Raw genomic sequence first — 57,671 nt, forward strand, 5'->3', positions numbered from 1 at the left:
CAATGAGAATATCAATGGGTTAATCAGACAATACTTTCCAAAGGAAACCGATTTTAATGAAATCTCTGATCAGGAAATAAATTTTGTGGTAAACCGATTAAATAATCGCCCCCGAAAAACACGGGGTGGGAAAACACCGAATGAATTATTTAAGGGAATACGAACATGTTTACTTCCAGATTAACGATGTTGCACTTATTATGTGAATCTACCATGTTTTTATATATTTAATGTTGGGTTTAATTATCAGTCAATATAAATAAAATGAACGGATTTAATATGGTAAAATATATATTTAAAATAATTTGGTTAAATAAATTGAGTTATTTTCTGTTTTAATGAATTGATTTATTTAATTTGTAATTAATCGATATTATTTCGATGTGTTTTCAAATGGTTTATTTTTAATTTAAAATTTACTTGTGGTGATAAAATAGGTGTTTTTGTTATATTGAATATGCTTGAGGTTTTAATAAAATTCTATTTTACCCCAGGCATAATCAGTGACGCGCGTTATATACCCGTTATCTTTCAAGTTGCCTCTTTGTTGGCTGCACTCGCTCACCCCGGTCACATAGTTATCTATGCTCCCGGGGATTCACTCCCTTGCCGTCGCGAATCAATAGGGTATAAGGCTAACTTCGTCCGTAAAAGAAGCCCTTTAAGTTAATAAAAATTTCTCAGGTATATAGTGATAAAGATTATTGACTCGACAATATTCTTCTAATTGAAGAGTGGAGTTAATATTTATTTTATGATATATCCTGGCCGTATGGTTTTCAATTACACTAGAATCAAGATTCAATATTATTCCAATTTGATTTATTGTGTATTTCTGTAAGAAAAGGAAAATAATATCCGATTCACGCTCAGTAAAAAGATCTGTCGGTGGTTGGAGTAAAATGGATGAGGGAAGTTTATTATGATATTGATACAGACAGGTTAATGAATAGTCCTTCGCCTTCCAGCAATGATATATAATGCCTATACAACTTCCATCTTCGTGATAAAAAGGCATCTTTTCACAGAAATAAGATAATAGAATTTGCTCTTTACCAAATACATGTGTTTCAAGTGAGCATATATTTTGCCCTTTTTTCATTACTTTTTGATCATGATGAATATATTCCTTTGCAAATTCAGCGCCGCCCCAAGGGAGTTCATGATCATAAAGCCCACTGTAATCAAATGATTGTGAGAAATTTTTGATAGAACTTAATGCTTTATTACCATAAATAAAACATGAAGAACTATCTTTTATTCCCCAAGGTTCATTACTTATTTCCATTGTATTGATAATCTGAGGCGATATCGTACAGTTCTTCATAAAATCTCCTTCATAATTTGAAGATTAAATAAACATTCTACTTTTGGATTCCCTCGTGTTTTCTGGGATAATATAGCAATAAAATTGACTTTTTTCATAAGAATTTTCTAGTTTTTTACTGTTTTAAGCAGATCGAATTGTTGTTTATTATTTAATTCAGATCCATTCCAAGGAAGTTCATGATTGTAAGACTTTCTCCGATTAAATAATTTTTCAATATTATGAGTAAATTATTTTGTTGCTAAATTATCGTAAATAAAATACGGATAACCATTCTTTACGCCCCACGGTTTGTGATTTTTTCCACATATTAATGAATTGTAGAGTGATATTTGATATAAAGTGCATTTTATGTTCTCAATGATATTTTATATAGTTAATAATATATTATTACGATATTATCGTTGTGGAATAATTTTTCCAGTTTATCAATTTATTTTTATCTAAATATTCAGCAGGCCATATTAAAGAACAGCGATGAAAAACAGATCCGCTAAATAATCTTCTATATTGAATATTTACCTGTTTTAATATGATTTTTTATTATAGGAAAATTAAGCGTAATGTTTAAATAGGACTAGTTACTTAATCATAACCTTAAATTTACAGTATTTTAGATAAACCTGAGTATTTCATACGCGTTCCACTTACTTTATCTTCATTTTTATCTTTTACAATTATCGTATCATTTTCCCAGTCGCCAATTAGTTATTTATGATTTATGATTTATGATTTATGAATGTTCATTAATACTGGCTCTATTTTTAATTGAGAAAGCATCTGAAAATGAGGCGGTTTTGGGTGCTTATTTACTTAATCTATTCCGGGATTTTATCTGATGGCTATTCCCGTTAGAATTAGTGAATATATCAGTATCGAAAACAAGTTTCATTATTTTAGTCCTACTCATACTCGCTCTATAAATGAATGAAGTTTGGAAAAGGAATTATATATATTAAACTTTAAATCGGTATATGATTAATAAGATATTCCAAGCAGAGAAATAACATTTCAAAATAGAATATTTGAGGATTGTAATTCGATTAATTTTTTGTTGAAAATAGAGTATTAACAGAATTGGTTGTTTTATATTTTTTTAATCTCTAAATCTAGATTTACGTACTTTTGAATATTATTATTATTTAAACAAAGTTGAGATTTATCAAATTAAAGTTCGATGGTAAAAATCTCCCGCGATTATTCAATATCAGGAGATTTGATTTAGAAAAGATAATTTGCTTTATCGATTCAATTACAGAATACGACTAATCAATTTGTCTACCCGGATGCGACGTAAGCGGCGGATAAGTTTACGTACTTTGACTGGGTAAAGCTGGATGCTGTCCAATTCCTGATAATCACTGACAACCGTAGTATAAGTACGGATACAGTGTAGTTCTTTTGTACGTTGCTCCTGCATTTCTTTATGAGGATCGTGGATAAGAATGGCATTTTCTAAATCGAGTCCCCAGGCACGAGGATTAAGATTATTTCCTGTAATCAATTGCCATTGATTGTCCACCCACACACCTTTTAGGTGGTAGCTATTATCACCATCTTTCCATAACCTGATAGTCAGTTGATTGTTGTCAACATAACGCTGTAGTCTACTGATGAAACGGCGCAGATTAATTTCATATAAATAGGGCAATGCACCGATAATTTTAAATGGTTCTTCCGGTGGAATATAAAAATCGTTGGCAGTTTTATCGCCAACAATAATTTCCACATGTTTACCTTTACGAAGTAGATGAACAATCCGTCGGACAATGATGGCTGGAAGATTAAAATACGGAGTGCAAATAATCAGCTTTTGTTCTGTGCTGGCGATCAGATGACTAATGGTTTTATTTAGTAGATTCTTCTTTCCCAGACCGGCAAGGGGAGTGACAGATAGTTCGTCATTCGTTGCCTGATTATTTATTTTATAGGTAGTGTGCCGCAGAGAAAAACGTAATTGACGGATCAAATTTTTAATTTCAGGAATACGAGGACGGTTTTTACAATCCAGTTTCTGTACGGCTCCTGTAGCGATAATGTAATTATCAACAAAGTGTTTCATTGCTTCTGCAAGTTTTGCATTGTGAAGCAAGTGGTAGCGATCATAACGATATTTATCATGTTGGTGGAGATAAACATCATTAATGCTTGCTCCGCTATAAACCACAGTATCGTCAAAGATAAAACCTTTTAAATGTAAAACACCTAGTGCTTCGCGGGTATTTACAGGTACACCTAGTACTGGAATTTTCACATCAGGATAAGCTTCTGCCATAGAACAATACCAATCGGCATTCGTTACCATTGCAGCCGCCCCAATTCGTCCACGTTGTGCTCGATGCCAGTCAACGAGCACTTTAATGTCCAAGTCCGGGCGTTGTTGTTTAGCTGTATAAAGTGCATTAAGGATATCTTTCCCTGCATCATCATTTTCCAGATAGAGGGAGATGATATAAATATGTTTTTCAGCGTTAGCAATTTTTTCCAGCAGGGTGCTGCGGAACACTTCAGGTTGATAAAGTGTTTTAACATCAGCAACTGACTGAGGTAGCTTAGGCAGTTGTGCAAGGTGTTGTTGATGTTTAGCTTGTTTGAATTTAGACAACATCACAGTGCGCTTTTTCTCTTATGTTGGATGGCTATATGTAAAGCAATGAATCAAATGATCTGGCGATAATACCATTAGTCTGGCTAATTGTGAGCATGATTTAACGATCTAATGCCTAATGATTCAAGTCTGTGCGGTTCATCACGTAGTTGATTCAGAGTTCGAGGGATAAGTTTACAATGCTATCCTCAAATTGAACATCTATGGTAAATCCTAGTTTTTTAGCCAGTTTTATCATAGTACGGTTTTCTGGCATGGTGATGGCGTTGAGGCGGCTTATGCCATGTTCTCGTGTATAGTTAATCAGTTTTGTCATAAGTTGATATCCAAGGGTGATCCCTTTTAAGTCAGAACGCACTAGCACAGCAAATTCTGCTTCGACATTATCAGGGTCAGCTATGGCACGAGTAACCCCGATAATTTCTGGGGTCGTTTTAGGATGTCGTACGGCAACAAATGCCATTTCACGGTCGTAATCAATCTGAGTCATATTTGCCAGATCATCGTGTGTGAATTCGCTGATTTCACTAAAGTAGCGGTAATAGAGATCTTCTTTCGTAACCTGGCCGATAAAATCTTTCAGCAACGGTTCATCTTCTGGCAGAATCGGACGTAGCAGGCATTCTGCGCCCCCTTTGAGTTTTATAGTTTCTTCTAATTCGCTTGGATATGGACGGATAGCTAATCTAGTTCGTGGATCACCGTCTATCGAAGATAATTCCATTGAAACATCTAATAATGTGAATTCATCGCCAGAAGCCAGTAATGGATGAATATCTAGCCGTACAATTTGCGGGCAATCAAGTAACAAATTAGATACCTGAACTAACAGTCGGCTGAGTGCCAGTACGTCTAATGATTGAGGAGCTCCCCTGAGCTTAATTTTTCTACTTTTAATCGCCTGAATAACCAGATATCGCGCTAACGCCATATTAAGAGGCGGCAGCGCAACGGCTGCTTGTGTTTCCTGTGACCACTCAATACCTCCTTCACCTAACATAATCAGTGGGCCAAATACTTCATCTTGTTCGACCGCAATTCGTAGCTCTTGTGCACCAGCACGGTTTGCCATGCTCTGAACTAATAGTCCTTGAATTCTTGCGTGTGGGAAATTCTGATTGACACGTTCGATAATCGCTTGAGCAGAAGCCTTGACCTCATTTGCATTTCGCAAATAGAGCATCACTCCCTGAACTTCTGATTTATGCGGGATATCTGGCGAGCGTAATTTCAACGCAACAGGATAACCGATCTGTTGGGCAATATTGACTGCTTCATCACTGTTGTGAGCAATCCATGTTGGCAATGTATTGAGACCATAAGCCTCCAGAATAGGTTGAACTTCATGAGTATCCAGACGAGAATTTCCCTGTTCCAGAGCCTGTTGTATGCACTGATGGGCACGTGCTGTGTTAGCTGTGATGTTTGTTGGTAGTGCGGGTGTTTCTGTTAATTGTTTCTGATTGCGGCGATATTCAACCATGTGCATGAAAGCAGTAATCGCGCCTTCAGGGGTGCGATAAGTTGGAATACCTGCTTCGCTGAACAGACGGCGGGCTTCTTGTGAAGAATATTCACCGCACCAATTGGTAAAGAGAGTTAGCCATTTTCCCCGTGGGTGTTTACGGATTGTTTCAATGACTTTGGTTGCGGTTTGAATACCGGGAGCAATTGCGCTAGGAGAGTGAATAAGTAACAGAGCATCATGGTCGTGGCTATCTAGTAACGGTTTTAACGCAGCGATATAACGTTCCACCGTGGAGTCATCTTTTAAATCTAGCGGGTTATGTAGGGAGATAGTTTCTGGTAGTTGTGTTTTTAATGCCTTCGTTGTCTCTTCACCTAATATTGCGAGCTTACCGTTACGGCGGAATAACGCATCCAGTGCCATTGCGGCTGGAGCAGCACCATTGCTGACGATAAATAGCCGTTCTCCCCGTAAAGGTGACATATAGCTTAACGTTTCTACAGCAGAAAACATTTCATGTGTATCTTGCACGCGTAATAACCCTGCTCGCTGAATTGCTGCATCATAAGCCGCATCCAGATTTTGTTGTTCACCAAGTAATTTCTGTGCCCGCTTAGTACGGCCGCTTTTAACCACCAAAATAGGTTTATTGCGGGAAGCACTTCTAGATGCTGAAAGAAAGCGACGGGCATCATGAATATGCTCTAGATAGAGCAGGATAGCGCTGGTTTTACTGTCACGAGCCAGAAAATCAAGCAGATGATCAATATCGATATCTACACTGTCACCTAACGCTATAAAGTAGGAAAATCCGACTCCCCGGTGTTTTGCCCAATCAAGAATCGTATTTGAGACTGCCGCCGATTGAGAAATAAAGGCTAATTTCCCTTTGAGTATTGGAACCGGAGAAAAGCTGGCATTCAGCCCTTGCCAGGGGGCTAATACTCCTAAACTGTTTGGCCCAAGTAGTCGGATACTATAGCGCTGGCAGCACTGCTTTAGTTCAGCGAATTGGGACGTTGGTGAAGAAAGGATAATCACCGTTTTGCAACCTAACTGCCCCAGTTGTTCTAAACATTGCAAATTACGGTGGTGATGAGTACAAATAACAGCCAAATCTGGTGTGATCGGTAATTTATCTATTGAAGGGTAAGCTAAAACCCCTTGAACAGAACGGCTATTGGGTGTAATCGGTAGTATTGGTCCAGCAAAGCCTCCTGCAAGCAAGTTACGCATCATAACTGAACCCGCTCGTTCTGGTTTTTCTGAGGCACCAATTACAGCAATGGATTTAGGGCGTAATAAAGCTTCAAGTCCGCGCTGGCTCATCAGGAGGCTCCTTATTTGTGGTTAGTCGATAACTGTAGCGGATTTCGCAAATTGTTGCTGTGATTTACGCTATCGGATGCAGTTGCTGAGAAGCAATTAAATTGCCAGTTTGTTGCAAAATAGTACCAAGCTGTAGTTTGAATATCTTCGGTAGGGGCTGTTTCAATAGGTAGCCTGACTGTACCTTCCATGGCAAGTACAGCATGTCTTGCCGAGAGCAGGAAAATTAAGGGCGCATTTTAATGGATTATAGTTGTCAGAGGTAGCTTAAGATGCGCACATCAGGTAATCTTCGCGCCATAAAGCAGTTGGAGAAACGAATGAACGATTCATACAGTGGTAAAAATGGCAAAGTCAAAGTGATGTATGTCCGCAGTGAGGGCGATAATGACAGCCGCAATAATAAACGTCCATCTGGCAAAGGACGCGATCAAGGTCAGCGTCGTCGGGACAATGAGCGAACATCCCGTTCTCCGCGTGCCAATGAGCGTGAAAGATCGCCTTGGAAAACAGTGTCACGCCCTGAGAGTGATTCTGTAACGTCAGTGCATGGTGGTATCAGTGGGAAAAGCCAGATTGATCCTGAACAGCTCCGTCGTCAGCGAATGGAAGAAACTCGGATTTATGGCGAAAATGCTTGCCAGGCGATGTTTAAAAATCGTTCTGAAGCGATAGTTCGTGCATGGTTCGTTGAGTCAGTGACACCACGTTTCCGTAATGCGCTAAAATGGATGGCTGCTAACCGTAAAGCCTATCATGTTGTGGATGAGGCTGAACTGACAAAAGTGTCAGGTACTGAACATCATGGTGGTGTTTGTTTTCTGATTAAGAAACGCAACGGTTTGGATGCAGAGACCTACTTGAAAGATGCTCCAGTAAAAGATTGTGTTTTGGCTCTTGAAGATGTGGGTAATCCTCACAACCTTGGCGCAATTATGCGAAGTTGTGCACATTTCGGTGTACAAGGGGTGATTTTGCAAGATGTGGCCTTGCTGGAGTCGGGTGCGGCTATCCGTACAGCAGAAGGTGGTGCTGAGCATATTAAAGGTATTGATGCTGATAGCTTGAGCACTACACTGAATGACTTTCGTCAAGCGGGTTACACCATTGTAACGACATCCAGCCATAAGGGTAGTACCGATTTAGCGAAAGCTGAATTACCGGAAAAAATGGTTCTGGTACTTGGTCAAGAACGTGATGGTTTGAGTGACAGTGCTTGGAAACATGGTGATATGAGTTTGTTCGTTGGTGGTACGGGTTTGGTTGAAAGTCTGAACGTTTCTGTTGCAACTGGCATTCTGTTAGCTGAATGGTGGCGACAGAATAAAGCTTGATTAGGAAAAGCGGGAGCTGGAGTGCTCCCGGTTTTGCCATTTAAGATTTAGTGGGCTCCGCTCATGCCTTCTTTACTTCCTTGGGTAAATGGTGGCCTGGCTAGCCAGACGAGCATAATCAAAATCAGGAATACTCCGGCTGAAAGCCAAAAAATTTCATTCGCTGAGATTATGAGTCCTTGATGGGTAATTTCTTTTGCTAGATAAGCAGAAATTTGCTGGTTATTCATGCCTAATTCCGATAATTGTTGATAGATTCGTTGAGTATCGGGACTATAAGGATTGATATGCTCAGTAAAATGGGAATGATGTATTGACTCGCGTTGGGTCCACATGGTTGTCGTTAGTGATGTGCCTATTGAACCCGCCAGTGTTCGAATAAAATTCGATAAACTGGATGCAGATGCCACTCGCTCTGCTGGCAAGCCGGAAAGGGTAATGGTTGTGAGTGGCATAAAGAAACAGGCAATAGCAAACCCCTGGATAAACTGAGGCCATGCGACTGCGGCAAAATCCATGCCTGGTTCGAATGTATATGCACGCCAGTAATAACAGATGGCATAAACAACAAAACTGAATGTCACTATGTAGCGCATATCTGCTTTATTGCCGAATTTACCAATCAGTGGCGAAATTATTAGTGGCAACAATCCTACCGGTGCTGATGCAAGACCTGACCAGGTTGCTGTATAACCGAACACTTCCTGTAATAACTGAGGTAATAACACAATTGTGCCGAAATAGAGCATATAAGCTAAGCTCAAACAAAAGCAACCAATGGTAAAATTGCGCTCTTTAAACAGTGATAGGTCAATAATTGGGCTATTGTCGGTCAGTTCCCATACCACAAGAAATGCTAATGAGATGATTGCGATAACTGTCAAAACGATAATTTCTGTAGAATTAAACCAGTCCAGCTCTTTCCCCTGATCTAGCATAATTTGTAAACAACCAACGCCGACCACTAACAATATGAGTCCTATTGTGTCGATAGGTTTGATCTCTGTTTGGGTTTCACGCCCTTTCAGCGTTTGCATAGCAATCAGAATAATCGCTATACCAACAGGAACGTTGATAAAGAAAATCCATCCCCAATGGTAGTTATCACTGATGTAGCCACCCAAAATAGGGCCGAAAATTGGCGCGATGATAATCGTGATTGACCATAATGCCAGCGCCATATTTCCTTTCGCTGGTGGATAATTGTTCAGGAGTAGACTTTGTGAAAGGGGAATAAGAGGACCAGCAACTAATCCTTGAATAACCCGGAAGAAGATTAGCATACCAAGACTGTTGGAAATACCGCATAACCAAGAAGCTATGGAAAATAGAGCGGTTGACCAGATGAATAACTTAACTTCGCCGATGCGTTTTGCCAGCCATCCAGTAATCGGGATAGAAATCGCATTGGCAACGCCGAAAGAGGTAATTACCCAGATCCCTTGAGAATTTGATGATCCTAAATTACCTGAAATCGTGGGTATCGCTACGTTAGCAATGGTAGAATCTAACACTTGCATGAACGTTGCCAAGGATAACGCAATGGTCATCCATGCAAGTTTGGCACCTGTAAGCGGCTGTCGTCTCGTCACCTTGGCCTCCGGTATTATTTTCCAGCATTACTATTAGTAATGTCATTAACTATTTTATTGGCAGGGGACATATCTATTGTCAGAGCAGTGGTGTGATAAGCTGATTTAGTGCGTGTTCTATCAGACAGAACGGGTCCATCAGGATTCGTAGTATCTACTCTGACTTTAGTCGAGAGGCCGATGCGTAATGGGTATTTTTCTAGTTGCCCAGGATTAAGCTCAATGCGGACGGGTAAACGTTGTACAACCTTAATCCAATTACCACTGGCGTTCTGAGCGGGTAATAAAGAGAAAGCGCTGCCGGTACCCATATCAAGGCCAGTGACTTTGCCGCTAAATACTCTGTTTCCACCATAGAAATCGCTGGTGATTTCCACGGGTTGACCAATACGCATACCAGAAATTTGTGTCTCCTTGAAGTTGGCTTCAATCCACATATCGTTTGCCGAAATTATCGCCATCAGTGGAGTATTTTTATTGATTTGTGCACCAACTTGTACACTACGGCGTGAGACATAACCATCGATTGGGCTGACTATTTTTGTGCGTTGTAACGCCAGCCAGGCATTACGGACTTCCGTTGCAGCTTGTTCAATGGCAGGTTGCTTCTCTAAAGGTGTATCCAGGACAATTGCTTGATTAGCGTTGTATTGTTCAATTGCAATATCTAGAGCAGCTCGGGCGCTGGCGACAGCTTCCTGTGCATGTTGTAGCTCTTCTTTACCAATGACTTTTTGAGCGCTAAGTATTTCACGACGGCTAAGATCATTTTGAACTTTAGTTAATTCTGATCTGCGTAGAGCGATGTTAGCCTGATATTGTTTGCTGTTAACTATCTGTTGATGAGTCTGGCGAACGCTGTTAGCTAATGTTGTTTTTGCTTTTTCTAATGCTAATTCTGCATCACGGGGATCGAGTTGTACCAATATACTACCGCTTTTCACAAAGTCAGTATTATCAAAGTTAACTGTGATTACAGTGCCAGCAACTTGCGACATGATCTGAACTTGATTACCTGTAACATAGGCGTTATCTGTTTCTTGATGGTGGCGTGAAATGAGAAACCAATAGAAAAAGTAGGCAACACCGAGCAGGGTAAAAATAAGGGTTAGTAACACTAAGGCACGATTGCGTTGCCTTTTTTTGCTACTGGTTGGATCTTGTGCCGCTTGTACTTCTATTGCCTCATCTGCACTCATAGTAAATCCCCATGCTTATTGTTTATCTTCTAGTAATACTATTTTTAGATCACTTTCCAGTAGTGGTATAGCATCACTACTGGAAAGATGAATGACACAGGATCCAATGTTATCGAAGAATAATAGTTAGCTTTTTGCAGAAAATATCATCTTTGGCTAACAGGAAAATTTTTTCGAACAATTGAACCAGGAAAGTATTGTTTGGATAAAAATTGATCGATTAAACAACAAGCTATTTTTTGATACAATCGCCCATTGTATCAAGTCTGACCAGTAATTTTCTCATTAACTTTTCTAACTGTTTTTGTTCCTCCTGGTCAAGGCATGACCAAAGTCTTCTCAAGCACTCATGTTGAGGTGGAAGCAAATTATTTAAAAATTTTGTACCTTGTTCTGTCAGATGAAGATGAAGGCAACGGCGGTCGTTATGACTTTCCTTTCTTTCAATCCACTCCTGCTTTTCTAATTCATCAGCAATACGCGTGGCGTTAGTACGGGAAGAACCTAATGCGGCACTTAATTCTGATGGTTGGATGCTGTGGCTTTCTTTAGTATCAAGGATCATCAGGGCCATGAACAAAGTTTCATTGATACCTTGAGCTTTCAGCATATTGTTACGGTTTTCAAGCAATTTACTTTGGACGTGCATTGATAACCTAGTCAACAGGATCTCTTGATAAGGGATATCTTTATTTAATTTGGCTTGCTGTGCTGCACGAATATTCAGTAATTCTTCGGTAGGCGTAAACGAACTTTCCATTATTTAGATACCTTATTAGTTTCAACTGGTAAGATAACTTTTGTTATCAAACATCCAAATGGTATATTAAAAGATAAATTTAGCAATTGTAGTTATTTGTTATCATCATATTTCTTTTGATATTGATACCTAATTCATAAATATTTTGAATGTTAGTCCAAAAAGTAGCGCACCAAATAGCGTTGCGAGTATAATTTGCTTTGTTTTGTAAAAGACTAAACAGATGGTCAGACAACCTATGAGGGTAGGAAGTAGTTTTTGATTCTCTCTCATCACATCAGGTACACCTGATACGATGAGTAAAGAACAAATGGATGCAATACCAATACTGTCAAGAATAATGCTTGTTTTTCCACCTTTCCTGCCGGCAGATTGGCGTGCTTTCCCAAATCGTAGTGGCAGATAGCGAAATGAGAAGTTAGCTAACCCAACAAATAGTCCAATGAGCAAAATCTTGCTATCAATCATGGTGTTTCCTTTTGTTCAGAAGAGTCATTGCAATTGTTTTGTGGTTGTAACAGTGCCGCGATACAACCACCGACAATACCTGCCAGAATAGCAACTGGAATTGAGAAAAATGTAATTCCTAAAAGTGCTCCGGTTAGTGCGGTTGCAACACAATAACTATTTTGCTTTCGACAAGAAGCAAGAAGAAAACTGAGAAACAGTGCTGGTAACATGAAAATCATGGCAGCTTCTACAGCAGGATAAGATTCCAAATAACCGTTACCAAGAAATGCCCCAGCAGTTGTACCTGCAACCCAAGCCAGCCAGGAACAGAGCGCAATAGCAACCATCCAGTTTTCACTCCAGCTCCGTTGGTTCTTAATGAGTTTTGCAGTAGCGGCGGCAAAAACTTCATCTGTCAGGCCGAAAGCCCAGATAACGGTTTTTTTCTCCGTTAACTTATCTTTGATACGGTGCCTTAAAGATGGACCATAAAGAATATGGCGAACATCCATTGCCATGATTGTTAGAGCAGAAATCCATAGTGATGTGCCTGCACTCAGTAAAGCTGTGATGACGAACTGACTTGCACCGGCGTAGATGATGCATGAAAAGAAAATGGCTTCTATTGGGTTGAAGCCAAGCTTAACGGCATTGAGGCCAAAAGCAAAAGCTACGGGAATGTAGCCGATAACAATGGGTAAACTGTCTATTATTCCTTCAGTAAAAGAAGATTTTTTACTGATTAAGGGCGGTGATGTATCAGAAACAGGCATAAAATCTATCTGGTTATATAAATGTTATGTAACATTAACAAAAGGGAACTAAATAGAAAATATCATCCTTAACAAATGTTTCATAAATGTTTTTATTTTAACGTTCTTTTACCGTGACCTGTTTCTTACAGCGTCTTTGGTTCGTGCTTTTTGCCTAAAAACCACACGATTAGGCTTATTATACAGATAGCCATGCCAGCGGTGGCAACGCCATACCAACCTGAATGTTTGTAAGCATAGCCTGAAACCAGAGAGCCAAGGGCTCCACCAATAAAATAGCTGGTCATATAAGCGGCGGTGAGTCGATTTCTCGCTTCTGGCATGATGCGGTATATCGTACTTTGATTTGTAACGTGAACACCTTGAATCGCAATATCAAGGAGAAAAACACCAATTATAAAGCCAATTAGTGATTCTTTGACTAAGCCGATCGGTATCCATGAAAGAAGTAATAGCACCAGAGAAATGCTGGTGGTCAGAGGACCTTTTCCTTTATCAACGAGTTGCCCGGTTTTGGTTGCCATCAATGCTCCGGCGGCACCGACTAATCCAAATAAGCCGATGACTCCTTCAGAATAGTTAAAAGGAGGTGCTGAGAGCAGGAATGCCATTGATGTCCATAGCAGGCTGAAATTGGCAAATGTTAGCGCACCCAGTATGGCGCGTACTCTTAGAAGCGGGCTTGTAGTGATAAGGTTTACAATAGAGCCAAGTAATTGGAAGTAATTGAGATTGGTTACTTGTTTATAACGGGGCAGGTAGCGCCACAGCGTCAGAGAAAGAATCACCAATAAAACACTGGCAACCCAAAAAACAGTTCTCCAGCCGCCAAGAGTCGCCATTGTTCCTGAGATGGTTCTTGCTAGTAATATTCCAAGCAGTAAACCGCTCATAATCGTACCGACAGCTTTTCCTCGTTGATGGGGAAGAGCAAGTGTTGCGGCCAGTGGGACCAGTATTTGAGCAACCACTGAAAATAAGCCCGTCATTGCCGTTCCCAGTAACATTTGCCAGATGTTCTGTGACATGGCGGTAATCAGTAAGCCAACAGTGGCTAATATTGTCATTGAGACAATTAAACTGCGTCGTTCGAACATATCACCTAGTGGCACAAGGAATATCAAGCCAACGGCATAGCTTAATTGAGCTGTGGTGACAATAAACCCCGCTTCGTTGACGGTCAGATTAAATTGTAACGCAATAGTGTCGAGTAGAGGCTGTGCATAGTAGTTGCTGGCGACAACCAGACCTGTGGCAATTGCTATCAGAGCAATTAAAGCTGGACTTAATGGCGTGTGGGAAATATTTTCTTCCATAAATGTATTTTCTTATAGTTAAACGGCAGGTTAGGGGTGAGTGGACAGCTCGTTAAAGGTCTGTAGTCACGAGCTAAACTTTTTGCATTGTAATGAATTTTTATTCAGGTTCAATGGTAAAGCCGCGAGAATGGTAGCTAAAGAAACTCTATTGAGTATTTATTGCGTTAGGTAGTTTTAACCTTGTGATTTAACTATCAAATCGAACTGAGAATGGAAATGTGAAAACGATATTAATCCTTCCTATTTGCCATAATATGGCAAAATTCACTACAAAATTGTTGAAATATAAATTTAATAAGAATTTTGAGTAAGAAAAAAATAGTAGTAAAAAAACAGTGAATTGTCTTATATCAATTCACTGTGATGCTTTAAATATTACTTTTTCCCGGCGGCTTCAACGGCAGTTTTAACCCAACTATCAAACAATTTCTGATGAGCCTTAATCCAACCGTTGGCGTGACGTTCAATATCCGCTTGTGATGCCTCACCATTATGCATCCGCAAGTTTTGGGCATTGATATCTGCAAGAGGCATTTTCATGATAGAAAATAACTTAGCGGCGGTTGGGTTGTCTTCTGCCCATTTTTTATTGGCAGCAATATGCATAATACTTGGTGGGAAACCATAATTAGCGCCATTTGGCAATTTCGTTTCTATTTTCTCATCATTAGGCATAGCGGAGAAAGGAACTTGCAGCCAGACAACATCTTTACCTGGTTTCAGCACGTCACTAACCCAATAAGGTGTCCATGTGTAATATAAGATGGGTTTGCCTTCTTTATAGCGGGTAATAGTATCTGCCATCATGGCCGCATAGTTACCTTGATTATGCTCAACGCTATTGTTTAAACCATAGGCTTTAAGGTGATGATTAATGGCGATTTCACAGCCCCAACCGGGATTACAGCCAGTTAAATCAGCTTTGCCGTTATCGTTGGTATCAAATAATTTGGCTATTTTCGGATCTTTTAATTGAGCAATATTCGTGATGTTGTATTTTTCCGCTGTTTTTTTATCGATCAAGTAGCCTTGTGCTGCATTTTCTACGTAGTTACCAACACGGTAAAATTTGGCATTCCCACCTGCTGCCTGATATTGGGTGTTGTGCAGTGGTTCCCAACTTACGGCCATAAAGGTTGCGTCACCAGAAGCAATAGAGGAATAGGCGACGTTGTAGTCCACTTCTTTGATGGGTTTGATATCATAACCAAGTTTTTCCAATGCCTTACTGACGATCAACGTCTGGAATGTTTCTTCGCTAAGGGTGCTTTGTATGGGTTGTACACTGATACCTTTACCCGGTAATTCGACAGCGAATAATTGAGAACTTATCAGTGATGATAGGGATATAGCCCAGATAACTATTTTGCGCATGGTTTTTCCTCCTGTTGCAGTCATCATGTGTTTATCAAACAATTGTGGTTTGATAGGTGTTTTGGAAGGTTATGCTTTTTGGCTAAATAAACGGGTAATTAATCCAATTGGGCCAGTGGCATACCAGCGATTTACGCCTTTAGCCCGGTTGCTGCAACCAAGAGACTGTGTTAGGCGGTCAAGGAGAATCGCAAGAATAACAATCCCGACCCCACCTACTGTAGCAAGCCCCATATCGAGACGCCCAATACCTCGCAAAACCATTTGGCCTAAACCACCAACGGCAATCATTGATGCAATAACGACCATTGATAGGGCTAGCATCAGGGTTTGGTTGACACCGGCCATAATGGTTGGCATAGCCAGTGGTAATTGAACTTTAAACAGCATCTGACGAGGGCTGGCGCCGAAAGATTCGGCTGCTTCTATCAGATCTGCTGGAACCTGTTTGATGCCTAAAATTGTCAGACGGACAATTGGGGGTAGAGCAAAGATAATGGTGACGATAACTCCAGGCACGTTACCGATGCCAAACAGCATGACAATCGGAACCAGATAGACGAATGCTGGTGTGGTTTGCATAGCATCAAGCAGAGGTTGGATAATTTTCGCGGCTCTCTTGCTGTGTGCCAGCCATATACCGAGTGGTAAGCCAACGATAATGCAGAACAATAGCGATGTCAGAGCCAGTGATAGAGTGACCATCGATTCCGGCCATGCACCAATTGCACCAATAATTACCAGAGAAATTAGAGCAGTAATACCCATACCAATGCCTGATAACTGCCAGGCAATCAGGGCAAAAAATAGGATGGCAATGGGCGCAGGTATTGAAGTCAGACATTGTTCAAAGCCACTGAGAACAAAATCAATGGGGACGCGTATTCCCTGAAATGCGGGACGAAAATTTAGCACAATCCAATCAATAGCATGGGTTACCCATGAGTCTAAGGGGATAAGTGGGTGCTGGAATGGGTCCATGATATTGAAATGTTCAGGCTGTACCGTAATTTCGGGTGCATCCAGCCAGTCAGAACCTGTTGAATTGTCAGCACTGGTTTCGTTGCTCCAGGGATCTGTATTGTCAGCAGGGCTGGGGGAGGTATCCTCAGAATTCTGTACAGGCTGAGTTTGATGTTCGTTTTGATTACTCATTTGGTGTCTCCTTATCTAATGCCTGCAATAGCATCCCTTTGGAAATAACGCCGATATATTTGTCATTATTTCCAACAACCGGAACTGCACAAGGTGATTGTGCTACAACAGCAATCAGCTCATTGAGGGGCATATCTGCGGCAACGGAGGTTGCTTCCGCCAATATGGCGTGTTCGATAGGTTTTTTTTCCCGTAATGCTTTTTCCAATGAATTTACGGAAACGATACCGGCGAATTTTTGTCCACGTTCGATCAGGTAACCATAGTTTCTGTTTTCGTCATCGAGGACTTTCAATGCAGAAAGAGGACCAAAACCGGGTGCAATATGAAGCAGAGAGTCAGGACGGCGACGGGCAATGTCTTTAGCACTGAATACATGGCTGATATCTACGCCACGAAAGAAAGTTTTCACATAGTTATTCGCTGGATTATTCAAGATTTCATCAGGTGTCCCGACCTGCACAACAACACCGTCTTGCATAATGGCAATCCGGTCTCCGATACGCATTGCTTCATCCAAATCATGAGAGATAAAGACGATAGTCCGTGGCTGATTGCCTTGCAGGCTTAACAGTTCATCTTGCATTTCTGTACGAATTAATGGATCAAGGGCAGAAAATGCTTCGTCCATTAGCAAAATATCTGGGTTATTAGCTAATGCTCTGGCAAGCCCTACACGCTGACGCATCCCGCCTGAGAGTTCATCTGGATAAGATTGTGCATAGTTTTCCAGGTTTACCTGTTTTAGTGCATCCAACGCTTTTTTATTGCGTTCTTGTTTGGTGATTCCAGCAAGTTCCATACCAAAGGCGCTGTTTTCCAGTACGTTTAAATGCGGCATCAGTGCAAATGATTGGAAAACCATACTGATTTTGTTACGGCGAATTTCTCTTAACGCTGTTGTTGAAATCTCAGAAATATCTTCACCATCAATTAAAACCTGGCCGCGAGTCGGTTTTATCAGACGATTGAGAAGGCGTACCATTGTGGATTTGCCGGAGCCAGATAATCCCATGATGACAAATACTTCGCCTTCTTCAATAGTCAGATTGACATTTTGTATACCAACAGTCATACCTGTCTTTTCAAATATCTGATCTTTGCTCAAACCTGAATTCAGTAATTTGAAAGCATATTCTGAATGATCGCCAAATATCTTATAGAGGTTTTTAACTTCAAGTTTAATTGCCATGAAATAGTTACTTTCCTTTCAATGGTTATTTAATGGTGTTAAGCATCACTCATCTCTGCATGATTCTTTGAATATATATACCCTAACATACTGAGAGAGCCTGACAACCCTATGTTAATGATAATTAATGTAAAAATAGTGATATTGAATGACTTAAATTAGATATATTTGTAGTTATTTCATTGTTATTAGCAGTTAATTTTGCTAAATTCATGCTGTTATTAAAAGGATGAATCATATTTATGTTGCTGTTATTAATGTATTTTTTTATTTAATCATCAAATAAATTATTCACCATGTTGTAAATAGAATCGGTCATTAGTTTATAATGTTGATTATATCTTATTGGAATGAAATTTTATTTACAATTAATTAGCTATATTAATGTTTTTTGCCGTTTAGCATGAGATGAACGGCTGTTTATGGCAAAAAATATCCATAGAAATGGCAATAGTCATGAAAAAACGCCATAAAAATATAAGGATTTTATGGCATTTTATCGTTAGAAAAACAGGATTAATAATATTGGTTTTTAAAATATTAGAGTATTATGGTTATTTTGAAGTATTCTATATAAAATAAAATCATTCTCTTTAGAAATTCCAATCCTCATCCTCAGTATTCACTGCTTTACCGATAACATATGATGAACCTGAACCAGAAAAGAAATCATGGTTTTCATTGGCATTCGGTGATAATGCAGAGAGGATTGTAGGGCTGACATTTGTCATTTCTGGCGGAAATAAGGTTTCATAGCCAAGATTCATTAATGCTTTATTGGCATTATAATGCAAGAATTTTTTAACATCTTCACTCCAGCCAACAATATCATAAAGTTCTTCTGTATATTTGATTTCATTTTCGTATAATTCTAATAATAATGAAAAAGTGAATTCTTTAATCTCTTTTTGCTCTAATGTTGAATATTTTTTTAATGATTGTTGAAATTTATATCCAATATAATAACCGTGAATGGCTTCATCTCGGATAATAAGTCGGATTAAATCGGCTGTATTTGTTAATATTCCTCGACTTGACCAATACATAGGTAAATAGAAACCTGAATAGAATAAAAATGATTCTAGAAAAACACTGGCGATTTTTTTCTTTAATGGATGATGATAACTATAATAATTTAGTATAATTTTGGCTTTATTCTGTAATGAAAAATTCTTTTCACTCCAGCGATAGGCATCATCCACATCAGTTGTTAGGCATAATGTTGAAAAAATGGAGCTATAAGAACGTGCATGAACAGCTTCCATGAAACTAATGTTGGACATAACTGCTTCTTCGTGGGGTGTCAGGGCATCTTCCATTAACGCTGGAGCACCAACAGTGTTCTGAATTGTGTCCAGTAGTGTCAGCCCGGTGAATACCCGGATAGTCAGCTTTTTTTCTTCTGTCGTCAGTGTATTCCATGAAGGAATATCATTGGATAATGGGATTTTTTCCGGTAACCAAAAATTAGTTGTCAGTCGGTTCCAAACTTCTAGATCTTTGTCATCTTCAATTCGATTCCAGTTAATTGCGCGTATAGGATTACTGATCATAATACATTTCCAGAATTATTTTATAGTGAGCATGAAACACAATCTTGTACTTCCGTACCTTCCAGAGCAGTTTGTTTCAGACGGATGTAATAAAGTGTTTTAATTCCTTTACGCCAGGCATAAATTTGGGCTTTGTTAATATCACGGGTAGAGGCATCGTCTTTGAAGAAAAGTGTCATGGATAATCCTTGGTCGACGTGTTGAGTGGCTGTAGCATAAGTATCAATAATCTTTTCCGGTCCTATTTCGTAAGCATCTTGGTAATATTCAAGATTATTATTCGTCATAAATGGCGCTGGATAATATACCCGTCCTGTTTTGCCATCTTTACGGATCTCAATACGGGATACAATCGGGTGAATGCTTGAGGTTGAATTGTTGATATATGAAATAGAACCTGTAGGAGCAATAGCTTGGAGATTTTGATTGTAAATACCATGAGTCATAATTGAGGCTTTTAATTCAAGCCAGTCTTGTTGATTAGGAATGGTTATTCCTGCTTGTTCAAACAATTGAGAGACCTTTTTTGTCTGAGGTTGCCATGCTCTTTCTGTATATTTATTGAAAAATTCACCACTGGCATAACGAGAATCTTTAAAGCCTTTAAAGTAGCTATTGCGTTCAATGGCGATCTGATTGGAAGTACGCAGAGCGTGATAAGTGACGATATAGAAATAGATATTGGTGAAATCTATTCCCTCTTCAGAACCATAATGAATTTTTTCTCTTGCCAGATAGCCGTGAAGATTCATTTGCCCCAAACCAATGGCATGGGAATCCTGATTTCCTTTTTCGATAGAAGGAACTGAACGGATATGGCTCATATCTGATACCGCGGTTAAAGCACGGATAGCTGTTTCAATAGAGAGGGTAAAATCAGGTGAATCCATTGTATGAGCAATATTCATTGATCCCAGATTACAACTAATATCTTTCCCAATATGGTGGTAACTTAAATCCTCTTCATATTCGCTGGCACTGTTAACCTGTAAAATTTCGGAACATAAATTACTCATATTAATCCGACCTTTAATCGGATTAGCATTATTCACCGTGTCTTCATACATAATATAGGGATAACCAGATTCGAATTGAAGCTCAGCTAACGTCATGAAAAATTCACGAGCATTGATTTTTGATTTCTGAATTTGTTGGTTATTTACCATTTCAGTATATTTTTCTGTCATGCTAATTTCGGACATTGGCACACCATAAATCCGCTGAATATCATAAGGGGAGAATAGATACATATCTTCATTATGTTTAGCCAGCTTAAAAGTGATATCAGGAATAACGACGCCAATAGAGAGTGTTTTTATACGGATTTTTTCGTCGGTATTTTCCCGTTTTGTATCCAGAAAACGAAGAATATCGGGATGATGAGCATGGAGATAAACGGCCCCTGCACCTTGGCGTGCACCGAGTTGATTGGCGTATGAAAACGCATCTTCCAGCATTTTCATCACTGGGATAACACCTGATGATTGATTTTGAATCATTTTTATCGGTGCACCTGTTTCCCGTAGATTACTGAGTAAGAATGCGACCCCTCCGCCACGTTTTGAAAGCTGTAAGGCTGAATTAACTGAACGTCCGATGGATTCCATATTATCTTCAATGCGTAGCAGGAAACAGGAAACCAATTCTCCTCGCTGTTTCTTACCGCAATTAAGAAAAGTTGGCGTTGCTGGTTGAAAACGGCCACTGATCATCTCATCCACTAGACGACAAGCCAGCACTTGATCGCCTTGGGCTAGGGTCAGTGCTACCATGCATATCCGATCTTCATAGCGTTCTAGATAACGTTTATTATCGAAGGTTTTCAGAGTATAACTGGTGTAATATTTGAATGCGCCCAGAAAGGTTTGAAAGCGGAATTTTTTGCTATAGGCTTGCTGAAAGAGCTTTTTAATAAAAGTAAAATCGTATTGCTCCAGCACGTTTGTTTCGTAATATCCCTCTTGTTGGAGGAAATCCAGTTTCTCTTTTAGGCTATGGAAAAATAGTGTGTTTGGATTTACATGCTGGCGAAAATAATAATGAATAGCCAGTTTGTCTTTGTCAAATTGAATCTTTTCTTCACTATCGTATAGATTGAGCAAGGCATTTAAAGCATGATAATCCTGTTGTGCATTAATTTGAAAAGTCATAATTACATATTCTCTAATGAATCATGTTGCCAGAACCTTTGAATACCTTGGCGTACTCGTTGTACATCTTCTTCAGTACCCAACAGTTCAAAACGGTATAGGAGGGGTATCCGGCATTTCTCTGAAATTATCCGCCCAGCGATGCCGTAAGCTTCGCCAAAGTTGGTATTCCCGGCCGCGATGACTCCCCGGATGAATGCCCGGTTTTCGGCGATATTGAGAAATCGGATCACTTGTGGTGGAACAGCGCCTTTAGTACTGCCACCACCGTAACTGGGGGTCAGTAAAATGTAAGGAGAAGTTACGTTTAATGGGCTGTCTGATTGATTTATTGGAATACGAAAGGCTGGTATTTCCAGTTTCTGAACAAATCTATGGCTATTACTGGATGAACTGGAGAAATAGATCAGCGGATTTATATTCATAATAAACCTATAAATTCTCGGTTAATGCGTTGATTTTATCTGGACGAAATCCTGACCAATGCTGTGTACCTGCTACAACCACAGGAATTTGCTGGTAGCCCATAGCACGGATAGTCGCTAAAGCCTGCGGGTTTTCGGTTAAATCGACAATCTGATAAGGAATATTTCTTCGGCTTAGCGCCTGATAGGTTGCGCTGCATTGTACACAGTCCGGTTTGCTATAAATGGTAATGCTCATTAACGACTCCTTTGTCAGTTTGTGGGCATGTAATGGCAAAATTTGGTTCATGAGTAATAATTTACCTAAAGGCCAGAACTTGAATCATACTATATATAGTGAAATTTTATTTCAACCACACTATATATAGTGTTAATTTTACATCGAGTAACTATCATTAAAATTACGATGTGGGTTATTCTCTGTTTGTTGGCAGGCTTTTCGCCTTCAGACAAGTTTAAGTTTTCTAGTCGGTGGTAAGGGAGCAACTGAATTCATCATTGCAATTTGTCGAAAAGACGATTTACTCTAATCTCTATAATGATTGATATTTTTTTCAATGGAGGTGGTTATGTATCATCACTATTTTGATACACCCAAAGGATTTCCTAAACCGTATATTCATATCACTGCGGATGATAAGGGAGTGACCAGTCTATATTTTGTTGATGAAAAAACAGCGCCTGAAGTGAAAAATGATATTACTAAGCAGTGCGTGAAAGAGTTACGGGGATATTTTGCGGGTAAGCGAACTGAGTTTTCCGTTCCACTCAACCCGGCAGGAACTGAATTCCAGCAGCGTGTATGGTTACAGTTATGTAAGATCCCGTTTGGAGAAGTGTGGAGTTATAAGCAACTTTCATTAGCATTAGGTTCAGTTAATTATTGTCGTGCGGTAGGAATGGCTAATTCTCGTAATCCGATCTCATTAATTGTGCCTTGTCATCGTGTTATTGGACATGATGGTAAATTGGTGGGATATACCGGTGGCCTGAATATTAAAAGCTGGCTATTAGAACATGAAAAAACCTAGTCATTTGTTTATTAGATAACTTGTGTGATAAAAGACCAGGGAGGATTATAGATATTTATATACCCGTCATCTTTCAAGTTGCCTCTTTGTTGGCTGCACTCACTCACCCCGGTCACATAGTTATCTATGCTTCCGGGGATTCGCTCCCTTGCCGCCGCGATGCATCTTGAAATCCATAGGGTATATATGTGTATTATTTAGTAGTAAAACTAAATAAAGATAAGATCTATCGTATTTTATTATGCTTTTCGTGATCTTGGTTGTAGACAGTGAGCCAACTTATTTGTTGTACTGTATGCGACGCAGATTTTGTGTCTTAATTTTCACGTTAAAGGTAAGTTTGATGTCAAAAATTAAAGGTAACGTTAAGTGGTTTAATGAATCTAAAGGATTCGGGTTTATCACTCCAGAAGATGGTAGTAAAGACGTATTCGTGCATTTCTCTGCTATTCAGAGTAACGGATTTAAAACTTTGGCAGAAGGTCAAAAAGTAGAGTTTGAAATCACTGACGGCGCTAAAGGTCCATCTGCTGCAAACGTTGTCGCTATCTGATTTTAACTCCATATTTCGAAAACCCGTTATTACAACGGGTTTTTTTTGGCTTGTATGAGGCCTGTATGATATGTAGGTAATTTTAATTTAAAGTTCATGCATCAATACGAAAGCTAACATGGTCATCAGTAATGATCCAAAAAGATTAAGCAAAACTGTTCCCAGTGCCCATCCTAGTTTCCCGTCCAGTAACAAATAAGCAACTTCAACAGAGAATGTAGAAAAGGTTGTTAAACCTCCGCAAAAACCGGTGGTCAATATCAATTTCCAAGCCGGATCAAGATGTGTAGATTTATTAAAATAGGCTAACCCTAGTCCGATAATTAATGCGCCAATACAGTTAACGGTAAGGGTGCCAATCGCGATATTAGAAGAAATATTATTAAGACGGAGGCTGATAAACCAACGTAATACGCTGCCTAAGCCACCTCCGATAAATACAGCCAGAATAATATTAGTCATAATAACTGCCTATCCAATAGGGCTATTTTATTTGCCATTTTGAACCTGGGCAGTGCTCAAAATCCTCACGTACTACGTGTACGCTCCGGTTTTTCCGCGCTGTCCGTGTTCAAACTGCCTGCAACAATTACGCCTATTTGGATAGGCACTAAGATACTGGGTTATTTGACCTCTTCACCTTTGGCTTGTAAGTCAGCATGATAAGAAGAACGGACAAATGGACCACAGGCGGCATGGGTGAACCCCATAGCTAACGCTTCTTCTTTCATTTCATCAAATTCCTGTGGGCTGACGTAGCGCTGTACCGGTAAATGATGACGACTAGGTTGTAGATATTGTCCCAGAGTCAGCATAGTCACACCGTGGCGGCGCAGATCACGCATAACATCAAGAATTTCTTCGTTGGTTTCACCAAGACCGACCATCAGACCCGATTTGGTTGGAATATCAGGATGGGCTTCTTTGAACTTTTCAAGTAATTTTAATGACCACTCATAGTTTGCACCAGGGCGCACCTGACGGTAAACCCGGGGGACGTTTTCCAGATTATGGTTAAAGACATCGGGCGGTGTCGCTGTCAGTATTTCAAGTGCACGATCCATACGTCCACGGAAGTCAGGAACTAAGGTTTCAATCTTAATGGATGGATTTTTTTCACGAATAGCAGAGATGCAGTCAGCAAAGTGCTGAGCACCACCGTCACGTAGATCATCACGGTCAACGGAGGTGATGACAACGTAGCGCAGTGCCATGTCTTTAATGGTTTGTGCCAGTTTTACGGGTTCATTGGTGTCAGGTGCCATTGGGCGGCCGTGCGCAACATCACAGAAAGGGCAACGGCGGGTGCAAATTGCGCCAAGGATCATAAAGGTTGCTGTACCGTGATTGAAGCATTCTGCCAGGTTAGGGCAAGACGCTTCTTCACAAACGGAATGCAGACCATTTTTGCGCATGGCAGATTTGATGCCCTGAATGCGGCTGGAATCCGCAGGAAGTTTGATTTTCATCCACTCAGGTTTACGCAAGATTTCTGTACGTTCGGTCATCACTGTTTTGACAGGGATCAGCGCCATTTTGTCTGCGTCGCGGTACTTAACTCCGCGTTCCATCTGAATTGGTTTACTCATAATCGTGCTGGTTCCAGTGTTAAATTCATCAGGTTGAGATTTATCATTCAGTCTACTGTATGATAAATAATTAAAAAATTTTTGAAAAATGTTAAAAAATTATAGCATCTTTAACTGTTCAGTTTAAATCCTAACTGCTGGCAAAATTTCTCTACCAAAACAGGTTGTACTTGTTCAACAGTAATTCCAGGAACTAAGTCACTGAGTTGAATCATTTTCATGCCGGCATAGCCACAAGGGTTAATACGCAGGAAGGGTTCTAAATCCATTGCGATATTGAGGGCTAGTCCGTGGAAAGAACAACCTTTACGTATCCGTAATCCAAGAGAGCAAATTTTTGCTTCATTGACGTAGACACCAGGGGCATCCGGGCGGGCATGGGCTTTCACACCAAAGTGAGCAAGGGTTTTAATGACAGTATCCTCTATCGCCGTAACCAGTTGCCGTACACCAATTTTGGCGCGTTTAATGTCAATCATGACATACATAACCTGCTGACCAGGGCCATGATAGGTGACTTGTCCACCACGATCGGATTGAATAACCGGAATATCACCGAGGGACAGCAAATGCTCAGCTTTACCTGCTTGTCCTTGAGTAAAGACTTTTGGATGCTGTACCAGCCAGATTTCATCAGGTGTATTAGTATCTCGCTGCTCAGTAAACAAGTGCATTGCATCAGAAATCGGCTCGTAGGGTTGTATTCCTAATTGACGTAAGAAAATCGTTTTATGTTGCAATTGAAACTTCATTTGATAGCTATAAGATTTGGTCAGTATAACCCTCAGAAGAGCTTCTCACCAGTTTAGTGCGCCTGAAACTGTAGTATTCCTGATAGATAAAGAATCCCCTGTGAAATTATAGGGGATTTCTCTAGTGTGTATTACAATACTACCCGTACCAATTCAAGGTTACCTAATTCTTCATACAGCGTTTCTACTTGTTCAATATGAGTCGCATTGATAGTAATGGACACTGAGTGGTAGTTACCTTTGCTGCTTGGCTTCACTTGTGGAGAGTAATCGCCCGGCGCATGACGTTGAACCACTTCAACGACCTGATTGACTAGCTCAGACTCCGCCAAGCCCATCACTTTGTAAGTGAATGAACAAGGGAACTCAAGCAGTTCATTTAATTTCGTTTTCATGGGCGCTCCTGTTTTGCTTTCCGCGATACGCACGGTCAGTTTCTTCTGTAAAATTTGATACTTTCCTCCGCTTTAAAACGCGGAGATGCTTATTGCGATTGGGCGGTAGTCCGATTCGCTTTGATGGACTCTGTTTATCGCTTAATTATCTCAAGAATTAGCCAAACCAATGATGAAATAGTAGCTTGATGTAATCGATAAAGCGGCCGAAGATGCTGCCTTCTTTTACTTCATTCATGACGACTAAAGGCTGCTGTTCAATAGTTTTGCCATCAAGTTGAAAGTTGATAGTACCTACGACTTGATTTTTCGCCAGTGGTGCATGTAATTCACTATTATTCATGACATAGCTGGCTTTCAGATCTTTCAGACGACCACGGGGAATAGTCAGATAAACATCTTTATCAACACCTAATTGAACCCTATCGTTATCTCCAAACCAGACTGGTTCAGAGGCGAATTCTTTGCTTGCTTTCAGAGGAGCAACAGTTTCAAAGAAACGGAAACCCCAGGTCAGCAGTTTCTTACTTTCTGTTTCACGGCCTTTATAAGTGTGGCCTCCTAATACCGCAGAAATCAGGCGCATATCGCCTTCCGTTGCAGAAGCGACTAGGTTATAGCCCGCTGCGCTAGTGTGACCGGTTTTAATACCATCGACATTCAGGCTCTTATCCCACAATAAGCCATTACGGTTTGTCTGGCGGATATTGTTGTAGGTAAACTCTTTCTCTTTATAGATGGTGTACTCTTCAGGAACATCACGGATCAGCGCTTGACCAATCAATGCCATATCACGGGCAGAGCTGTATTGACCTTCTGCGTCCAGGCCATGAGCGGTTTTGAAATTCGTATTCTTTAATCCAAGCGATTTCACATAACCATTCATTAAATTAACGAAAGATTCTTGGCTACCGGCAACATAATCTGCCATTGCAACACAGGCATCGTTACCGGATTGCAAGTTTATACCGCGGGATAACATAGAAACCGAGACCTGATCGCCTGGCTTGAGGAACATCAGGGAAGAGCCTTTAAATACCGGATTACCGGTTGCCCATGCGTCAGTACCAACAGTGACCATATCATTTGGGTGGATTTTGCCTGATTTGATTGCTTGACCAATAACATAGCTGGTCATCATTTTTGTCAGACTGGCAGGATCACGGCGTGCATCTGCATTCATCTCAGCCAGCACTTTGCCTGAGTTATAGTCGATAAGGATATAAGCTTCCGCATCAATCTGAGGCACTCCTGGGATCATCGTTTTCAGGTTGACATCATTCCCATTGGCAAAGGCAGAAGCACTTATTGCCAGCGCAATACCCAAGGTGGTGCTTTTTATAAAACGAGAAGTGGTTGTATATTTCATGGTTAGTTTGACAACATCCGTGAGAAAAGATTGATATCGAGCCACATCATAGCAAATGAAAAAAATACTGACATTGCCAAATTTTGACAAGACTCAGGTTTACATTTTTTTACTCCTCTTACTGATATCTGAATCAAAGTGAGATATCAGTAAGAGAACGATTAAGGACTGACGATAAAAGAAGATTGCTGTATTTGGTCAGCCAGTTTTTGTTGTAAATCGGCAGCTTGCTGGCGATTATTGAATGGCCCTAACTGTACACGATAAACGTTATTATATTGAGTTACGCGGCCTTGAACATTAAAGCGTTGCGCCAGTGTTTGTTGCCACTTTTTTGCTCGTTGCTCACTGCTAACAGCACCAACTTGAACTATAAAACCATTTTCTGAGGCGGCTGTTGGCGTTGTGACTATTGAAGTACTGTTTGTAACAGGCTTAGGTGGTTGCAGCTTCATTGTGGGGAGTTGTTCAGTCGCTTCCGGTTGTATCGTCAGTTTCATCGGCTGATTTGTTAAGGGCTGGCTGCTAGTCTGATCAGGGATATTCTCCATTGTTGGTGTTCCTAATGGACTGGTTGTCAGCGTTGGTCTATCCGGTAGAGCATAACTCTGTTTAACTATCTGGCTGCCAATGGTACCGGGACCGGATACAGAACCGTCCTGGGCAACCTCAATAAAATCAACCTTAACTTTGGTACTTTGAGTTAGGTTTAACCGTTCAGCGGAAGCCTTCGATAGATCGATAATTCGCCCTGGTTTATAAGGACCACGGTCATTGACTCTAACAATCATCATGCGGCCATTGCTCAAATTGGTCACACGGACATAACTTGGAATTGGCAGGGTAGGATGGGCGGCTGTCAGAGCATAAGGATTAAAACGTTCACCAATTGCGGTCATTTTGCCGCTAGATTCTTCACCGTACCAACTAGCATAACCTGTCTCACTAAACTGAGAGGGGGCTTGCACAATGTGATAAGTATGTCCGTTCATCTGATAATCATCATTGGCGCTAGGATGATAAGGTTCATAACGAGGTTCTGCACCCAGAACATCCTGCGTTGGTACTACGGGTAACGGGGCAGGTTTTTGTTTGTCAGGAGTAGTACAGCCAGATAGCAGGGCTGCAATCATGCCGAATATAAGCCAGTGTTGACGCATTGAAACCTCTTCTCTATAAACTTTTGGACAACAATTTTCTGTGTGTGTGAATCGACATGATAATGCCGAAACCCGCCATTAAGACGATTAACGCAGAGCCGCCATAACTGACAAATGGCAAAGGAACGCCCACTACAGGCAGGACACCACTCACCATGCCGATATTGACGAAGATATAAACAAATAGAATTAACATTAGGCCGCCAACCATAACCCGGCCAAAAGTGTTCTGTGCTCTGGTTGCGATAACCAGCCCACGAGTAATTAATAACATATATAATGTTAATAACAGTAGTACGCCAATCAAACCAAGTTCTTCTGACAGTACGGCAAATATGAAATCTGTATGACGTTCTGGCAGAAATTCCAATTGAGATTGTGTTCCTAATAGCCAGCCTTTACCTGATAAACCACCGGAGCCAATCGCGATTTTTGATTGAATAATATGGTAACCCTTACCTAGTGGATCGCTTTCTGGATCAAGTAGCATCATGACGCGATCGCGCTGATAGCCATGCATCAGGAAGAACCACAAGATGGGGATAAAGCTGGTTAACAGTAGAGCTGCGATACCGATCAACCGCCAACTCATGCCCGAAAGGAACAAGACAAACAGGCCAGAAGCCGCGATCAGAATTGAAGTCCCCAAGTCTGGCTGAGCGGCAACCAGTAAAGTAGGCAGAAAAATAAGCATCAGAGCGATAGTCGTATTTTTCAGTGATGGGGGACATAAATCGCGGTTCATAAAGCGTGCGATCATCAGTGGTACGGCTATTTTGGCAATTTCAGAAGGTTGGAAGCGGATGATTCCTAAATCCAGCCAGCGTTGGGCACCTTTACTTATTTGCCCGAAAGCATCGACAAAAATCAGTAAAATGACACAAACAATATAGAGATGGGGCGCCCAGCTTTCATAAACTCTTGGTGGAATTTGCGCCATGATGAGCATGACAACCAGCCCAGCACCAATTTGGCTAATTTTGCGCTCCATCATACCCATATCTTGACCACTGGCACTCCACATAACAAAAGCGCTGTATATCAGCAATGCCAAAATGCACAGGAGTAATGGTAGGTCGATATGTAATCTGGTCCAGAGAGGAACCCTTTTTTGGTTTTCTGTCATGGTGTTAATCAGTCACTTTCTGTTCCGTGAGGTGTAGGGACAGCATTCGGCAATGTTGTGTTGTTATCCCCTAATAGTACATGGTCGAGGATTTGGCGAACAAGAGTCCCCACTGCTGGGCCTGCACCACCATTCTCTAAAATAATGGAAAGGGCTACTGTCGGATTTTCATAAGGAGCGAAAGCGATCATCAGCTTATGATCCCGTAAATGCTCAGCAATTTTACTGGCATTGTAGGTTTCATAACTGTAGACCTGTGCTGTTCCCGATTTGATCGCTGCTTTATAAGGCGTACCGATAAAACTTTTGTGGCCGGTACCGTTTGGCAGGTTAGCAACACCGTACATGCCGCTTTTTGCCAATTCCCAATATCCTGAATGGATATCACCGATCTGAATATTTTCTATTTGTTGATAAGGGATCATCTCACCTTTCAGCTTCTTGCTTAGCAGAAGATGTGGTGTTTTTACATTACCGTCGTTAATTAAGGTTATCAGCGCTTTTACCATTTGAATGGGGGTTGCTGTCCAATATCCCTGGCCGATACCCACAGGAATGGTATCTCCTTGATACCAAGGTTTTTTATATTTTCTTTGTTTCCATTCGCGGGTAGGCATGATACCGGTGCGTTCTTCGGCTAGGTCGATTCCAGTATATTCGCCATAGCCAAACTTGGTCATCCATTCAGATAGACGATCAATTCCCATATCATAGGCAACTTGATAGAAGAAAGTATCCGCCGATTCTACAATGGCTCTATGTGCATTGAGACTACCGTGTCCCCAACGTTTCCAGTCACGGTAGCGTTTTTCTGAACCCGGTAATTGCCACCAACCCGGATCAAAAATGGTGGTATTTTTATTGATAACGCCTGTACTTAGTGCTGCAACGGTAATAAAAGGTTTCACTGTCGAAGCTGGAGGATAGATTCCTTGAGTAGCACGATTAATAAGCGGCCTATCAGGATTGTTTAATAGCTCCTGGTAGTTCTTATTGGAGATACCGTTTACGAATAGGTTTGGATCATAGCTTGGGTTAGATACCAGTGCCAGGATTTCCCCATTACGTGGATCACTGACAACGACCGCAGCACGGCTGGTTGTGAGGAGTTTCTCAATGTAAATCTGCAATTCGAGATCGATAGTGAGGTAAATATCTTGTCCGGCCTGTGGTGGTTGTTCATGTAATTGGCGTATCACCCGGCCTCGGTTATTCACTTCGACTTCTTCATAACCCGTTTTGCCGTGTAAAACAGTTTCATAATAGCGTTCAATACCCAGTTTGCCGATATCATGGGTAGCGGCGTAATTAGGTAAAATACCTTCTTTATCCAATCGTTCTACATCTTTATCATTAATTTTAGCAACATAGCCGATGATATGTGTCAGTGCTGAACCATAAGGATAGAAGCGGCGTTGGTAGCCTTTTATTTCAAAACCAGGGAAACGATATTGGTTAACGGCAAAGCGTGCTACTTGAATATGATCAAGTGAAGTTTTCAATGGAATAGAGGTAAAGCGGCGCGAGCGTTTACGCTCTTTTTCAAAGTTGGCAATATCTTCGTCAGTCAGATCGATAACATTACGTAAATCATTCAGCGTTTGCTCAAGGTGTTCTACCTTTTCAGGTATGATTTCTAACTGATAGATAGTTCGATTAAGTGCCAATGGCGTACCGTTGCGGTCATAAATGATCCCGCGGCTTGGCGCAATTGGAACCAGTTTAATACGGTTTTCGTTTGAACGGGTTTGATAGTCTTCGTGGCGGGTGATTTGTAAATGGTAAAGATTGGCAATCAGGATACCAGTCAGTACCAGGATGATAATAAATGCCACTAATGCGCGGCGAGCAAATAGGGCTGATTCAGCCGTATAATCACGAAAAGGGGTACGTTTATTCTTCATCCCATTGCCAGAAATTCGCTTTTATCCGTTGATAACCAAATTATTCCCGATGATAGGGATGATTGGTCGTAATACTCCATGCCCGGTACAGGCTTTCCGCAACCAAAACTCGGACCAGAGGATGGGGTAAGGTTAGCGGTGACAGTGACCAGCTTTGTTCTGCGGCAGCTTTACATGCCGGAGCGAGACCTTCGGGCCCACCTATCAACAAACTGACATCTCTACCATCCCGTTTCCAATGTTCAAGCTGTTGCGCCAATTGAGGCGTTTCCCAGCGGGAACCCGGAATGTCCAGGGTGACAATACGGCTGCCTTTGCTGACAGTGGCTAGCATTTGTTCGCCTTCTTTTTCCAGAATGCGTTTAATATCCGCATTTTTCCCCCGTTTGCCAGCCGGGATTTCTATCAGATCAAATGGCATGTCTTTGGGAAAACGACGCAAATAATCTGTAAAGCCGGCCTGTATCCAGTCCGGCATTTTTGTACCTACAGCAATTAATTGCAGCTTCAAACTCAGCTCCAAAGCTTTTCGAGTTCGTACATGCGGCGGCTCTCTTCTTGCATGACATGTACGATAACTTCACCGAGGTCTACGACAATCCAGTCAGATACGCCTTGTCCTTCAACGCCAAGTGGGATCAGGCCGCTCGCGCGACAGTCATCAACCAGATTATCTGCGACAGACATCAGATGGCGGTTGGAAGTTCCGGTGCAGACAATCATGCAATCGGTAATACTTGATTTCCCTTGGACATCAAGGGAAACAATATCCTGTGCTTTGGAGTTTTCAAGCTTATCAATAACAAACTGTTGGAGTTCTTTACCTTGCAAAAGGCTCATCCTTATTTTTTATCACAATTGATTAAATAGTGCGGAATAATAGCATGTCAGGTCACTTAAGGGTAAGTCAACTAAGCGACTAATCGAGGCAGATTCCGCTATTGGCGATATAACCCCTGTGAATCTATATACTTTTGTACTGAAAGGGGGAGTAAATCGTCACAACTTAACCCTTGCTGGTGGCGTTGACGGATGTCTGTTGCTGAGATCGGCAGCAGAGGTGTATCTGCCAGATAGATATAACCGTTAGGTTTACTGCCAAGCTGGTTTGGATCGCAGATTTGATGTTCTGTAAGCCAGTGTTGCATTTCGGTTGTAGAAAACTGGGTTTGATAACCGGGGCGAGCACAAACCAGCAGATGGCAGAAACTCAATAATTCTTGCCAACGATGCCAAGTGTGCAGTGATAACAAAGCATCTTGGCCGATTATAAATGCTAGTGGTTGTTTGTTACCAAGTTCCTGACGGAATGACTCTAGCGTATCAATTGTGTAAGAGGGGATAGTGCGCTCCAGTTCACGCTTATCGACGGTAAACAGTGGGCTATCCTGTACTGCCAGTTGTACCATTTCAAGCCGCTGTTGTGCAGTGGCTTCCGGTTGTGGGCGGTGTGGGGGAACGTGATTTGGTAGTAAAATCACTTGATTCAGGCCAGTTTGATATGCCAGGGTTTCAACTGGTTGTAAGTGCCCGTAATGGATGGGATCGAATGTTCCACCAAATAATGCTTTAATAACGGGTTGTTTCGGGCAAGTAGAATCAATGGCATGAGGCATTAAAAAAGCTCTCAGGTAAGGTTTTTCCACATAACAGCATAGAAAGCGTTTCTAAATCTGACCAAATAGACTGGCCGTAATCCTGTTTGATCTGGCGTTCCATCTGTACAAGTAAATGAATTGCTTGCTGCAAATCATGTTGAGTGAGACGTTGCAGTGCGCTTGTCAGTAATGGACGGCGGTTTTGCCATACCCGATGCTGATCTAACAGTGTTTTCATCGGGGTTGTGGTACTTTGACGTTTCAGCGTGAGTAGCAACAGTAATTCACGCTGTACGGTACGTAATAGAATAACAGCTTCGTAATCTTCCTGTTTTAACTGTTTCAGAATATGCCAGGCTCGTTTTGCTTTACCTGATAATAGCGAGTCTACCCAGTGATAAGGTGTAAAGTGAGCCGCGTCATTCACCGCATTTTCGACACGATGTAAGGTCAGTTTACCGTCTGGGTATAGCAGGGACAGTCGCTCAAGTGCCTGAGCTAACGCCAGTAAATTTCCTTCATAACAATAACACAGTAGTTGATTGGCTTGTTCTTCCAGCGTTAATTTCATGGTTTTGGCTCGTTGTGCAACCCATTGCGGCAGACGGTTCTGTTCAGGTGTCTGACAACTGACATAAACACCGTTTTTTCCTAGTATTTTGAACCAGTTACTGTTCTCCTGAGCCTTGGTCAATTTCAAACCACGTAGTATTAGCAGTATATCTGGATGAAGTAGTCCAGCCAGTTTCACCAGTTGTTCGGTTATGGTTGCATTGGGGCCATTTTCCGGCAGTAGTAAAGTGAGTGTTTGACGGCTAGCAAACAGACTTAATGACTGACAAATATTGAATATCTCATCCCACTCGGTGTGATTATCCAGTGTATAGGTGAAGTGTTCAGTGAAAGCGTGTTTTTCAGCAGCCTTGCGAATATGATCTTGGCTTTCCTGTAATAGTAGGGGTTCATTACCCCATATTAGATAACAGTTTCGCAGCCCCTCATTGAGCTGCGAAATCAATTGTTCGGGATAGAGTTTGATCATTGTGCTTGCGCAGCTTGCTGTCCCACCTGTTTTTCTCTGGCTTTCTGCTTTTCTGCGTTGTGAACGGTCAATAACTGGCGAACTAACCGGCGAGCAGCTTGTTCACGCATTTCCTGATTGATTATCTCGTTTTCAGCATCTTTCGCCAGGGCCTCTAATGGGTTGTCGAAAAAAGAGCGGTCAACCCTGGATCGCAGCGGGTATACGCTACCGTCTGGCATAATAACCTGAGCATCGACATTCAGTGTCAATTGGCGTTCAGCCGCCTTACCATCTTGGAAAATAGAGACAGTATCTTTATTTTCAGAAGAGTTAATTAACTTTAAAACAGGAACATCAGCGCTACCATCCTCAAGGATAGTGACATTATTCAGACGAAGCTGTTGGCGAACGGAACGGGCCAGTGGCCCGTATGGGTCACCGCTTGTTAATTGCAGCTTTTTGAGTTCCGGTGGCACCTGAGTGGTGCCGCGCAGATGAAAACCGCAGCCAGCGGTGACCAGCACCGCTAACCCCAGCAACAACGTTAAAATACGATGTCGCACATTGCCTCCTTTATTAGCCGACGACCAGATTCAGTAGTTTGCCTGGTACATAAATGACTTTGCGAATAGTGACGTCTTCAAGGTATTTCGCCACACCGTACTCTTTTGCTGCCATATCATGAACATATTCTTTAGCTGCATCGGCTGGCACAGTAACACGACCACGCACTTTACCGTTAACTTGAATGACGACTAACTTGGTATCGTCAACCATTGCTTGTTCATCAGCTTGTGGCCAATCAGCCGTATCAATATCACCTTCACCCCCCAGAGCTTGCCACATAATAAAGCAAGCATGAGGAGTTATTGGTGACAACATACGGACAACCGCCAACAGAGCCTCCTGCATCAGAGCGCGATCTTGCTCAGTTTCCTGTGGTGCGCGGGCCAGTTTATTCATCAATTCCATTACCGCAGCGATAGCAGTATTGAATGCCTGGCGGCGGCCAACATCATCTGTGACTTTAGCGATAGTTTTGTGCAGATCTCGGAATAGATCTTTTTGTTCCATTGTCAGGTTTGTGATGTTTAGCGGTTGCGTTGCCCCTTTGCTGCTATGTTCATAAACCAGGCGCCATACACGTTTCAGGAAGCGATTTGCCCCTTCAACACTGGATTCTTGCCATTCTAGCGTCAGCTCTGGTGGAGCCGCGAACATCATAAATAGGCGAACGGTATCAGCACCATATTTTTCTACCATCAATTGTGGGTCAATACCGTTGTTTTTGGATTTAGACATTTTGCTCATGCCGGTATAAACCAGTTCATGGCCTTCTTTATCCATCGCTTTAATGATACGGCTTTTATCATCACGCTCAACAATAGTATCAGCTGGGGAAACCCAGATTTTTTCACCATCTTTGCCGAGGTAATAAAAAGCATCGGCCAGAACCATGCCTTGGCATAACAGGCGCTTAGCGGGTTCATTGGAATTGACTAGGCCAGCATCACGCATCAGTTTATGGAAGAAGCGGAAATACATCAGATGCATGATAGCATGTTCGATACCACCGATGTATTGGTCAACTGGCAGCCAATAGTTAGCTGCTGCTGGATTGAGCAGGCCCTTGTCATAATCTGGACAGGTGTAGCGAGCGTAGTACCAAGAAGACTCCATAAAAGTATCGAAGGTATCTGTTTCACGTAGTGCTGGTTGGCCGTTGATAGTGGTTTTCGCCCACTCAGGATCAGCTTTAATTGGGCTGGTGATGCCGTCCATTTTGACATCTTCTGGCAGAATAACTGGCAGTTGAGCTGCTGGAACCGGAACAACTGTGCCATCTTCCAGCGTTGCCATTGGAATAGGAGCGCCCCAATAACGTTGACGAGAAACTCCCCAGTCACGCAGACGATAGTTGACTTTACGTTTACCTACGCCCATTTCCACCAGTTTATCAGCAATAGCATTGAAACCATCTTCGTGATTCAGGCCGCTAAATTCACCGGAATTAAACAGGATATTCTTATCTGTTACAGGCGCTTCATGGACGTTTGGTTCATTGCCTTCGCTATCCAGAATAACGGCTTTTATTGGCAGGTTATATTTTGTCGCAAATTCCCAGTCGCGTTGATCGTGACCAGGCACTGCCATGACAGCACCGGTGCCGTATTCCATCAGGACGAAGTTTGCAACCCAGATTGCCACTTTTTCTTTGGTCAATGGATGAATAGCAAACATACCGGTTGCTATGCCTTTCTTCTCCATTGTTGCCATATCTGCTTCTGCAACTTTGGTATTACGGCACTCATCAATGAAAGTAACCAGTTCAGGGTTATTTTCTGCTGCTTGTTTTGCCAGAGGATGACCTGCGGCAACCGCAACATAAGTGGCACCCAGGAACGTATCAGGACGAGTGGTATAAACGGTCAGCTTCTCCTGACTATCAGCCACATCAAAAGTGATTTCTACCCCTTCAGAACGACCAATCCAGTTGCGCTGCATGGTTTTGACTTGTTCAGGCCACTCTTCCAGCGTATCCAGATCATTTAACAACTCTTCGGCATAATCAGTGATCTTGATAAACCATTGCGGAATTTTTTTACGTTCAACTTTGCTATCACAACGCCAGCAACAGCCATCGACCACTTGTTCATTAGCCAGAACAGTCAGATCGTGGGGACACCAGTTAACTGCGGAGGTTTTTTTATAAACCAAGCCCTTTTCATACAATTTGGTGAAGAACCACTGTTCCCAACGGTAATATTCCGGGGTACAGGTTGTGACTTCACGATCCCAGTCGTAACCGAAGCCCAGTGTTTTCAATTGACCTTTCATATATTCGATGTTGGCATAGGTCCACGGAGCAGGTGCGGTATTGTTTTTGACCGCGGCACCTTCCGCAGGCAGGCCAAACGCGTCCCAACCGATAGGTTGCAGAACGTTTTTGCCAAGCATACGCTGATAGCGGGAGATAACATCGCCAATAGTGTAGTTACGTACATGGCCCATGTGTAGTCGACCAGAAGGGTAAGGTAGCATGGACAGGCAGTAATATTTCTCTTTGCTGTTGTCTTCTGTCACTTTGAAAGTTTGCTTCTCTTGCCAGTGAAGCTGAACTTGCGGCTCTATATCTTCTGGGCGGTATTGTTCTCGCATGGCACCGATGATCCTATGGTGAGTAAAAAGCTACGTTTGTAGCAATCATTTAGTTGGTAAAATATGAGGTCGGCATAGCATATCTGATTTGATATATAAGAAACAGAGGTTCTGAGGGAAAATCCGATGGCGACGGGAGCCACCACCGGGGATGAAATGAGGTTAGTGAAGAATTTTAGCGAGAAATTCTTTGGCGCGATCTGATTTTGGATTCGCAAAGAAATCTTCTTTTTTGCTATCTTCAACAATTCTGCCTTCATCCATAAAGATAACTCGGTTGGCTACTTTACGAGCGAAGCCCATTTCGTGAGTAACAACCATCATGGTCATCCCTTCATCTGCCAGTTTAACCATGACATCGAGCACTTCATTGATCATTTCAGGGTCGAGTGCGGAAGTAGGTTCGTCAAATAGCATGGCAATCGGGTCCATACAAAGGGCTCGGGCGATTGCTACACGTTGCTGTTGACCACCGGAAAGTTGAGACGGGAATTTATTCGCTTGACTGGCAAGTCCAACGCGTTCAAGTAATTTCAACCCCTTTTCTTCCGCCGCTTTTTTATTGCGATTAAGCACTTTAATCTGCGCTAGAGTTAAATTCTCAATGATGGAGAGATGGGGGAACAGCTCAAAATGTTGGAACACCATGCCGACTTTAGAGCGTAGTTGTGCCAGATGGGTGTTTTTATCATTAACTTTAATGTCATTAACCAGAATTTCACCCTGTTGGATGGATTCCAGGCCATTGACCGTTTTTATCAGGGTGGATTTGCCTGAGCCAGATGGGCCACAGACCACAACGACTTCACCTTTTTTAACTTCAGTTGAGCAGTCGGAGAGAACCTGAAATTGGCCATACCACTTGGATACATTTTTCAGGGAGATCATCAAACAGTCCTTTTCTTCAAATAGTTAACCAGCATAGATGCGGCAATACTAATAATAAAATAAACCAAACCAGCAAATAGGATCATTTCGACCTGAGTGCCATCACGCTCACCGATATTTGCCGCAGTACGGAAAAAGTCCGCTAGACTGAGCACATACACCAATGAGGTGTCTTGAAACAGTACGATACCCTGAGTCAGTAACAGCGGGGTCATCGCACGGAATGCTTGAGGCAGGATAACCAGTCTCATACTTTGCATTGGTGTCATACCCAATGCCAGTGCTGCCGAAGATTGCCCGCGGGAGATACTCTGAATTCCCGCCCGGATAATTTCTGAATAGTAAGCCGCTTCGAAAAAGGCGAATGCAACCATAGCTGAAATTAAACGAATATCTGTTTTCGGAGAAATCCCCAGAACATTTTGCACTAGACTAGGCACAATCAGGTAGAACCATAACAGTACCATAACTAGTGGTACAGAACGGAACAGATTGACATATAAAGTGGCAAACCAGCTCAGTATTTTTACCGAAGAGAGCCGCATAACGGCTAGCACGGTTCCCCAGAGAATACCGACAACAACAGCAATAATCGTGATTTTTGCGGTAATGACTAAGCCTTGTAGCAGAAATGGGATACTGGGGATAATCGAACTCCAGTCAAACTCGTACATTTATTGACCTCCAATATTACCCGGTAAACGCACTTTTTTCTCAAGCAAGTGCATGGCAAGCATAATCACCAGATTGATTCCGATATAAGCTAATGTAATCGCCGTAAATGTTTCATAAGCATGTGCTGAGTAATCAAGTAACTTACCTGCTTGTGCTGCCATATCTACCAGACCAATAGTGGAGGCAATAGCGGAGTTTTTCACCAGATTCATTATTTCTGATGTCATGGGTGGAATAATCACTCGATAGGCATTGGGTAATAGGACATAGCGATAGGTTTGTGGCAGAGTTAGCCCCATTGCCAGCCCTGCCGCTTTTTGACCGCGTGGTAGTGATTGTATGGCGGCACGAACCTGCTCACATATCCGAGCAGCAGTGAAAAGACCTAAACAGACAGTGGATGAGAGAAAAAATTGGATATTAGGGTCCAGTTCAGTTTTAAACCACAGACCGATTTTTTCTGGTAGTAGTTCAGGTACAACCAGATACCAGATAAAAAATTGAACTATCAGTGGTACGTTACGAAAGAGCTCAACATAACAGGTACCTATCCCAGATAATATTTTATTGGGAACAGTGCGTAAGATGCCGAACAGTGAGCCGACAATGAAAGCGATAATCCAGGCGCAGATAGACAAGGCAATCGTCACCTGAAATCCAGCTATCAACCAGCCTAGATAAGTCGTATTGCCGAAAGGGGCAGCTTGCAAAAAGATGCCCCAATTCCAATCGATTGACATAATAATACTCCCTGTTAGGGTGTAGCTTGATCCCCTGAAAACGATTGATTGGCTGAGAAAAAAGCGAGGTAGGGAACGACCACCTCGCACCCTGTGACGCCAATCAAATAGTCATTTTTTTAATTATATTTCTAGTCAAGTGCCTTATCATTTGGCGATTTAAATAGTGCTTTCATTTCATCAGATAAAGAGAAATTCAAATTCAAGTTCTTGGGTGGAATGGGGTGTTTGAACCAGCGCTCAAATGATTTCTCTGCCTCTCCGGAGGTTTGCGCTTGAACAATGGTCTCATCGATCAGCTTCTTGAATTGAAGATCGTCTTTGCGTGATATACAACCATAGGCTTCTCTAGACTGAGGTGTACCAACAATTTCCCACTGATCAGGTTTTTTCGCTTTGGCGCGTTCACCTGCTAGTAGTGCATCATCCACCATAAAGGCGATTGCACGGCCAGATTCCAAAGTACGGAATGAGTCACCATGATCTTTTGCACTGATGATGCGCATTTTCATGTTTTTCTCATCGTTCAGTTTATTCAGCAATATTTCAGAAGTCGTACCTGCTGAGACAACGACATTTTTACCTGCCAAATCTGGGAAATCTTTTATACCGGAACCTTTTTTAGTCAGCAAACGCGTCGTAATAATAAAGATGCTGTTAGAGAAAGTGACTTGTTTCTGACGTTCAAGGTTATTGGAAGTGGAACCGCATTCGAAATCATAAGTTCCATTTTGTAGTAATGGGATGCGATTTTGCGAAGTCACGGGTATCAATTTTACTTGCAGATTTGGCATGTCCAGTTTCTTCTTCACTGCTTCAACAATCAGATTAGAATAATCCTGAGAATAGCCGACGACTTTTTGATGATTATCGTAGTAAGCAAAAGGTACGGAGGATTCACGATGTCCCACAATGATCACTCCATCATCTTTAACCTTTTTCAGTGTTCCCGTTAATTCTTCGGCCTGAACAGCCCCCGCCATGCCAAGTAACATCATGGTTAATACTAGGTTACGCATACGCATATACAACTCCTTTAATGTGGTTATCGTTGCGATGTTGTGTTTGCAAAAGTCTCTCTGTGATTTGTTTTTAATCGAGGATCATTTGCTGTTATATGTATATATAGTGTTAAAAAATAGTACAAAAGGGTTAGGAAATGAAAATGAATTGTTTCTATTTCGGGAGCTGTCTCGCACTATAAATGAACAATGTTGTTTATCTTGCACAATAAAGGTGAGTGATTATCATTTTTTTAGTGCGTTTTCCCATTTTTGGTTAGTGAAACAGCTATTTTCCTTTTCATTCATAGAGATAACAGCAATTAGCATGCCAAAATAATAAAGAAGGGTAAAATTGATACCAGTAAGTTGTTTAAGTAGGTTATTTGTATAACATAGAGTGATATCAGTTATTGAGGGTTAGCATGGGTCAATGGCAGAATTGGGCAAGGTATATTTCATTCCCATTGCCAGACGATTCCATAGGTTGATAGGGCCGATTAATAATGTTAAATCGACAATCTCAAGGGAGCAGTTTTGCTCCCTTTTGGCTATATAGATATTCGAATCAAGATGGATATTCGAATTAAGATTTACGGCGGTTATACGTTAAGGCAAACAGGGAAAATAATACGGTGATTATCCATACCGGCCAGTTACCCCAACGTGCATAAGGTGTTATCCCCATTGCGGGTGTCACCTTAGCTGCTAAAACATTACGGGTAAATTGTGGGAGTGCCGCTTGTACTTTTCCGTCTGGGCTGATAACGGCTGTAATGCCGTTATTGGTACCACGTAGTAGCGGGCGTCCTAATTCGAGGGAACGCATGCGTGCCATTTGGAAATGTTGCCAGGGGCCAATTGAACCACCAAACCAAGCATCATTGGAAATAGTGAGTAAGAATTCAGTATCCGGTTTGAAATTCGCACGAACCTGCTCACCCAGTATAATTTCATAACAAATAGCGGTGGTCAGGTTATATCCTGCAACAGAAAGCTGTGGTTGAATGTAGTTGCCACGGCTGAATGAAGACATAGGTAAGTTGAAGAATGGCGCCAGAGGGCGGAGTAGCGATTCCAGTGGAACAAATTCACCAAATGGTACCAGATGATATTTATCGTAGCGGATAGCTGCCGGATATTGATAAGGTTTTTTATCGCCGAGGACAATCACACTGTTATAGATCTTATCACTGTCGCCAACGGCTCTTTCATCGACAATACCGGTAATAAGGCTGGTATGTTGATTACGTAACAGTTCATCCAATTTTGTTAGAAAGTGGCGTTGATAACTTTCCAATGAAGGAATGGCAGATTCCGGCCAGATGATTATCGGTATTTTGCCGATGTATGGCAGGCTGTTGCCCATGTAGATGTCCATAGTTTTGCTGAGCATGTTAGGGTCCCATTTCAGGGACTGTGGAATATTTCCCTGAACTAGCGCGACATCAACTGTTTTTTCAGGCAGTAGGTTATACCACTGATAATGGCGTATTGACCACGGTAATAGCAGAATGGCGACAGCAATAATACCAGCGACTATTTTCCGATGTATAACAGCCAGAACGAATAACCCGCTAATAGTCATTAACAGGAAAGTGATGGCCTCAACACCCAAAATTGGTGCAATGGCTTTCATGGGACCGTCTAATTGGCTATAGCCGAATTGTAGCCAGGGGAAACCAGTTAGGATCCAGCCTCGCAGGAATTCGGTGAGTTGCCATAATGCAGGTGCTGCTACAGCCAGCCTTACCCCGTTTGTTTTTGCGAAGAGACGATTGAGTAAGCCAGCGAATAAAGCAGGATAGAGCGAGAGATAGGCGGCAAGTAATATGACCAGCAGAATATTGACCGCGGTTGGCATGCCACCGAAATTAGCAATACTGACATACACCCAGTTGGTACCACTGCCGAATAGACCAAATCCCCAACAAAAAGCAATAAATGCCGCTTGTCGGGGTGTTCTGTTCAAAGTCAGAAGTTGTAGTCCAAACAGGGAAATAATAGCGGCAGGCCAGAAGTCAAAAGGCGAAAAAGCCAGTGTTCCACTGGCTCCAAAAAACAGTGCCAGTAAGGCGCGCAGCCGCTGGCAATTTAATAATGAAGCTTTGTTCATTCAGATTTTATTCTTCTTCGAGGTTAGGTATTGGCGCATCGTCCGGTATCGTAACATAAACCTGAATAATCCTTCGGCTATCGGCCATAGCAACTTTAAAGAGATAACCGTTGATATCGACGGACTCTCCTCTGGCGGGTAAATGACCGAATGCCTGCATCACCAGACCGCCAATAGTATCCACTTCTTCGTCACTGAATTGGGTGCTAAAGGCTTCATTAAAGTCTTCAATCTGAGTTAGCGCTCGTACCGTATAGGTATGACGGCTCAAGGCACGAATATCGACATCTTCTTCTTCATCGTATTCGTCTTCAATTTCACCGACGATCAGTTCAAGAATATCTTCGATAGTGACCAAGCCCGAAACACCACCAAACTCATCAATGACAATTGCCATATGATAACGTTGAGAACGGAACTCTTTCAGCATGCGGTCAACCCGTTTACTTTCAGGTACAACGACAGCCTGACGCAGAACCTTATCTATGCTGAATGGTGGGGCATCGGTGCGCATAAATGGCAATAAGTCTTTTGCCATTAAAATCCCTTCAATATGATCTTTGTCTTCACTGATCACAGGGAAACGAGAGTGAGCCGAATCAATAATCACATCCAGACATTCGTCCAGGGTTTGATTACGTTTTAAGGTAACGATTTGAGAACGGGGGATCATGATATCCCGGACACGCTGATCGGAAATATCCATTACCCCTTCGAGCATATCACGGGTATCAGGATCAATCAGATCGTTTTGTTCAGAGTCACGGATCAATTCCACCAGTTCATCACGGCTTTTTGGCTCACCGTGAAAAAGCTGGTTAAGAAGAAGAGTGAAAAACCCTTTCTTAGGGCCAGGGTTATCGTTACTTGAAGGATGGTCGTCGCTCATGGCGTTTTAATGAAAATTTCCCATTAAATAAGTTATTGTTGGTATTTTTTAGCATAAAAATGGTACGAATGGTTACTCTTTTTCTGCAAGATAGGGGTCAACATAACCTAACTTTTGCATAATTTCTGTTTCCAAAGATTCCATTTCTTCAGCTTCATCATCTTCGATATGGTCATAGCCCAGCAAATGTAGGCAGCCGTGGACAACCATATGTGCCCAATGTTCCTCTATTGTTTTTTGTTGCTCCTCCGCTTCTTTTTCAACGACCTGACGACAAATAATTAAATCGCCAAGCAAGGGTAAATCAACCTCTGGCGGTGCTTCAAATGGGAAAGATAACACATTTGTTGGATTATCTTTACCACGGTAGGTCAGATTTAAATCGTGGCTTTCTGCCTTATCAACAATGCGGATAGTGACTTCGCTTTCAGATTGAAATTGAGGTAAAACCCCGTCCAGCCAGTGCTGGAACAGGGTTTCTTCAGGAAGACCTTGTGAATGTTCACAGGCAATTTGTAAATCAAGTATTACTGAACTCATTGTGCTTCCTGCTTGCGTTGTTCACTGAGTGCCTGTTTGCGTTTTTGCTCGGTTGCTTCCCACTCTTCATAGGCAATGACAACTTTGGCAACCACCGGATGGCGGACAACATCATCACTGTGGAAAAAGTTGAAACTCAGCTCGCCGACGCCTGATAGAACTTCAATGGCATGGCGTAGACCGGATTTCTGCCCACGAGGCAGGTCAATCTGCGTAACGTCACCGGTAACAACCGCTTTGGAGTTGAAGCCGATACGAGTCAGGAACATCTTCATCTGTTCGATGGTTGTATTCTGGCTCTCATCCAGAATAATAAAAGCGTCGTTCAGGGTTCGTCCTCGCATATAAGCTAATGGCGCAACTTCAATAACGTTACGTTCGATCAGCTTCTCAACTTTTTCAAAACCGAGCATTTCAAACAAAGCGTCGTAGAGTGGGCGCAAGTACGGATCCACTTTTTGGCTCAGGTCACCCGGTAGGAAACCCAATTTTTCGCCTGCTTCGACGGCCGGACGGGTTAGCAGGATACGGCGAATCTCTTGTCGTTCCAGTGCATCAACCGCAGCAGCAACGGCCAGGTAAGTTTTTCCTGTGCCAGCAGGACCAATCCCGAACGTAATATCGTGGCTAAGAATATTGGCAATATACTGCGCCTGATTGGGCGTGCGTGGTTTCACCATGCCGCGTTTGGTGCGAATATTAACGGATTTACCGTATTCGGGTATGCTCTCGGCAGTTTGCTCCAGAACCCGGCTCTCGGTAATTGCCAGATGAATCTGTTCTGGCTTGATATCAGGGATCACACCACGGACAGGGGAAGTTTCCGTATATAAATGCCGTAGGATATTGGTGGCTGTGCTAACGTACAACGGTTTGCCCATCAGTTTAAAACGGTTATCACGACGGTTAATTTCAATACCTAGCCGACGTTCAAGCTGCTTCAAATTGTCGTCAAACGGACCACATAGGCTCATTAGGCGCTGATTGTCGGCGGGTTCGAGGAAAATTTCCTGAGTTGCTATTTGTGAATGAATTTGTTGAATCACTGATTATCTCTATATTTATGGCTGATAAGTGCCGACCCCGATTTCATCTTCTTTACGGGTACGGGCTATAACGGACTCAGGTGATTCGTGTGTACGAAGATCCATTTGATCTTCGGTACGGATAACTTTACCGCGTAGTGAGTTGGCGTAGACATCAACAATTTCAACATCAACGAATTTGCCAATCATATCAGGCTGGCCTTCAAAGTTGACAACCCGATTGTTTTCGGTACGGCCAGAAAGTTCCATCACATTCTTACGGGAAGTTCCTTCAACCAGAATACGTTGTACACTGCCCAACATAGCACGGCTGTAGCTCATGGCTTGTTGGTTGATACGTTGTTGTAACAGGTAAAGGCGCTGTTTTTTCTCTTCTTCGCTAACGTCATCAGGCAGATCGGCTGCCGGCGTTCCCGGACGAGCAGAATAGATGAAGCTGTAGCTCATGTCGAAATTGACATCAGCGATCAGTTTCATGGTTTTCTCGAAGTCATCTTGGGTTTCACCTGGGAATCCGATAATGAAGTCAGAGCTTATCAAGATATCAGAACGTGCTTTACGCAGTTTGCGGATAATGCTTTTATACTCAAGGGCTGTGTGGGCACGTTTCATCAACGTTAGAATACGGTCCGAGCCACTTTGCACCGGTAGATGTAGGAAGCTAACCAATTCCGGTGTATCTTCGTAAACAGCGATAATATCGTCTGTAAACTCAATTGGGTGGCTAGTCGTAAAGCGAATACGGTCAATACCATCTATAGCCGCGACCAAACGAATTAATTCGGCGAAAGAGCAGATATCACCATCATAAGTGGCGCCACGATAAGCGTTCACATTCTGACCGAGAAGGTTGACTTCGCGTACGCCCTGAGCGGCAAGTTGCGCGATTTCAAACAGAACATCATCGCATGGGCGGCTAACTTCTTCTCCGCGGGTATAAGGTACGACACAGAAAGTACAGTATTTGTTGCAACCTTCCATAATAGAAACGAAGGCAGATGGGCCTTCAGCACGTGGTTCAGGAAGGCGGTCGAATTTCTCGATTTCCGGGAAGCTGATATCAACAACCGGGCTGCGAGTGCCTTTCACTTGGTTGATCATTTCAGGTAAACGGTGCAATGTTTGCGGCCCGAAAATAATATCTACACATTGAGCGCGCTGACGGATGAAATCCCCTTCCTGAGAGGCTACACAGCCACCGACTCCAATGATGATATCGGGATTAGTATCTTTTAGGTTTTTCCAGCGGCCTAATTGATGGAAAACCTTTTCCTGTGCTTTTTCGCGGATTGAACAGGTATTCAATAGCAAAATGTCTGCTTCTTCGGCGACATCGGTTAACTGATAACCGTGAGTACTTTCCAGCAGGTCGGCCATTTTAGATGAATCATATTCATTCATCTGACAGCCCCAAGTTTTAATATACAGTTTTTTTATCGTCGACATTTTCTTGTGCATCCGAGCTTTCTACCGCGCTGAAAAGTGTTATTACACGGCAAAAGCAATTGTGTATTAGGCATAAAGTTGTCGGATATTGTAGTCATTTGCAGGAGCAGTGACCAGACTGTTAAACAGGATATTCTCTACCGGAGAATTAAAAATTCGGTACACTGTACTAATCAATGGGTTAATAGCATGGCTGATATGAATAATTCACAACAGATTTTTGATGTAGTGGTGGTCGGTGCTGGCATGATCGGTGCTGCAACAGCATTGGGGTTGGCACAGGAAGGTTGGAAAGTCGCTTTATTAGATCATCAACCACCACAATCTTATGATACACAGAGTCAGCCTGATGTACGCGTATCAGCAATTAGTTGTGCTTCTGTAGATTTGTTCAAACAACTCGGCGCATGGGATGCGGTATTACAGATGCGCAGTGCGCCGTATCGTACATTAGAGACTTGGGAACAGAATGATTCTAATTTGGTGTTTGATGCACAAAGTTTAGGGCTGCCTGAGTTGGGCTATATGGTTGAAAACCGTATCTTGCAACTGGCTCTGTGGCAGCAGTTTGAAAAATATCCCAATCTGATTTTGCTATGCCCGGCAGTATTGCAATCAATGCAGTGGCAGAAAATGGGATGGTTGGTGACTCTGGCTGACGGAACAGAAATGACAGCTCGCTTGATTGTTGGGGCTGATGGTGCTCGTTCTCAGGTTCGGCAAATGGCAGGAATTGGCAGTCGTGGCTGGCAGTACAGACAGTCTTGTATGTTGATCACGGTAAAAACAGAACAGCCACAGCAGGATATTACCTGGCAGCAGTTTTTTCCTTCTGGACCGAGAGCGCTTCTTCCACTGTTTGATCAATGGGCTTCGCTGGTGTGGTACGACAAACCGGCACGAATACGACAATTACAGGCAATGTCAATGGCTCAACTTGAACAGGAGATTTTCCAGGCATTTCCTGTACGGTTAGGTAAAGTGACTCCCGTTGCCGCCGGTTCATTTCCTTTGACTCGTCATCATGCTAACAGTTATGTGCGTGAAGGATTAGTATTGTTGGGTGATGCAGCTCACACCATTAATCCACTGGCTGGGCAAGGAGTAAATCTTGGTTATCGGGATGTGAATACTCTGCTTGATGTTTTGGTGAAGGCGAGAGAATTAACAGAGCAGTGGGATTCATTGGAAGTATTGATGCGTTATCAGCGCCGCAGAATGCCGGATAACCTAATGATGCAAGCTGGAATGGATCTATTTTACACCGTGTTCAGTAATGAATTACCAGGGCTGAAAGTTGCTCGTAATCTGGCGCTGATGGCAGCTCAACGGGCTAGCGTAATGAAAAAAGCGGTGCTTAAGTATGCGTTGGGATTGTAGCGTATAGACTGGTAGTGAAGATTACAAGCACGTCGTAAATTATTTATGGCGTGGGCAGTTTTTTTTCTTTAATAGGCAGCAATTGGCAAACCAGAAGGAAAAGATAGGGTGGGCTGGAAAGTAAAAAATCACGCTTGTACATCAAAAGATATTCTACCTGTATATTCTTTTTCTATTCTTTCTGTATATTTTTTCAACACGTCACTTCACGTAACATATTGATAAATATGGCTGGGGTACCAGGATTCGAACCTGGGAATGCCGGAATCAGAATCCGGTGCCTTACCGCTTGGCGATACCCCAATAAATGGTGGCTACGACGGGAATCGAACCTGTGACCCCAGCATTATGAGTGCTGTGCTCTAACCAGCTGAGCTACGTAGCCTTTTTTGATGTGAGAAAATTTATTAAAAATACCAGTGAACGACATCCAGTCAATGGCTGGGGTACCAGGATTCGAACCTGGGTATGCCAGGATCAAAACCTGGTGCCTTACCGCTTGGCGATACCCCAACTGAAAGTGGTCACTGTACAACATGTTGTCAGAATTGTGTTATCAGAACTATGGCTGGGGTACCAGGATTCGAACCTGGGTATGCCAGGATCAAAACCTGGTGCCTTACCGCTTGGCGATACCCCATCTGAGTAACGACAACTCGATGAATGAATGGTGCGGGAGGCGAGACTTGAACTCGCACACCTTGCGGCGCCAGAACCTAAATCTGGTGCGTCTACCAATTTCGCCACTCCCGCAAAGATGGTGGCTACGACGGGAATCGAACCTGTGACCCCAGCATTATGAGTGCTGTGCTCTAACCAGCTGAGCTACGTAGCCATCTTTTTTGCATTACCTTCATCGGCGTTGCGGGGCGCATTATGCGTATATCAGCTAAATGCGTCAACTGCTTTTTTCTCGAAATCTGTTTAAAGTCGCTTGTTTGTTTGGCATATAAGCATTTTGATGACAAAATCAACAAAAAATAACATTACCCTTCGAGTAAGTGTTGTAACAGAACGCCATTAAGCATAGCACGTTTAGTCAGAGCGAAGGCGCCAATAGCAGAGCAGTGGACTAATTCAGAAATAACGATCGGCAGATCTTGACGAAATTCTTTCAGGACCTGAGAGTTGATACAACTTTGAATAGCGGGTAAGAGTACTTTCTGAGCTTCAGTAATTTCTCCCGCCAGAACAACTTTCTGTGGATTAAATAAATTAATCGCGATAGAGATAGTTTTGCCGAGGTAATGGCCGACACTTTTTATTACCTCAGATGCTAATGGATCATTTTGATTAGCGGCTTGGCAGATAGCTCTGATATTGCAGTTATTTAATGTTAGCTGGCTTGGAAAACCTTGCTTTAATTGATGCTGAACTCGTGCTTCTATCGCTGAGTTAGCGGCGATAGTTTCCAGGCAGCCAAAATTGCCACAGTGACAACGTTCACCGAGTGGATCAATTTGAATATGACCAATTTCACCTAAGTTTCCTCTATTATTGAGCAGTATCTGGCTATTGATAATCACCCCGGCACCGGTACCCCGATGGATACGTACCAGTATCGAGTCTTCACAATCACGGGTGGCGCCGAAATAGTGTTCAGCCAATGCCAAGCTGCGGATATCATGACCAACAAAACAGCTAATGTTGAAATGTTTTTTCAGGTTATCGACCAGAGTCCAGTTGGTTACTTTGATATGAGGCATATAACGGATGATGCCGGTATCTGGGTCAACTAATCCGGGCAGGATAACTGAAATGGCGATCAGTTCGCAGATTCTGTGTTGATTTTGCAGGATAAAATTTTCTATTGCGTTGATAAGCTGGTTTTCAACTTTTTGCTGAGTCGCTTCAGGCAGTGGATAATGTTCTTCAAGCAATGCCTTGCCACTCATATCATAAAGAGCAAGAGTAGCATCATGGCGGCCAAGGCGGACACCAACAGTATGGAAGTGACGATTTTCTGTAACGATGGAAATGGCGCGGCGGCCTCCGGTAGAGGCTTGTTGATCGACTTCTTTAATCAAGCCGCGTTCAAGTAACTGGCGAGTAATTTTAGTCACACTAGCTGGCGCAAGTTGACTTTGTTCAGCAATTTGAATGCGAGAGATTGGCCCTTGTTGATCAATCAGCCGATATACCACGGCTCCGTTAAGTTGCTTTACAAGGTCAATATTACCAATTTGTTTTTGTGTGTTGTTATAACTCATCAGCTATTTAGTCCGTCAAAGTTCAGTTTCTTTTCCGTTAACGATGGTCTTGCGAATTTCAAAGTCGTGACTGAAAACAATGAGGTTAGCGATTTTCCCGGTTTCAACAGTGCCAAGATATTTATCAACACCAATTGCGCGGGCAGGGTAAAGAGTTGCCATCCTCAGTGCTTCATCCAGTGCAATACCAACATGTTCAACGCTATTTTTAACGGCATCTATCATAGTGAGAGAGGAGCCACTTAGAACGCCGTTTTGGTCAACACATAATCCGTTGCGATAGTATATGACCTTACCCGCAAAGGTGAAATGTTCCATTTTACTGATGGCAGGATCAAGTCCTGCTGGGACCGTCGCATCCGTTACCAAAATTAATTTATCATTTTTCAAACGCTTAGTATTACGAATATTTGGCCATGAAACGTGCAAACCATCAGCGATGATTCCAGCATAGATTTCAGGTGTATCAAAGATAGCGCCAATCAAGCCGGGTTGGCGTCCCGAAATAGCAGGCATGGCATTATAAAGGTGGGTTGAGATAGTAATTCCGTTTTGGAATCCCTGTTGGGCCTCTTCATAACTGGCATTTGAATGGCCGGCAGAAACAACAATACCGGCTTCTACCAACTGCTGAATATATTTTTGCTCAACCATTTCCGGTGCGAGGGTCAACTTAGTGATGACATCAGCGTTATCGCACAGGAAATTTATCATTTCAGATGTAGGCTTACGGATAAGCTCTGGATTATGAGTGCCTTTCTTTGCTGGGTTGAGATAAGGTCCTTCCAGATGCAAACCTAAGGCCTGATGCTGATTATGTTTAAGATAAGTGCGCATTACCTCAACAGAGGCCATCATCAATTCGTCTGTGCTGGTAATCAGAGTTGGCAAATAGCTGGTGCAGCCAGAGCGTTCATTGGTTCTTTGCATGATATTCAGTGTTTTTTCTGAGATGTTTTCCAACTGATCATTGAACTGAACACCACCACAGCCATTAACTTGCAAATCAATAAAGCCGGGGCAAAGTATTGCACCATTCATATCGCGTGTGACAATATCTTTTGGCAAATTTTGTATTGAGCAAACACTGTTGATTAAGCCGTCTGCAATTATAACGGCATGCTCATCTAGTCTGTTGTGACCGGTATATATAATGCAGTTGGTTAAAGCATACATCTTAGCCTCCTATGGGATCGGGAGATGATGATTGAAGATAATGACGGTAATCAGCCTGAGAGAGGCATCAGGCTGCGTAGATTCTTATTTTTTGCTGGCGAATTCGTTGATAATATCTGCTTCCAGTTGATGGAAGTATTTGACTGTTTTTACCTTCAATTCCATTGTTGCCGGTTCGTCACAGACAATGATGGATTTAGGATGCATTTGCAGACAGCTTATTGTCCACATATGGTTAACATTGCCTTCAATTGCCGCCTGAATGGCTTGGGCCTTATTTAGACCCGTTGCAAGGATCATAATTTCTTCTGCATCCATTAACGTGCCTATACCTACGGTCAGGGCGTATTTAGGCACCTGATTAATATCATTATCGAAGAAGCGGGAGTTAGCCGTGCGGGTTTCTACGGTAAGTGTTTTAATGCGTGTACGGGAAGTCAGGGATGATGCGGGTTCATTGAAAGCAATATGACCGTCATTACCGACTCCCCCCATAAATAGATGAATCTGACCGTAAGATTTAATTTTGTCTTCATAACGTTGACATTCTGTTTCGACATCAGAAGCATTACCATTGAGCAGGTTGATATTTTCCTTTGAAATATCAATATGATCAAGGAAATTTTGGTGCATAAAATGGTGATAGCTTTGTGGATGATTTTCGGCGATACCGACATATTCATCCATATTGAATGTCACGACATGTCTAAAGCTGACTTTCCCTGCTTTATGTAGAGCAATTAATTCGTTATAAGTTGCCAGTGGTGTACTGCCAGTTGGCAACCCCAAAATAAAAGGGTGCTCGGCGGTGGGGTTAAATGCATTGATTTTGCTAACGATATAGTGTGCGGACCATTTACCAACGTCACTTGCATTCGCTAGGGGGATCAGCCTCATAATTGCCTCTTAAAACAAGAAATTATAGCAGTTGGATAAATTAGTTGATTAACTAATCTTTTTATCGCGTGAATATTAAATCATTTTTATAAGCAGAGATATGCTGTACTTCAAAGATATTTTTCATCTTAAAATAAGATGCAAAAAATAGCCAGAAAATTAATAGAAGAAATGATAGATTTTACTGTTTTTGTCACTTATTAAGTCATCTTATTTTTGCAAGAAAAATAAAAGGGAACGAGAGATGAGTTCCCTTTTAAGTTCGAGGTGTCTTTAACTACGATCTTTTATTTGGCGACCTTTTGTCTGGTCTATCTGAGGGTAGTTGAGTACGTATCTGCCCGGCAATACTTTCTGCCTGGGGTCCCAATACCACTTGAACACTCTGTTTACCTATTTTCAGGACGCCTTTTGCACCTAATTGTTTTAACCGGTGTTCATCCAATTGTGTGTTGTCTTCAACGGTCAAGCGAAGACGGGTAATACAGGCATCTACGGTATGAATATTTTGTGCACCACCAAGAGCGGTAATGTAATGTTGAATTGTTTCGTTGTCTTGGGAGGCGGAAGTCGCTTGAGTTGTTTCTCCAATTTCGCGGCCTGGCGTACGTAAGTTGAAAATACGAATCATGAGGGTGAAGCAAACAAAATACAGCATAAAGAACAAGGCGATTAATGGGATTAACAACCACGGCTTGGTTGCCAGACCCCAGCTCAATACAAGGTCAATTAATCCGGCAGAGAATCCAAAGCCATGCAGAATACCCAATGAATTGACGATAACCATGCTAACACCAGCCAATATTGCATGCAGAACATATAAAGCTGGAGCCAAGAATAGGAATGAGAATTCTATTGGTTCAGTGATACCGGTTAAGAATGTTGTCAAAGCGACGGATAATAGCATCCCGCCAATCTGAGGACGACGTTCCTTTGGTGCTGCAAGATACATTGCCAGCGCAGCACCGGGCAAACCGCCCATAAAGATGGGATAAGCCCAGGCCATATAGATTCCGGCATGTGGATCACCGGCGAAGAAACGGTTCAAGTCGCCGCGGCTCATATCGGTGGCTATTTGGGTAATAGTAGAGCCATCAATACCTGGAACCGCTGCGCCGATGGTCAGAGAACGGACAACATCTGGAGCCAGGCAGATATTATGTACAGAACTGGCTAATTCATAAGTAATTTTCAGACAGTCACCCAGACTAAACCAGAAAACAGAATGCAGGATATAGTGCAAACCAAATGGAATGAGAGAGCGGTTAAGCACACCATAAGTAAACCATCCGGCCATGCCGCTCTTTGATACTAAAAGGCTGAAAGTATCAATACCGTGCTGGACATATGGCCATACATAGCCACATATCCATGCAATGAACAGACAAATAATGCCGGTTATGATAGGGACTAACCGCTTACCGGCGAAGAAAGCAAGAAACTCTGGCAGACGTGTATTTGAAAAACGGTTATAACAATGACCGGCAACAATACCTGCGATAATACCTGCGAAAAAAGACATATTGATAGTCGAGTCTATGACTGACGTGGCTTTAGTGAGTACTAAAAAACCGACGACACCGGCCAGCGCGGCAGCGCCAGCATTATCTTTTGCTAAGCCTATCGCGATACCTAATGCAAATAGCAGAGGGAGGTTTTCAAAAATACCACCGCCAGCGCTGGCGATGAAAGGAATATTAAATACGTCGGGTTGGCCGAAACGTAGCAAAAGCGCGGCTACGGGAAGCGTGGCAATGGGAAGCATTAATGCTTTTCCCAATCGCTGCAAATAATTGAATATACCCATAATGCTTACCTTAGTTGTAGGAAATTTTATTGAAAAAATAGCTCGCTATTAACAACAGCAATACAACTTATTTTTAGTCGAAAAATAATAAAAAGCTACACATAAGTGAGTAATTGTGATCACTGTAGCGATATTGTTTAAAATTGCATAAATTGAGTCATCTGTAGTAAACGGGTTCAAATTTTTAACTGAATTAACTTAATGATTTAATTGCGGGAAGATGTTGTCAGGAGTTTTGTAAATGGGCACCTGTATGTGCCCATTGATTTGGTAAATAGTTGAAGCGTTATGAGAGACACTCAGAAACGGGGTTTTTGTTTGCCATATAACTTATTGAAACTTCTTCCCAGGCTTTGCCCATACTATCTTCAAAACATGCTTTTGAAATTAAAGAGCTTATATATTGTAACTGCTGATTAGAGGTAAATAGATCTTTTTCGTATATTGATATTATCTTTTCATTAAGAGAATCGATATTATATGTAAATTTGTATTCTGAAGGAAAATAAGAAGCTGCTTCAATTAAGTTTAAGTTGGGTACGATTGTGCATACGCCATTTAATGCAGCTTCTAATGGTGTAATGCCAAGGGTTTCATAGCGTGATGTGCATACAAAAATAGATTTATTTTTTATTTTATTAAAAATACTGAATAGTTCTGTTTGGGATAATTTATGTGATATAAAAAATTGTTCCTGATATCTGGGGGGACCCTCGATATCAATTTATTCCTTCTGATATTTTTGCTCTCTTCATCACCTGCAATGAAAATTTTAACGGGAATACCTTTGTTTAGTAAAATAATTGCTGAATTGATTAATAGATCTATATTTTTAAAATAATCTAATCTGGCGACCGCAGTAAACAACAATAATTCATTTTTATTGGTTTTGATAAAATCATTAATATATTTATTTTCTATTTTTAATTCAGTGATTTCTTCTATGGAAATAGGTGGAATAATATTTTTAATATTGTCTGGGTTTATTCCTTTTTTGAGTAAGAAATTTCCTTGTAATTTTGAATGTTGGAAAATAAAATATTTTTTATTAATTAATGTTTCAATGCCTTTCATTTGTTGAATATTAAGGTGTTGGGCTTTAGCTTTATTTTCAAAAGCATCATATGTCTCTTCCAGAGAATAGTGTTGTTGAAAGTCTTCTACAAAAGGGCCATGATGTGTTATACAACAAGGTATATGGGGAGGATGATAAGATAATAATGTATCTGTTTGATAATAAACTATTGCAGGGATTATTTGATCATTTTTAATTGATAATATTGAAATACATTTTTCTAGCATGTTTTTTACATCTTTGCTTTTCATAGAGAAATTAAAAAAGATATTTATACATTTTATACCTTCAATTATATCTTCAGTTATTTTAGGTAAAATTAATGATTCATCTCTTTTGTAGAATATATACCCGTTATCTTTCAAGTTGCCTCTTTGTTGGCTGCACTCGCTCACCCCAGTCACATAGTTATCTATGCTCCCGGGGATTCACTCCCTTGCCGTCGCGATGCATCTTGAAATCCATAGGGTATAAAGCCAGAAAGTAAGTCCCTTTTTATAAAATAATCAGCAACTTTTAGTGTGAATGATGTCGCTCCAACTTTAAAACCAGAACGATAATCATTTGATATGTAGTTGCCATTAATGACTATTACTGCTGGGGTTATTTTGTTGCCTGATGTTATATTCGTCATTTTTATTTCCCTTGGGATATTTTATTAAGTGCGTGAAATTATTTGGTGTTATTTTTACATGTTAATTTTTTAATTTAATATTTAGAATGATTAGAATGATTAGAATGATTAGAATGATTAGAATTGATTAAGTGTATCGTATTGTACCCGGATAATTTTATTACTAAGATGCTTAATAATATTATTACCTTAATAATAAATTGCAAAGTATTTTATTGTTTATTTACGGTGGTTTAAACATTAAAATGCGTGTATGTGACGTAACCCTTTATTATGCTTTAGTTTATTTTATTGGTCTGATTGTAAATTTATGTTTAAATAAATACCCACTAGAATAGCAGTGTGATTTAGATAAAGTCCGGTAGTGAAATGCCTGAATTATCGAATTGATTTTGAAATTAACTCATTGTTATTTTGTATTTTTTTGTAAAATTTAAATTTAGAGCGTCATTAATAGTCTTTCGATAATAAATTTGATATATATAATTATTTTTTTATATTTACAGAGTAAAAGCATCAATCAATAGATAATTTAGAAATTTAAATTATAGACTTATTTTGATTTTATCAAACAGTTATTAGTAATAGGTATAGTGCCAATTATTTATTCTTTAAAATTGGATGGTTATTATTCAGTAATATTTGTTATGGTTGAATGAAATATTGATTGGTGATAGTTTCATTGATTATTTCATAATAAAGTTTGCTGTATTGTCGATATGCGTCACTGTTGAGTGTTTTTTCGATAGAAGAGTGATTTTTTGTAATTCATTGTTATATACCCTATAGATTTCAAGATGCATCGCGACGGCAAGGGAGCGAGTCCCCGGGAGCATAGATAACTATGTGACCGGGGTGAGTGAGCGCAGCCAACAAAGAGGCAACTTGAAAGATGACGGATATATATAATATTGTTGAAACATAGACCCATTAGCTGGTTGCTAGGTATCAGTCTTATTTTCTAGTAAAAAATTATTAAAACAGTCCCTTTTAAAAACTCGTCATCGTTTTTTCGCTCCAACTTTGCACTGAATCGCCATTTTACATGAACAAACGGTTGTTTCTCGGCACTGCTTGTTGGATTATAGGCGGTTACGTGACGCGTTTTTGGCATTATTGAGGTATAAAACAATGAGTGAGGCAGACGCCCGCCCGACAAACTTTATTCGTCAGATAATTGACGAAGATTTGGCAACTGGTAAACATACATCGGTACATACTCGTTTCCCGCCTGAACCCAATGGTTATCTGCATATTGGTCATGCAAAATCTATCTGTTTGAACTTCGGTGTTGCAAAGGACTATCAGGGGCAGTGTAATCTGCGTTTTGATGATACCAACCCAGTTAAGGAAGATGTTGAATACGTCGATTCTATTAAAAATGATGTTCAGTGGTTAGGTTTTGAGTGGAGCGGCGATATTCGCTACTCTTCTAATTATTTCGATACGCTGTATCAGTATGCTATTGAATTGATCAACAAAG

The 57,671-nt window shown here is 41.6% G+C and carries 52 protein-coding genes and 6 tRNA genes (1 of these 58 running past the window's edge); 6 read left to right on the plus strand and 52 right to left on the minus strand.

Annotated elements, in window-relative coordinates; genetic code table 11:
* Window positions 1–184: transposase (locus AACQ83_RS13355; protein WP_370446037.1), on the plus strand; the 184-nt coding region annotated here is incomplete at its 5' end.
* A gap of 477 nt (window positions 185–661) precedes the next feature.
* Here AACQ83_RS13355 and AACQ83_RS13360 read toward each other — a convergent pair.
* The 3 genes from AACQ83_RS13360 to AACQ83_RS13370 form a co-directional block, all read right to left on the minus strand.
* A complete protein-coding gene (locus AACQ83_RS13360; protein WP_112878053.1) occupies window positions 662–1,327 on the minus strand; it encodes a PAS domain-containing protein in 666 nt (221 codons plus the stop codon).
* A 1,252-nt stretch (window positions 1,328–2,579) separates the two neighbouring features.
* Window positions 2,580–3,935 carry a CDP-diacylglycerol--serine O-phosphatidyltransferase gene (gene pssA, locus AACQ83_RS13365; RefSeq protein ID WP_167405287.1) on the minus strand — a complete coding sequence of 452 codons (1,356 nt, stop codon included), beginning with the start codon at window positions 3,933–3,935 and terminating at the stop codon, window positions 2,580–2,582.
* A 154-nt stretch (window positions 3,936–4,089) separates the two neighbouring features.
* Entirely contained in the window at window positions 4,090–6,732 is a 2,643-nt protein-coding gene (locus AACQ83_RS13370) for a bifunctional acetate--CoA ligase family protein/GNAT family N-acetyltransferase (protein ID WP_112878055.1), read from the minus strand.
* 320 nt (window positions 6,733–7,052) lie between these two features.
* Between AACQ83_RS13370 and AACQ83_RS13375 the strand changes: the two genes are divergently transcribed.
* Window positions 7,053–8,066 carry a tRNA/rRNA methyltransferase gene (locus AACQ83_RS13375; RefSeq protein ID WP_112878108.1) on the plus strand — a complete coding sequence of 338 codons (1,014 nt, stop codon included), beginning with the start codon at window positions 7,053–7,055 and terminating at the stop codon, window positions 8,064–8,066.
* 47 nt (window positions 8,067–8,113) lie between these two features.
* Here AACQ83_RS13375 and emrB read toward each other — a convergent pair whose 3' ends face one another.
* The 13 genes from emrB to nrdH all read right to left on the minus strand — a co-directional run bounded on the left by emrB (window position 8,114) and on the right by nrdH (window position 22,246).
* Complete coding sequence (gene emrB / locus AACQ83_RS13380; RefSeq protein WP_112878056.1) at window positions 8,114–9,658, minus strand: multidrug efflux MFS transporter permease subunit EmrB; 1,545 nt, start codon at window positions 9,656–9,658, stop codon at window positions 8,114–8,116.
* 14 nt (window positions 9,659–9,672) lie between these two features.
* The gene (emrA, locus tag AACQ83_RS13385; protein WP_112878057.1) at window positions 9,673–10,857 is read right to left on the minus strand and encodes a multidrug efflux MFS transporter periplasmic adaptor subunit EmrA; all 1,185 of its coding nucleotides are present in this window, start codon (window positions 10,855–10,857) and stop codon (window positions 9,673–9,675) included.
* Window positions 10,858–11,089: 232 nt separating this feature from the next.
* On the minus strand, window positions 11,090–11,617 hold the full coding sequence (gene mprA / locus AACQ83_RS13390) for a transcriptional repressor MprA (RefSeq protein ID WP_112878058.1): 528 nt from the start codon (window positions 11,615–11,617) through the stop codon (window positions 11,090–11,092).
* 129 nt (window positions 11,618–11,746) lie between these two features.
* Window positions 11,747–12,085, minus strand: coding sequence for an L-valine transporter subunit YgaH (gene ygaH / locus AACQ83_RS13395; RefSeq protein ID WP_112878059.1), 339 nt, complete (start codon window positions 12,083–12,085; stop codon window positions 11,747–11,749).
* Entirely contained in the window at window positions 12,082–12,840 is a 759-nt protein-coding gene (locus AACQ83_RS13400) for an AzlC family ABC transporter permease (RefSeq protein WP_112878060.1), read from the minus strand. The genes ygaH and AACQ83_RS13400 overlap by 4 nt, the downstream gene beginning before the upstream one ends.
* A 125-nt stretch (window positions 12,841–12,965) precedes the next feature.
* Window positions 12,966–14,156 carry an MFS transporter gene (locus AACQ83_RS13405; RefSeq protein WP_112878061.1) on the minus strand — a complete coding sequence of 397 codons (1,191 nt, stop codon included), beginning with the start codon at window positions 14,154–14,156 and terminating at the stop codon, window positions 12,966–12,968.
* Between the two features lie 378 nt (window positions 14,157–14,534).
* Window positions 14,535–15,533: a glycine betaine/L-proline ABC transporter substrate-binding protein ProX gene (proX, locus tag AACQ83_RS13410; protein ID WP_112878062.1), complete on the minus strand. Its 999-nt coding sequence runs from the start codon at window positions 15,531–15,533 to the stop codon at window positions 14,535–14,537.
* A 69-nt stretch (window positions 15,534–15,602) separates the two neighbouring features.
* The gene (proW, locus tag AACQ83_RS13415; RefSeq protein WP_112878063.1) at window positions 15,603–16,688 is read right to left on the minus strand and encodes a glycine betaine/L-proline ABC transporter permease ProW; all 1,086 of its coding nucleotides are present in this window, start codon (window positions 16,686–16,688) and stop codon (window positions 15,603–15,605) included.
* On the minus strand, window positions 16,681–17,880 hold the full coding sequence (proV, locus tag AACQ83_RS13420) for a glycine betaine/L-proline ABC transporter ATP-binding protein ProV (protein WP_112878064.1): 1,200 nt from the start codon (window positions 17,878–17,880) through the stop codon (window positions 16,681–16,683). The genes proW and proV overlap by 8 nt, the downstream gene beginning before the upstream one ends.
* A gap of 593 nt (window positions 17,881–18,473) precedes the next feature.
* Window positions 18,474–19,433: a class 1b ribonucleoside-diphosphate reductase subunit beta gene (gene nrdF, locus AACQ83_RS13425; RefSeq protein ID WP_112878065.1), complete on the minus strand. Its 960-nt coding sequence runs from the start codon at window positions 19,431–19,433 to the stop codon at window positions 18,474–18,476.
* A gap of 20 nt (window positions 19,434–19,453) precedes the next feature.
* On the minus strand, window positions 19,454–21,583 hold the full coding sequence (nrdE, locus tag AACQ83_RS13430) for a class 1b ribonucleoside-diphosphate reductase subunit alpha (RefSeq protein WP_112878066.1): 2,130 nt from the start codon (window positions 21,581–21,583) through the stop codon (window positions 19,454–19,456).
* A gap of 2 nt (window positions 21,584–21,585) precedes the next feature.
* Complete coding sequence (nrdI, locus tag AACQ83_RS13435) at window positions 21,586–22,002, minus strand: class Ib ribonucleoside-diphosphate reductase assembly flavoprotein NrdI (RefSeq protein ID WP_162107608.1); 417 nt, start codon at window positions 22,000–22,002, stop codon at window positions 21,586–21,588.
* Window positions 22,003–22,015: 13 nt separating this feature from the next.
* The gene (gene nrdH, locus AACQ83_RS13440; protein WP_112878067.1) at window positions 22,016–22,246 is read right to left on the minus strand and encodes a glutaredoxin-like protein NrdH; all 231 of its coding nucleotides are present in this window, start codon (window positions 22,244–22,246) and stop codon (window positions 22,016–22,018) included.
* A gap of 331 nt (window positions 22,247–22,577) precedes the next feature.
* Here nrdH and AACQ83_RS13445 point away from each other — a divergent pair, with 331 nt between their 5' ends.
* Together AACQ83_RS13445 and cspE are read left to right on the plus strand one after the other, a co-directional pair.
* Window positions 22,578–23,039, plus strand: a complete 462-nt coding sequence (locus AACQ83_RS13445) for a methylated-DNA--[protein]-cysteine S-methyltransferase (RefSeq protein WP_011145612.1) — start codon at window positions 22,578–22,580, stop codon at window positions 23,037–23,039.
* A 343-nt stretch (window positions 23,040–23,382) separates the two neighbouring features.
* Window positions 23,383–23,592 (plus strand): transcription antiterminator/RNA stability regulator CspE, encoded by a 210-nt coding sequence (gene cspE, locus AACQ83_RS13450; RefSeq protein ID WP_146747419.1) that lies wholly within the window; start codon window positions 23,383–23,385, stop codon window positions 23,590–23,592.
* An 87-nt stretch (window positions 23,593–23,679) separates the two neighbouring features.
* Here cspE and crcB read toward each other — a convergent pair whose 3' ends face one another.
* The 23 genes from crcB to miaB form a co-directional block, all read right to left on the minus strand.
* Window positions 23,680–24,054, minus strand: coding sequence for a fluoride efflux transporter CrcB (crcB, locus tag AACQ83_RS13455; protein WP_112878068.1), 375 nt, complete (start codon window positions 24,052–24,054; stop codon window positions 23,680–23,682).
* 161 nt (window positions 24,055–24,215) lie between these two features.
* Complete coding sequence (gene lipA, locus AACQ83_RS13460; protein WP_011145615.1) at window positions 24,216–25,181, minus strand: lipoyl synthase; 966 nt, start codon at window positions 25,179–25,181, stop codon at window positions 24,216–24,218.
* A gap of 110 nt (window positions 25,182–25,291) precedes the next feature.
* Window positions 25,292–25,933: a lipoyl(octanoyl) transferase LipB gene (gene lipB, locus AACQ83_RS13465; protein WP_112878069.1), complete on the minus strand. Its 642-nt coding sequence runs from the start codon at window positions 25,931–25,933 to the stop codon at window positions 25,292–25,294.
* A gap of 131 nt (window positions 25,934–26,064) precedes the next feature.
* Window positions 26,065–26,328 carry a DUF493 family protein YbeD gene (gene ybeD, locus AACQ83_RS13470; protein WP_112878070.1) on the minus strand — a complete coding sequence of 88 codons (264 nt, stop codon included), beginning with the start codon at window positions 26,326–26,328 and terminating at the stop codon, window positions 26,065–26,067.
* 157 nt (window positions 26,329–26,485) lie between these two features.
* On the minus strand, window positions 26,486–27,697 hold the full coding sequence (gene dacA / locus AACQ83_RS13475) for a D-alanyl-D-alanine carboxypeptidase DacA (protein ID WP_112878110.1): 1,212 nt from the start codon (window positions 27,695–27,697) through the stop codon (window positions 26,486–26,488).
* Window positions 27,698–27,858: 161 nt separating this feature from the next.
* On the minus strand, window positions 27,859–28,857 hold the full coding sequence (rlpA, locus tag AACQ83_RS13480; RefSeq protein WP_112878071.1) for an endolytic peptidoglycan transglycosylase RlpA: 999 nt from the start codon (window positions 28,855–28,857) through the stop codon (window positions 27,859–27,861).
* Window positions 28,858–28,870: 13 nt separating this feature from the next.
* Window positions 28,871–29,983, minus strand: coding sequence for a peptidoglycan glycosyltransferase MrdB (gene mrdB / locus AACQ83_RS13485; protein ID WP_112878072.1), 1,113 nt, complete (start codon window positions 29,981–29,983; stop codon window positions 28,871–28,873).
* Between the two features lie 8 nt (window positions 29,984–29,991).
* Window positions 29,992–31,887, minus strand: coding sequence for a peptidoglycan DD-transpeptidase MrdA (gene mrdA / locus AACQ83_RS13490; protein ID WP_112878073.1), 1,896 nt, complete (start codon window positions 31,885–31,887; stop codon window positions 29,992–29,994).
* A 40-nt stretch (window positions 31,888–31,927) separates the two neighbouring features.
* A complete protein-coding gene (gene rlmH, locus AACQ83_RS13495; RefSeq protein WP_112878074.1) occupies window positions 31,928–32,398 on the minus strand; it encodes a 23S rRNA (pseudouridine(1915)-N(3))-methyltransferase RlmH in 471 nt (156 codons plus the stop codon).
* A 2-nt stretch (window positions 32,399–32,400) separates the two neighbouring features.
* Window positions 32,401–32,727, minus strand: a complete 327-nt coding sequence (rsfS, locus tag AACQ83_RS13500) for a ribosome silencing factor (protein WP_191214694.1) — start codon at window positions 32,725–32,727, stop codon at window positions 32,401–32,403.
* 98 nt (window positions 32,728–32,825) lie between these two features.
* A complete protein-coding gene (nadD, locus tag AACQ83_RS13505) occupies window positions 32,826–33,503 on the minus strand; it encodes a nicotinate-nucleotide adenylyltransferase (RefSeq protein WP_112878076.1) in 678 nt (225 codons plus the stop codon).
* Window positions 33,487–34,527 (minus strand): DNA polymerase III subunit delta, encoded by a 1,041-nt coding sequence (gene holA, locus AACQ83_RS13510; RefSeq protein ID WP_112878077.1) that lies wholly within the window; start codon window positions 34,525–34,527, stop codon window positions 33,487–33,489. Before holA ends, nadD begins: the two co-directional genes overlap by 17 nt.
* On the minus strand, window positions 34,524–35,072 hold the full coding sequence (gene lptE / locus AACQ83_RS13515; RefSeq protein WP_112878078.1) for an LPS assembly lipoprotein LptE: 549 nt from the start codon (window positions 35,070–35,072) through the stop codon (window positions 34,524–34,526). Before lptE ends, holA begins: the two co-directional genes overlap by 4 nt.
* Window positions 35,073–35,085: 13 nt before the next feature.
* A complete protein-coding gene (gene leuS, locus AACQ83_RS13520; RefSeq protein WP_112878079.1) occupies window positions 35,086–37,668 on the minus strand; it encodes a leucine--tRNA ligase in 2,583 nt (860 codons plus the stop codon).
* 162 nt (window positions 37,669–37,830) lie between these two features.
* Window positions 37,831–38,556 carry an amino acid ABC transporter ATP-binding protein gene (locus AACQ83_RS13525; protein WP_112878080.1) on the minus strand — a complete coding sequence of 242 codons (726 nt, stop codon included), beginning with the start codon at window positions 38,554–38,556 and terminating at the stop codon, window positions 37,831–37,833.
* Complete coding sequence (gltK, locus tag AACQ83_RS13530) at window positions 38,556–39,230, minus strand: glutamate/aspartate ABC transporter permease GltK (RefSeq protein ID WP_112878081.1); 675 nt, start codon at window positions 39,228–39,230, stop codon at window positions 38,556–38,558. The genes AACQ83_RS13525 and gltK overlap by 1 nt, the downstream gene beginning before the upstream one ends.
* The gene (locus tag AACQ83_RS13535) at window positions 39,231–39,971 is read right to left on the minus strand and encodes an amino acid ABC transporter permease (RefSeq protein ID WP_112878082.1); all 741 of its coding nucleotides are present in this window, start codon (window positions 39,969–39,971) and stop codon (window positions 39,231–39,233) included.
* Between the two features lie 131 nt (window positions 39,972–40,102).
* Complete coding sequence (locus tag AACQ83_RS13540; RefSeq protein ID WP_112878083.1) at window positions 40,103–40,996, minus strand: amino acid ABC transporter substrate-binding protein; 894 nt, start codon at window positions 40,994–40,996, stop codon at window positions 40,103–40,105.
* 562 nt (window positions 40,997–41,558) lie between these two features.
* Window positions 41,559–43,088, minus strand: a complete 1,530-nt coding sequence (lnt, locus tag AACQ83_RS13545; protein WP_112878084.1) for an apolipoprotein N-acyltransferase — start codon at window positions 43,086–43,088, stop codon at window positions 41,559–41,561.
* A gap of 7 nt (window positions 43,089–43,095) precedes the next feature.
* Window positions 43,096–43,977: a CNNM family magnesium/cobalt transport protein CorC gene (gene corC, locus AACQ83_RS13550; RefSeq protein WP_036776710.1), complete on the minus strand. Its 882-nt coding sequence runs from the start codon at window positions 43,975–43,977 to the stop codon at window positions 43,096–43,098.
* A 72-nt stretch (window positions 43,978–44,049) separates the two neighbouring features.
* On the minus strand, window positions 44,050–44,517 hold the full coding sequence (ybeY, locus tag AACQ83_RS13555) for an rRNA maturation RNase YbeY (protein ID WP_112878085.1): 468 nt from the start codon (window positions 44,515–44,517) through the stop codon (window positions 44,050–44,052).
* Window positions 44,514–45,491, minus strand: coding sequence for a PhoH family protein (locus AACQ83_RS13560; RefSeq protein ID WP_192881024.1), 978 nt, complete (start codon window positions 45,489–45,491; stop codon window positions 44,514–44,516). Before AACQ83_RS13560 ends, ybeY begins: the two co-directional genes overlap by 4 nt.
* A gap of 87 nt (window positions 45,492–45,578) precedes the next feature.
* Window positions 45,579–47,009 carry a tRNA (N6-isopentenyl adenosine(37)-C2)-methylthiotransferase MiaB gene (gene miaB, locus AACQ83_RS13565; protein WP_112878086.1) on the minus strand — a complete coding sequence of 477 codons (1,431 nt, stop codon included), beginning with the start codon at window positions 47,007–47,009 and terminating at the stop codon, window positions 45,579–45,581.
* 198 nt (window positions 47,010–47,207) lie between these two features.
* Here miaB and ubiF point away from each other — a divergent pair, with 198 nt between their 5' ends.
* Window positions 47,208–48,389, plus strand: a complete 1,182-nt coding sequence (gene ubiF / locus AACQ83_RS13570) for a 3-demethoxyubiquinol 3-hydroxylase (RefSeq protein WP_112878112.1) — start codon at window positions 47,208–47,210, stop codon at window positions 48,387–48,389.
* A gap of 228 nt (window positions 48,390–48,617) precedes the next feature.
* Here ubiF and AACQ83_RS13575 read toward each other — a convergent pair.
* The 13 genes from AACQ83_RS13575 to AACQ83_RS13630 all read right to left on the minus strand — a co-directional run bounded on the left by AACQ83_RS13575 (window position 48,618) and on the right by AACQ83_RS13630 (window position 56,188).
* Window positions 48,618–48,692: transfer RNA gene (locus AACQ83_RS13575), tRNA-Gln, on the minus strand.
* Window positions 48,693–48,697: 5 nt separating this feature from the next.
* A tRNA-Met gene (locus tag AACQ83_RS13580) sits at window positions 48,698–48,774 on the minus strand.
* A 53-nt stretch (window positions 48,775–48,827) separates the two neighbouring features.
* Window positions 48,828–48,902: transfer RNA gene (locus AACQ83_RS13585), tRNA-Gln, on the minus strand.
* A 52-nt stretch (window positions 48,903–48,954) separates the two neighbouring features.
* Window positions 48,955–49,029, minus strand: a tRNA-Gln gene (locus tag AACQ83_RS13590).
* A gap of 28 nt (window positions 49,030–49,057) precedes the next feature.
* Window positions 49,058–49,142 (minus strand) — tRNA-Leu (locus AACQ83_RS13595).
* 5 nt (window positions 49,143–49,147) lie between these two features.
* Window positions 49,148–49,224: transfer RNA gene (locus tag AACQ83_RS13600), tRNA-Met, on the minus strand.
* 151 nt (window positions 49,225–49,375) lie between these two features.
* Window positions 49,376–50,599: a DNA-binding transcriptional regulator NagC gene (gene nagC, locus AACQ83_RS13605; RefSeq protein WP_112878087.1), complete on the minus strand. Its 1,224-nt coding sequence runs from the start codon at window positions 50,597–50,599 to the stop codon at window positions 49,376–49,378.
* Between the two features lie 15 nt (window positions 50,600–50,614).
* A complete protein-coding gene (gene nagA, locus AACQ83_RS13610) occupies window positions 50,615–51,775 on the minus strand; it encodes an N-acetylglucosamine-6-phosphate deacetylase (protein WP_112878088.1) in 1,161 nt (386 codons plus the stop codon).
* 84 nt (window positions 51,776–51,859) lie between these two features.
* A complete protein-coding gene (gene nagB, locus AACQ83_RS13615) occupies window positions 51,860–52,672 on the minus strand; it encodes a glucosamine-6-phosphate deaminase (protein ID WP_112878089.1) in 813 nt (270 codons plus the stop codon).
* Between the two features lie 277 nt (window positions 52,673–52,949).
* The gene (gene nagE, locus AACQ83_RS13620; protein WP_112878090.1) at window positions 52,950–54,479 is read right to left on the minus strand and encodes an N-acetylglucosamine-specific PTS transporter subunit IIBC; all 1,530 of its coding nucleotides are present in this window, start codon (window positions 54,477–54,479) and stop codon (window positions 52,950–52,952) included.
* 286 nt (window positions 54,480–54,765) lie between these two features.
* On the minus strand, window positions 54,766–55,203 hold the full coding sequence (locus AACQ83_RS24640) for a glycosyltransferase (protein WP_112878113.1): 438 nt from the start codon (window positions 55,201–55,203) through the stop codon (window positions 54,766–54,768).
* Window positions 55,110–55,919 carry a glycosyltransferase gene (locus AACQ83_RS13625; RefSeq protein WP_112878091.1) on the minus strand — a complete coding sequence of 270 codons (810 nt, stop codon included), beginning with the start codon at window positions 55,917–55,919 and terminating at the stop codon, window positions 55,110–55,112. The genes AACQ83_RS24640 and AACQ83_RS13625 overlap by 94 nt, the downstream gene beginning before the upstream one ends.
* A gap of 47 nt (window positions 55,920–55,966) precedes the next feature.
* Window positions 55,967–56,188 (minus strand): hypothetical protein, encoded by a 222-nt coding sequence (locus tag AACQ83_RS13630; RefSeq protein ID WP_192881022.1) that lies wholly within the window; start codon window positions 56,186–56,188, stop codon window positions 55,967–55,969.
* 1,131 nt (window positions 56,189–57,319) lie between these two features.
* Here AACQ83_RS13630 and glnS point away from each other — a divergent pair.
* Window positions 57,320–57,671, plus strand: partial view of a glutamine--tRNA ligase gene (gene glnS / locus AACQ83_RS13635; protein WP_112878092.1) — the beginning only. The gene runs 1,316 nt beyond the window's last position; only the first 352 of its 1,668 coding nucleotides appear in the window; its start codon is at window positions 57,320–57,322; its stop codon lies off the right edge, out of view.

This window comes from Photorhabdus sp. S10-54 (assembly GCF_963878145.1).
GTDB lineage: Bacteria > Pseudomonadota > Gammaproteobacteria > Enterobacterales > Enterobacteriaceae > Photorhabdus > Photorhabdus kayaii.

Bases quoted from the DNA above. Each gene is read 5' to 3' on its own strand.
- AACQ83_RS13360 (WP_112878053.1), bottom strand. From the start codon at position 1,327: ATGAAGAACTGTACGATATCGCCTCAGATTATCAATACAATGGAAATA.
- pssA (WP_167405287.1), bottom strand. From the start codon at position 3,935: ATGTTGTCTAAATTCAAACAAGCTAAACATCAACAACACCTTGCACAA.
- AACQ83_RS13370 (WP_112878055.1), bottom strand. From the start codon at position 6,732: ATGAGCCAGCGCGGACTTGAAGCTTTATTACGCCCTAAATCCATTGCT.
- AACQ83_RS13375 (WP_112878108.1), top strand. From the start codon at position 7,053: ATGAACGATTCATACAGTGGTAAAAATGGCAAAGTCAAAGTGATGTAT.
- emrA (WP_112878057.1), bottom strand. From the start codon at position 10,857: ATGAGTGCAGATGAGGCAATAGAAGTACAAGCGGCACAAGATCCAACC.
- mprA (WP_112878058.1), bottom strand. From the start codon at position 11,617: ATGGAAAGTTCGTTTACGCCTACCGAAGAATTACTGAATATTCGTGCA.
- ygaH (WP_112878059.1), bottom strand. From the start codon at position 12,085: ATGATTGATAGCAAGATTTTGCTCATTGGACTATTTGTTGGGTTAGCT.
- AACQ83_RS13400 (WP_112878060.1), bottom strand. From the start codon at position 12,840: ATGCCTGTTTCTGATACATCACCGCCCTTAATCAGTAAAAAATCTTCT.
- AACQ83_RS13405 (WP_112878061.1), bottom strand. From the start codon at position 14,156: ATGGAAGAAAATATTTCCCACACGCCATTAAGTCCAGCTTTAATTGCT.
- proX (WP_112878062.1), bottom strand. From the start codon at position 15,533: ATGCGCAAAATAGTTATCTGGGCTATATCCCTATCATCACTGATAAGT.
- proW (WP_112878063.1), bottom strand. From the start codon at position 16,688: ATGAGTAATCAAAACGAACATCAAACTCAGCCTGTACAGAATTCTGAG.
- proV (WP_112878064.1), bottom strand. From the start codon at position 17,880: ATGGCAATTAAACTTGAAGTTAAAAACCTCTATAAGATATTTGGCGAT.
- nrdF (WP_112878065.1), bottom strand. From the start codon at position 19,433: ATGATCAGTAATCCTATACGCGCAATTAACTGGAATCGAATTGAAGAT.
- nrdE (WP_112878066.1), bottom strand. From the start codon at position 21,583: ATGACTTTTCAAATTAATGCACAACAGGATTATCATGCTTTAAATGCC.
- nrdH (WP_112878067.1), bottom strand. From the start codon at position 22,246: ATGAGCATTACCATTTATAGCAAACCGGACTGTGTACAATGCAGCGCA.
- AACQ83_RS13445 (WP_011145612.1), top strand. From the start codon at position 22,578: ATGTATCATCACTATTTTGATACACCCAAAGGATTTCCTAAACCGTAT.
- cspE (WP_146747419.1), top strand. From the start codon at position 23,383: ATGTCAAAAATTAAAGGTAACGTTAAGTGGTTTAATGAATCTAAAGGA.
- crcB (WP_112878068.1), bottom strand. From the start codon at position 24,054: ATGACTAATATTATTCTGGCTGTATTTATCGGAGGTGGCTTAGGCAGC.
- lipA (WP_011145615.1), bottom strand. From the start codon at position 25,181: ATGAGTAAACCAATTCAGATGGAACGCGGAGTTAAGTACCGCGACGCA.
- lipB (WP_112878069.1), bottom strand. From the start codon at position 25,933: ATGAAGTTTCAATTGCAACATAAAACGATTTTCTTACGTCAATTAGGA.
- ybeD (WP_112878070.1), bottom strand. From the start codon at position 26,328: ATGAAAACGAAATTAAATGAACTGCTTGAGTTCCCTTGTTCATTCACT.
- dacA (WP_112878110.1), bottom strand. From the start codon at position 27,697: ATGAAATATACAACCACTTCTCGTTTTATAAAAAGCACCACCTTGGGT.
- rlpA (WP_112878071.1), bottom strand. From the start codon at position 28,857: ATGCGTCAACACTGGCTTATATTCGGCATGATTGCAGCCCTGCTATCT.
- mrdB (WP_112878072.1), bottom strand. From the start codon at position 29,983: ATGACAGAAAACCAAAAAAGGGTTCCTCTCTGGACCAGATTACATATC.
- mrdA (WP_112878073.1), bottom strand. From the start codon at position 31,887: ATGAAGAATAAACGTACCCCTTTTCGTGATTATACGGCTGAATCAGCC.
- rsfS (WP_191214694.1), bottom strand. From the start codon at position 32,727: ATGAGCCTTTTGCAAGGTAAAGAACTCCAACAGTTTGTTATTGATAAG.
- nadD (WP_112878076.1), bottom strand. From the start codon at position 33,503: ATGCCTCATGCCATTGATTCTACTTGCCCGAAACAACCCGTTATTAAA.
- holA (WP_112878077.1), bottom strand. From the start codon at position 34,527: ATGATCAAACTCTATCCCGAACAATTGATTTCGCAGCTCAATGAGGGG.
- leuS (WP_112878079.1), bottom strand. From the start codon at position 37,668: ATGCGAGAACAATACCGCCCAGAAGATATAGAGCCGCAAGTTCAGCTT.
- AACQ83_RS13525 (WP_112878080.1), bottom strand. From the start codon at position 38,556: ATGATCTCCCTGAAAAATGTATCCAAGTGGTATGGCCAATTTCAGGTT.
- gltK (WP_112878081.1), bottom strand. From the start codon at position 39,230: ATGTACGAGTTTGACTGGAGTTCGATTATCCCCAGTATCCCATTTCTG.
- AACQ83_RS13535 (WP_112878082.1), bottom strand. From the start codon at position 39,971: ATGTCAATCGATTGGAATTGGGGCATCTTTTTGCAAGCTGCCCCTTTC.
- AACQ83_RS13540 (WP_112878083.1), bottom strand. From the start codon at position 40,996: ATGCGTATGCGTAACCTAGTATTAACCATGATGTTACTTGGCATGGCG.
- lnt (WP_112878084.1), bottom strand. From the start codon at position 43,088: ATGAACAAAGCTTCATTATTAAATTGCCAGCGGCTGCGCGCCTTACTG.
- corC (WP_036776710.1), bottom strand. From the start codon at position 43,977: ATGAGCGACGACCATCCTTCAAGTAACGATAACCCTGGCCCTAAGAAA.
- ybeY (WP_112878085.1), bottom strand. From the start codon at position 44,517: ATGAGTTCAGTAATACTTGATTTACAAATTGCCTGTGAACATTCACAA.
- AACQ83_RS13560 (WP_192881024.1), bottom strand. From the start codon at position 45,491: ATGAGCCTATGTGGTCCGTTTGACGACAATTTGAAGCAGCTTGAACGT.
- miaB (WP_112878086.1), bottom strand. From the start codon at position 47,009: ATGTCGACGATAAAAAAACTGTATATTAAAACTTGGGGCTGTCAGATG.
- ubiF (WP_112878112.1), top strand. From the start codon at position 47,208: ATGAATAATTCACAACAGATTTTTGATGTAGTGGTGGTCGGTGCTGGC.
- nagC (WP_112878087.1), bottom strand. From the start codon at position 50,599: ATGAGTTATAACAACACACAAAAACAAATTGGTAATATTGACCTTGTA.
- nagA (WP_112878088.1), bottom strand. From the start codon at position 51,775: ATGTATGCTTTAACCAACTGCATTATATATACCGGTCACAACAGACTA.
- nagB (WP_112878089.1), bottom strand. From the start codon at position 52,672: ATGAGGCTGATCCCCCTAGCGAATGCAAGTGACGTTGGTAAATGGTCC.
- nagE (WP_112878090.1), bottom strand. From the start codon at position 54,479: ATGGGTATATTCAATTATTTGCAGCGATTGGGAAAAGCATTAATGCTT.
- AACQ83_RS13630 (WP_192881022.1), bottom strand. From the start codon at position 56,188: ATGACGAATATAACATCAGGCAACAAAATAACCCCAGCAGTAATAGTC.